The organism is Nocardioides sp. IC4_145 (assembly GCF_011250565.1).
Lineage (GTDB): Bacteria > Actinomycetota > Actinomycetes > Propionibacteriales > Nocardioidaceae > Nocardioides.
The window spans coordinates 1-57,671 of sequence record NZ_JAANMS010000012.1; the positions used below are offsets into that span (position 1 = coordinate 1).

General features: G+C 73.3%; 42 protein-coding genes and 1 tRNA gene (1 of these 43 running past the window's edge). 11 read left to right on the forward strand and 32 right to left on the reverse strand.

All coding sequences use genetic code 11. The annotated features are described in order from the left end of the window. The 3 genes from G6553_RS07420 to G6553_RS07430 form a co-directional block, all read left to right on the forward strand. A partial coding sequence (locus G6553_RS07420) for a hypothetical protein (protein WP_207619476.1) occupies nt 1-2,882 on the forward strand: 2,882 nt, incomplete at its 5' end. Nucleotides 2,883-2,994: 112 nt separating this feature from the next. Continuing rightward, nucleotides 2,995-3,744, forward strand: a complete 750-nt coding sequence (locus tag G6553_RS07425; RefSeq protein WP_166190623.1) for an ABC transporter — start codon at nt 2,995-2,997, stop codon at nt 3,742-3,744. Continuing rightward, nucleotides 3,741-4,616, forward strand: a complete 876-nt coding sequence (locus G6553_RS07430; protein ID WP_347565569.1) for a class I SAM-dependent methyltransferase — start codon at nt 3,741-3,743, stop codon at nt 4,614-4,616. Before G6553_RS07425 ends, G6553_RS07430 begins: the two co-directional genes overlap by 4 nt. Nucleotides 4,617-4,670: 54 nt before the next feature. Here G6553_RS07430 and G6553_RS07435 read toward each other — a convergent pair whose 3' ends face one another. Continuing rightward, nucleotides 4,671-5,567 carry a DUF3068 domain-containing protein gene (locus G6553_RS07435; RefSeq protein ID WP_166190625.1) on the reverse strand — a complete coding sequence of 299 codons (897 nt, stop codon included), beginning with the start codon at nt 5,565-5,567 and terminating at the stop codon, nt 4,671-4,673. A gap of 124 nt (nt 5,568-5,691) precedes the next feature. Here G6553_RS07435 and G6553_RS07440 point away from each other — a divergent pair, with 124 nt between their 5' ends. Then, the gene (locus G6553_RS07440; protein WP_166190627.1) at nt 5,692-7,539 is read left to right on the forward strand and encodes a hypothetical protein; all 1,848 of its coding nucleotides are present in this window, start codon (nt 5,692-5,694) and stop codon (nt 7,537-7,539) included. Further along, nucleotides 7,536-8,756: an acyltransferase gene (locus G6553_RS07445; RefSeq protein ID WP_166190629.1), complete on the forward strand. Its 1,221-nt coding sequence runs from the start codon at nt 7,536-7,538 to the stop codon at nt 8,754-8,756. The genes G6553_RS07440 and G6553_RS07445 overlap by 4 nt, the downstream gene beginning before the upstream one ends. On the opposite strand, the gene G6553_RS07450 is transcribed toward G6553_RS07445, so the two are convergent. After that, on the reverse strand, nt 8,648-12,781 hold the full coding sequence (locus G6553_RS07450) for an alpha-(1->3)-arabinofuranosyltransferase family protein (RefSeq protein WP_166190631.1): 4,134 nt from the start codon (nt 12,779-12,781) through the stop codon (nt 8,648-8,650). The two genes, G6553_RS07445 and G6553_RS07450, sit on opposite strands and share 109 nt — an antisense overlap. Continuing rightward, entirely contained in the window at nt 12,778-13,551 is a 774-nt protein-coding gene (locus G6553_RS07455; RefSeq protein ID WP_166190633.1) for a class I SAM-dependent methyltransferase, read from the reverse strand. Before G6553_RS07455 ends, G6553_RS07450 begins: the two co-directional genes overlap by 4 nt. A gap of 33 nt (nt 13,552-13,584) precedes the next feature. Here G6553_RS07455 and G6553_RS07460 point away from each other — a divergent pair, with 33 nt between their 5' ends. Continuing rightward, a complete protein-coding gene (locus tag G6553_RS07460; RefSeq protein WP_347565570.1) occupies nt 13,585-14,847 on the forward strand; it encodes a glycosyltransferase family 4 protein in 1,263 nt (420 codons plus the stop codon). Nucleotides 14,848-14,878: 31 nt separating this feature from the next. On the opposite strand, the gene G6553_RS07465 is transcribed toward G6553_RS07460, so the two are convergent. Both G6553_RS07465 and G6553_RS22085 read right to left on the reverse strand, forming a co-directional pair. Further along, nucleotides 14,879-15,034 (reverse strand): hypothetical protein, encoded by a 156-nt coding sequence (locus tag G6553_RS07465; protein WP_166190635.1) that lies wholly within the window; start codon nt 15,032-15,034, stop codon nt 14,879-14,881. Between the two features lie 75 nt (nt 15,035-15,109). Further along, nucleotides 15,110-16,807, reverse strand: coding sequence for a hypothetical protein (locus tag G6553_RS22085; RefSeq protein WP_166190637.1), 1,698 nt, complete (start codon nt 16,805-16,807; stop codon nt 15,110-15,112). A gap of 57 nt (nt 16,808-16,864) precedes the next feature. Here G6553_RS22085 and G6553_RS22090 point away from each other — a divergent pair, with 57 nt between their 5' ends. After that, a complete protein-coding gene (locus G6553_RS22090) occupies nt 16,865-18,127 on the forward strand; it encodes an oligosaccharide flippase family protein (RefSeq protein WP_166190639.1) in 1,263 nt (420 codons plus the stop codon). A gap of 134 nt (nt 18,128-18,261) precedes the next feature. Here the strand turns inward: G6553_RS22090 and G6553_RS07480 are convergent, their stop codons facing one another. Both G6553_RS07480 and polA read right to left on the reverse strand, forming a co-directional pair. Beyond that, nucleotides 18,262-20,355: a GAF domain-containing SpoIIE family protein phosphatase gene (locus tag G6553_RS07480; RefSeq protein ID WP_166190641.1), complete on the reverse strand. Its 2,094-nt coding sequence runs from the start codon at nt 20,353-20,355 to the stop codon at nt 18,262-18,264. Between the two features lie 178 nt (nt 20,356-20,533). Next, nucleotides 20,534-23,236 carry a DNA polymerase I gene (gene polA, locus G6553_RS07485; RefSeq protein ID WP_166190643.1) on the reverse strand — a complete coding sequence of 901 codons (2,703 nt, stop codon included), beginning with the start codon at nt 23,234-23,236 and terminating at the stop codon, nt 20,534-20,536. A 54-nt stretch (nt 23,237-23,290) separates the two neighbouring features. On the opposite strand from polA, the gene G6553_RS07490 reads away from it, so the two are divergent. After that, a complete protein-coding gene (locus G6553_RS07490) occupies nt 23,291-23,710 on the forward strand; it encodes a hotdog fold thioesterase (RefSeq protein ID WP_166190645.1) in 420 nt (139 codons plus the stop codon). Between the two features lie 21 nt (nt 23,711-23,731). Here the strand turns inward: G6553_RS07490 and G6553_RS07495 are convergent, their stop codons facing one another. After that, complete coding sequence (locus tag G6553_RS07495) at nt 23,732-24,298, reverse strand: GNAT family N-acetyltransferase (RefSeq protein WP_207619477.1); 567 nt, start codon at nt 24,296-24,298, stop codon at nt 23,732-23,734. Between the two features lie 134 nt (nt 24,299-24,432). On the opposite strand from G6553_RS07495, the gene G6553_RS07500 reads away from it, so the two are divergent. After that, nucleotides 24,433-25,179 carry a DUF554 domain-containing protein gene (locus tag G6553_RS07500; protein ID WP_166190647.1) on the forward strand — a complete coding sequence of 249 codons (747 nt, stop codon included), beginning with the start codon at nt 24,433-24,435 and terminating at the stop codon, nt 25,177-25,179. A gap of 155 nt (nt 25,180-25,334) precedes the next feature. Beyond that, nucleotides 25,335-26,693, forward strand: a complete 1,359-nt coding sequence (locus G6553_RS07505) for an ABC transporter substrate-binding protein (RefSeq protein ID WP_207619478.1) — start codon at nt 25,335-25,337, stop codon at nt 26,691-26,693. 327 nt (nt 26,694-27,020) lie between these two features. Here G6553_RS07505 and G6553_RS07510 read toward each other — a convergent pair whose 3' ends face one another. The 5 genes from G6553_RS07510 to G6553_RS07530 form a co-directional block, all read right to left on the reverse strand. Continuing rightward, on the reverse strand, nt 27,021-27,812 hold the full coding sequence (locus G6553_RS07510) for an ABC transporter ATP-binding protein (protein ID WP_166190649.1): 792 nt from the start codon (nt 27,810-27,812) through the stop codon (nt 27,021-27,023). After that, on the reverse strand, nt 27,809-28,822 hold the full coding sequence (locus G6553_RS07515; RefSeq protein ID WP_166190651.1) for an ABC transporter ATP-binding protein: 1,014 nt from the start codon (nt 28,820-28,822) through the stop codon (nt 27,809-27,811). Before G6553_RS07515 ends, G6553_RS07510 begins: the two co-directional genes overlap by 4 nt. Continuing rightward, the gene (locus G6553_RS07520; protein ID WP_166190653.1) at nt 28,815-30,026 is read right to left on the reverse strand and encodes a branched-chain amino acid ABC transporter permease; all 1,212 of its coding nucleotides are present in this window, start codon (nt 30,024-30,026) and stop codon (nt 28,815-28,817) included. The genes G6553_RS07515 and G6553_RS07520 overlap by 8 nt, the downstream gene beginning before the upstream one ends. 20 nt (nt 30,027-30,046) lie before the next feature. Next, nucleotides 30,047-31,369, reverse strand: coding sequence for an SdrD B-like domain-containing protein (locus tag G6553_RS07525; protein WP_207619479.1), 1,323 nt, complete (start codon nt 31,367-31,369; stop codon nt 30,047-30,049). Nucleotides 31,370-31,571: 202 nt separating this feature from the next. Beyond that, nucleotides 31,572-32,183 carry a response regulator gene (locus G6553_RS07530; RefSeq protein WP_166190655.1) on the reverse strand — a complete coding sequence of 204 codons (612 nt, stop codon included), beginning with the start codon at nt 32,181-32,183 and terminating at the stop codon, nt 31,572-31,574. Between the two features lie 70 nt (nt 32,184-32,253). On the opposite strand from G6553_RS07530, the gene G6553_RS07535 reads away from it, so the two are divergent. Continuing rightward, nucleotides 32,254-32,336 (forward strand) — tRNA-Leu (locus G6553_RS07535). 138 nt (nt 32,337-32,474) lie between these two features. On the opposite strand, the gene pyk is transcribed toward G6553_RS07535, so the two are convergent. The 19 genes from pyk to hisF all read right to left on the reverse strand — a co-directional run. Beyond that, complete coding sequence (gene pyk, locus G6553_RS07540) at nt 32,475-33,938, reverse strand: pyruvate kinase (protein ID WP_166190657.1); 1,464 nt, start codon at nt 33,936-33,938, stop codon at nt 32,475-32,477. Between the two features lie 9 nt (nt 33,939-33,947). Next, the gene (locus G6553_RS07545) at nt 33,948-35,171 is read right to left on the reverse strand and encodes a glycerate kinase (RefSeq protein WP_347565571.1); all 1,224 of its coding nucleotides are present in this window, start codon (nt 35,169-35,171) and stop codon (nt 33,948-33,950) included. After that, the gene (locus tag G6553_RS07550) at nt 35,168-36,535 is read right to left on the reverse strand and encodes a GntP family permease (RefSeq protein WP_166190659.1); all 1,368 of its coding nucleotides are present in this window, start codon (nt 36,533-36,535) and stop codon (nt 35,168-35,170) included. Before G6553_RS07550 ends, G6553_RS07545 begins: the two co-directional genes overlap by 4 nt. Nucleotides 36,536-36,749: 214 nt before the next feature. After that, nucleotides 36,750-38,219: a glutamate synthase subunit beta gene (locus G6553_RS07555; protein WP_166190661.1), complete on the reverse strand. Its 1,470-nt coding sequence runs from the start codon at nt 38,217-38,219 to the stop codon at nt 36,750-36,752. Between the two features lie 68 nt (nt 38,220-38,287). Further along, a complete protein-coding gene (gene gltB, locus G6553_RS07560) occupies nt 38,288-42,832 on the reverse strand; it encodes a glutamate synthase large subunit (protein WP_347565572.1) in 4,545 nt (1,514 codons plus the stop codon). 192 nt (nt 42,833-43,024) lie between these two features. Beyond that, on the reverse strand, nt 43,025-43,918 hold the full coding sequence (lgt, locus tag G6553_RS07565; RefSeq protein WP_347565573.1) for a prolipoprotein diacylglyceryl transferase: 894 nt from the start codon (nt 43,916-43,918) through the stop codon (nt 43,025-43,027). Then, a complete protein-coding gene (locus tag G6553_RS07570) occupies nt 43,915-44,514 on the reverse strand; it encodes an SCO family protein (RefSeq protein WP_347565574.1) in 600 nt (199 codons plus the stop codon). The genes lgt and G6553_RS07570 overlap by 4 nt, the downstream gene beginning before the upstream one ends. A gap of 34 nt (nt 44,515-44,548) precedes the next feature. Beyond that, complete coding sequence (trpA, locus tag G6553_RS07575; RefSeq protein WP_166190667.1) at nt 44,549-45,370, reverse strand: tryptophan synthase subunit alpha; 822 nt, start codon at nt 45,368-45,370, stop codon at nt 44,549-44,551. Next, the gene (gene trpB / locus G6553_RS07580; protein ID WP_347565577.1) at nt 45,367-46,638 is read right to left on the reverse strand and encodes a tryptophan synthase subunit beta; all 1,272 of its coding nucleotides are present in this window, start codon (nt 46,636-46,638) and stop codon (nt 45,367-45,369) included. The genes trpA and trpB overlap by 4 nt, the downstream gene beginning before the upstream one ends. Before the next feature lie 8 nt (nt 46,639-46,646). Continuing rightward, nucleotides 46,647-47,429, reverse strand: coding sequence for an indole-3-glycerol phosphate synthase TrpC (gene trpC / locus G6553_RS07585; protein ID WP_166190671.1), 783 nt, complete (start codon nt 47,427-47,429; stop codon nt 46,647-46,649). Between the two features lie 91 nt (nt 47,430-47,520). Further along, nucleotides 47,521-47,715 carry an HGxxPAAW family protein gene (locus G6553_RS07590; RefSeq protein WP_166190673.1) on the reverse strand — a complete coding sequence of 65 codons (195 nt, stop codon included), beginning with the start codon at nt 47,713-47,715 and terminating at the stop codon, nt 47,521-47,523. 62 nt (nt 47,716-47,777) lie between these two features. Continuing rightward, nucleotides 47,778-48,380, reverse strand: coding sequence for a Trp biosynthesis-associated membrane protein (locus G6553_RS07595; RefSeq protein ID WP_166190675.1), 603 nt, complete (start codon nt 48,378-48,380; stop codon nt 47,778-47,780). After that, entirely contained in the window at nt 48,373-48,720 is a 348-nt protein-coding gene (hisI, locus tag G6553_RS07600; RefSeq protein ID WP_166190677.1) for a phosphoribosyl-AMP cyclohydrolase, read from the reverse strand. Before hisI ends, G6553_RS07595 begins: the two co-directional genes overlap by 8 nt. Before the next feature lie 71 nt (nt 48,721-48,791). Next, the gene (locus tag G6553_RS07605) at nt 48,792-51,830 is read right to left on the reverse strand and encodes a carboxypeptidase regulatory-like domain-containing protein (protein WP_166190679.1); all 3,039 of its coding nucleotides are present in this window, start codon (nt 51,828-51,830) and stop codon (nt 48,792-48,794) included. Nucleotides 51,831-51,984: 154 nt separating this feature from the next. Next, complete coding sequence (locus G6553_RS07610) at nt 51,985-53,781, reverse strand: ABC transporter ATP-binding protein (protein ID WP_166190681.1); 1,797 nt, start codon at nt 53,779-53,781, stop codon at nt 51,985-51,987. Further along, nucleotides 53,778-55,613, reverse strand: coding sequence for an ABC transporter ATP-binding protein (locus G6553_RS07615; protein WP_166190683.1), 1,836 nt, complete (start codon nt 55,611-55,613; stop codon nt 53,778-53,780). Before G6553_RS07615 ends, G6553_RS07610 begins: the two co-directional genes overlap by 4 nt. A 143-nt stretch (nt 55,614-55,756) precedes the next feature. Continuing rightward, nucleotides 55,757-56,392: a TasA family protein gene (locus G6553_RS07620; protein WP_166190685.1), complete on the reverse strand. Its 636-nt coding sequence runs from the start codon at nt 56,390-56,392 to the stop codon at nt 55,757-55,759. A gap of 258 nt (nt 56,393-56,650) precedes the next feature. Beyond that, the gene (locus tag G6553_RS07625; RefSeq protein WP_166190687.1) at nt 56,651-57,088 is read right to left on the reverse strand and encodes an MOSC domain-containing protein; all 438 of its coding nucleotides are present in this window, start codon (nt 57,086-57,088) and stop codon (nt 56,651-56,653) included. A 232-nt stretch (nt 57,089-57,320) separates the two neighbouring features. Next, nucleotides 57,321-57,671: the 3' end of an imidazole glycerol phosphate synthase subunit HisF gene (gene hisF, locus G6553_RS07630; RefSeq protein ID WP_166190689.1), read on the reverse strand. The gene runs 411 nt beyond the window's last position; only the last 351 of its 762 coding nucleotides appear in the window; the start codon falls outside the window, past its right edge; it ends in the stop codon at nt 57,321-57,323.

Here is a 57,671-nt window from a genome sequence, read left to right on the forward strand (position 1 = left end):
GCGTGACCTCGTCGGTCGCCGCCGAGATCCTCCACGCCGACGTGCTCGGCGTCGCCGGCTTCCGGGCCGTCGACCTGGGCCTCGGCCCGGTGCGCGGCACCGTCGGCGACGGGTCGCCCCGCGTGACTGCGCGGGCGGCGAACCTCGACGCCGCCCTGCTCGGCCAGCAGCTCCCGGGCCTGCTGGCGGAGGCCGAGCAGGCCGCGCCGCCGGACAACGCCACCCCCGACACCGCGAGCATCGTGCCGACCAGCTCGTTGCCCGGCGTGCTGACCCTCGGTGTCTCCAACGCGTCGGCACGCGCGCGCCTCGGGACCGGCGGGCAGTGCCTGCCGGGCGTCCCCGATGTCTCCCGCTCCTCGATCCGCACCGCCGACGCCGCCGTGCTCGACATCCCCGCCGTCGGGTCCCTCGTCGAGGTCCCCGGCACCGTGAGCCTCGAGCAGTCCACCCGTTTCGAGGCGAGCAGCCAGGGCAGCAGCCGGCGCACCGTGGTCGCCGAGGCCGTCGGCTCGGCCGTCGACCTGCGCCTGCTCGGCGCCAACCTCACCGTCGGCGTGGCGAGCGCGCCTCGGCTGACCGCACGGGCGACGGGCAGCGCCGCCACGTCGACGGTCACCTACGACCGTCCCGTCGTCACCGTCGGCGCGGCGGGCCAGCAGGCCCAGCCGCTCGCCCCCGGCGTGCCGTTCCGCCTGCCCGTGCCGGGCAACCCGCTGCTGCGGCTCGAGCTGTCGCTGGGCGAACAGACCCAGACGATCTCCCCCGGCGGCACGTCCGTCCAGGCCCGGGCCAGCCTGCTCGACCTCGAGCTCGAGCTGCTCCCCGGCCTGCTGGGCGGCAGCGGCCTCACCGTGGCCGACGTCGACCTCTTCCCCATGCAGGTCTCCGCCACCAACGTCGCCGGCGGCTTCGACTGCGGCACGGAGGCCGGCGCCCAGGACACGGACAAGGACGGCCTGACCGACGCCGAGGAGAACAGCGGCAGCAAGAACCCCTTCCCCGCGCCCGGCAACCCGGACGGCAAGACCGACCCCACGAAGCCCGACACCGACGGGGACGGCCTGACCGACGGTCGGGAGGTGCAGATCGGCACCGACCCCAACGACGTCGACACCGACGACGACGGCCTGACCGACGGCCAGGAGGTCAACACCCACCGCACCGACCCGCTGCGAGGTGACACCGACGGCGACGGGCTGGGCGACGGCCGCGAGGTCAACACCACGAGGACCGACCCGAGGGATCTCGACACCGACGACGGCGGCGTCGACGACGGGACCGAGGTGACCCGCGGGACCGACCCGAACAACCGCGCCGACGACAACCCGACGACCGACACCGACGGCGACGGCCTGACCGACGCCCAGGAGACCTCGGGCTCCGCGAACCGGCTCTACGGCAACCGGCCGACCAACCCGGCTGTCGCCGACACCGACGGGGACGGACTGAGCGACGGTCGCGAGGTGCAGCTCGGCACCAACCCGAACGACGCCGACACCGACGACGACGGGCTCACCGACGGCCAGGAGGTCGACACCCACCGCACCGACCCGCGCGACGTCGACACCGACAACGGCGGGGTCAGCGACGGCCAGGAGGTCGTCAACGGCACCAACCCCCGCGACGTCCCTGCCGACGACCTGACCGTCACCCCGCCCGCCGGCCAGAACGACCGCGACGGCGACGGCCTCACCGACGCGCAGGAGACCAACGGCTCGGCGAACGGCGCCTTCGGCAACCGGCCCACCGACCCGAACGACGCCGACACCGACAACGACGGCCTCGGCGACGGCCAGGAGACCAGCGGCTCGGCGAACGTGCGGTTCAACGGCCAGCCGACCGACCCGAACGACGCCGACACCGACAACGGCGGGGTCATCGACGGCGTGGAGGTCCGCAACGGCACCAACCCGCGCGACCCGAGCGACGACGTCGCTCGGGTGGACAGCGACGGGGACGGTCTCAGCGACGGCGAGGAGACCTCGGGCTCCGAGAACGACGCCTTCGGCAACGAGCCGACCGACCCCCGCGACCCGGACTCCGACGACGACGGCGTGAGCGACGGCGCCGAGACCGACGCCGGCACCGACCCGAACAGCGCCGACACCGACGACGACGGGCTCACCGACGGCCAAGAGGCGGACGCGGGCACCGACCCCAAGGACGCCGACACCGACAACGGCGGCGTCGAGGACGGCGCCGAGGTCGACGCCGGCACCGACCCGCTCGACCCGGCCGACGACGACCCGGTCACCGGTGCCGACCCGGACGGTGACGGGCTGGACAACGGCGAGGAGGCCGCTGCCGGCACCGACCCGCTCGACCCGGACAGCGACGGCGACGGGCTGCGCGACGGCGCCGAGGTGAAGACCCACGGCACCGACCCGCTCGACCCCGACACCGACGACGACGGCCTGCGCGACGGTCGCGAGGCGAACGGCACCCGGACCGACCCGTTGGACAAGGACACCGACGACGACGGTCTCAACGACGGGCGCGAGGTCAAGCAGACCAGGACCAAGCCCCGCCAGAAGGACACCGACAAGGACGGCCTGAGCGACGGCCGCGAGGTCAAGCAGCTCAAGACCGACCCGCGGAAGAAGGACACCGACAAGGACGGCCTGACCGACAAGCAGGAGGTCACCGGCTCGGCCAACAAGCGCTACGGCCGGTGCTCCACCAACCCGAAGCGGGCCGACACCGACCGCGACGGCCTCAAGGACGGGGCGGAGGTGCGCAAGCACAAGACCAACCCGTGCGACCGCGACACCGACAACGGTGGCCAGAACGACGGCAAGGAGGTCCGCGCGGGCAGCGACCCGCTCGACCCGGGCTCCTGGCCGAAGAACCCCCGCCAGCCTGCTCGCAGGAGCGGCTGACCGGGACCCGACCGCACCTTGGCGGGGCGGGGGCGGGCGCGGACCTCACGGTCCGCGCCCGCTTCGCCTTTCTGGCGACGTCCCGTCGGCGGCCCGCCGATAGATTCCTCGCATGCCCCTCCTGCCCACCCTCCTCGACGCCGCGACGCTGCCGGTCCGCCTGGCGACCGCGGCCACGCAGACGACCCTCCAGCTCGGCCGCCTCGCCTCGCCCGACGGGCCCGTGCGTCGGCCCGGTGGCTACGCCGACCTGCTCCTGCGGGTCGTCGGCGAGCAGGGGTACGCCGAGCAGCTCACCCGCCTGCTCATGGACGAGGACGGCCCGTTCCGGCTCGCCGGCGCGCTCGCCGACCTCGTCGCCCCCGACCGCCCGTTGGGGCGGCTGCTGCAGCGCGACGGCGTGCTCGACCGGCTGCTCGCCGAGGACGGGCCGCTGGTGCGGCTGCTCGCCGACGGCGGCGCCCTCGAGCGGCTCCTGGCCGACGGCGGGCCGCTCGACCAGCTCGCCGCCCGCGAGGGCGTGCTCGACCGCCTCGTCGCGGCCGGCGGGGCGCTGGACCGGCTGACCGCGGAGGGCGGCGTGCTCGACCGCGTGCTCGCGCCGGGCGGGCTCGCCGACCGCGTGCTGACCGAGGACGGCTTCGTGGAGAAGCTGGTCGCCGAGGGCGGCACGCTCGACCAGCTCGTCGCCCTGGGCGAGACGCTCGAGGCGATCCAGCCGCGGCTCCAGGAGCTGGCGGCGCTCATCCCGTCGCTCGCGGACTCCGCCGACTCCCTGGGCCGGGCGGTCGGCCCGCTCGGCGAGCTGGCCGGCCGGCTGCCGCTCAACCGCCGGCGCGCGCTCGGCGCAGGACCGGCGTGAGCGGCACCGACGCCCGGCCTGACAACCGCGACGGCGACCCGGGCGCCCCGGACTCCCGCCACCACCCGCCGCTGCCGCCGGTGCGGGTCGAGCGACGGGCCGTGGACGAGGCGGAGTCCCGGCAGGCGAACGGACCGGACTGGGACCGCTACGCCGACGAGTACCAGGCGACGCACGGCGAGTTCCTCGGCGACGTCGGCTTCGTCTGGGGACCCGAGGGGTTCACCGAGGCGGAGGCGGGCGTGCTGGGCGCGGTCGCCGGGCGTGACGTGCTCGAGGTCGGCTCCGGCGCCGGGCAGTGCTCACGCTGGGTGCGCGCCCAGGGTGGCCGGGCCGTCGGGCTCGACCTCTCGATGCGCCAGCTCCAGCACTCGCGCCGCATCGACGACCAGACCGGCGTGGTCGTGCCGTCGGTCCGCGCGACCGCCACGGCACTGCCGTTCCGCGACGCGTCGTTCGACGTCGTCTTCTCCTCGTTCGGGGCGCTGCAGTTCATCAGCGACCTGGAGGTCGCGGTCGCCGAGACCGCGCGCGTGCTGCGGCCGGGCGGCCGCTACGCCTTCTCCATCACCCACCCGACGCGGTGGATGTTCGCCGACGACCCCGGCGAGGCGGGACTGGTGGCGAGCCAGTCCTACTGGGACCGCACGCCGTACGTCGAGGTGGACGACGCGTCCGGCGAGGTGTCGTACGTCGAGCACCACCGCACCCTGGGCGACTGGATCGCGGTGCTGGCCGGCGCCGGCTTCGTCGTGACCGACCTGCTCGAGCCGGAGTGGCCGGCCGGGCACGACCGCGTCTGGGGCGGCTGGTCGCAGGTCCGCGGGCGACTCACCCCCGGCACCGCGATCTTCGGCGCCACGCGCGCCTGAGCCGGCCGGGCCGAGGCCCGACCGGCTCAGGGGCTGGACGCGTGGTGGCTCAGGTCAGGCGGGCATCGCCGCGGCGCGCGGGCTCGCCGCGTGCCGGGGCCGGCCGACGAGCAGCAGGAGCGCGCCGAGGACCAGGGCGACCGCACCGCCGATGAAGCCGATCCGCGGGACGGTCTCGGTGATCAGCGTGAGGTTCGCGGCGTTGTCCTTGGCCTCGCTGATGCTGGTGGCCAGCTGGTCGTCGGTGAAGGCGACGTTGAGATCAAGGACCTGCGTGCCGTCCTCGAGGTAGCGCTGCTGCGACTGCTCCTGGTTGACGACCGCGCCGGTCAGGGGCTCGACGTAGATGTCGACGGCCTGGCTGTAGGTGCCGGGCGTGCCCTCGGCGACCTCGATCGCCTCGTCGGCGACGCTCGAGGCGAAGTGGTAGACGGTCAGCCCGTCCATCTCGGTCTCCTCGAGGAACTCCATGGGGACGGTCCGGCCCAGGGTGCCGTCCCAGTAGTGGTAGTCCTTCTTCTCGGTGTCGAAGGGGAACTTGTTGACGATGCCCTCGTACGGCGTGGAGCCGGCCGGCAGGTTCTCGTGGTCGCGCCCCAGGGCCGAGACGCGGTCGGTGGCGAAGGTGCCGACCGTCGCGGAGACCAGCCGCTCGTCCTCGCCGTCGACGCAGGCCGGGGCCGCGCCGTCGGAGTTGTCGACCACGCACGAGGTGTTGACCCAGATCGTCGTGTCGTCGGTCGAGGCCTCGCTGTCGGCCTTCGTGATGCTGGTGACGTTGACCGGGAAGGTCTCCCCCAGCTTCGTCGCCGTGCCGTCCAGGCGCGTGGTCTGGTCGACGTCGACCGGCGTCTTCTTCACCACCCCCGGTGCCCACGTGGTCGTGAGCAGCCCCGCCACCACCAGGAAACCGCCGATGGCGATCAGTACGCGTCCAGCAATCTTTCGCACCGCATTCCCTCCCCAGGAAAGTCGTCGAACGCGAACGTAACGCGCATCACACTCCGCGTGCACCGTTTCCTCGAAAACCCGCCGTACTTCGTCCGGTACGGGCGGGGACGGGCAGACTTCGCGCGTGCGCGCAGCGATGAGACGACTCGCCCGGGCGCCCCGCCGGGGCGCCCTGCCACCGCTCGACCCCCGGGCGGTCGTGCTGGGCTCGGCGGTGGCGATGGTGCTGGCGCACGTCGGCTTTCGCACCTGGGCGGTGTGGGGTGGGTTCTTCTACGGCGACGACTACCAGCTGGTCCGCGAGGGTCGGGAGGCCGGGCTGTCGGCCGCGGGCCTGGTCGAGCCGTACGCCGCGCAGTTCATGCCGTTCGGGCGGTTCCTGGGCTGGCTCGGGGCCGTGCCCGACCACCTCTCCTGGCCGCTGCTGGCCGCGACGAGCATCGTCATGCAGGCCGTCGCGGCAGTCGCGTGCCTGTGGATGCTGCTGACGCTCTTCGGGGTGCGCGGCCGGGTGCTGGTGCCGCTCGCGCTCTACCTGTCGACCGCGATGACGATGCCGGCGTTCATGTGGTGGGCCGCGGCGTTGAACCAGGTGCCGATGCAGGCGGTGTTCTTCGCAGCGGTCGCCGCCTGGGTGCACTACCTGCGCTCGCGCCGCCTGCGGTGGCTGGCGGTGACGCTGCTGGTCCTTGCCTTCGGGCTCTGCTGCTACGTCAAGACCCTCCTGGTCTTCCCGGTGCTCGCCTTCGTGGCCCTCTCCTTCTTCGCGACCGGGGGGCCCGTGCGCCGGGTGGTCACGGTCGTGCGCCACTACTGGCCGGCCGTCCTCGCCGGGATCGCCGGTGGCGTGGCGTTCCTCGTCTACTACGTCGTCGCCGTGCCGCAGATCTCCTCCGACGAGCGTCCGGTCGGCGCGGCGGAGCTGGCTGGCCGCCTGGTCGGCGACTCCTTCACGACCGCGCTCTTCGGCGGCCCCTGGCACTGGGACACCGACATCGCGCCGGTGTCCCGGGCGGTGCCGCCGACCTGGGCGGTCCACCTGTGCTGGACCGGCATCGCCCTGGTGGTCATCGGGATCGCGCTGCGCCGCGACCGCACGTTGCGCGCCTGGGTCCTGCTCGCGGCGTACGTGGCAGCCGACTACGTCCTGCTGCTCACCACCCGCGCCCCGGTGGTCGGGGCGGTCGTCGGCACGGAGTACCGCTACCTCACCGACGCCGCGTGCGCGGTCACCCTCTGCCTGGGCCTGGCCACGATGGAGCTGCGCGGGGCCGACCAGTCGAGCCGCACGCGGGCAGAACCGCTCCTGGCCCGCGCCCCGGGGCCGCGCTGGATCGCCGCGGCCACCGTGCTCGTCGCCGTCTCCGGGACGCTCAGCTCCTGGGCCTACGCCCGCGTCTGGCACGTCGAGAACCCCGGCAAGGACGTGCTCGCGGCGGCCCGGGACGAGCTCGACGGCTTCGGCGCCCTCGACCTGGCCGACCAGCCGCTGCCCTCGAACGTCAGCGGCGCCTTCGGCGCGCCGTACAACCTGACCTCGACGCTGCTCCCCATGCTCACCCCGGCCGCGCGCTTCCCCGACAGCACCGACCGGCTCCACCTGCTCACCGACGACGGGCGGGTCGTGCCGGCCGAGGTCGACGAGGCCACGGCGGCGCTGCCGGGGCCGGTGCCGGGCTGCGGCTGGCGCGTGCGCGGAGAGTCCCGGGTGCTGCCGCTGGAGACCCGCGCGGTCGGCGTGCCGTGGTGGCTGCGGATCGAGTACCTCACCTCCGGCGACACCGGCCTGCGGGTGACGGCCGGCGGCGACACGACCACGGCCGACCTGGCCGGGGGCCTCGGGACGGTGCTGGTGCGGATCGACGCGGAGCAGTCGTTCGGCGCGATCACCCTCGACGGCCTCGACCCGGGTGTCACTCTGTGCGTGGACGAGCTCGTGGTGGGCCAGCCCGAGACGGAGGAGGACCGATGACGACCGTGGCGGCGGCTCCCGTCGAGCTGGACACCGACGTCAGGCCCCGGTTCCCGGCGCTGGACGCGATGCGCGCGGTCGGCGCGCTCGCCGTGGTCACCACGCACGTGGCGTTCTGGTCCGGCGACTACGGGCGGCACGGCTTCTGGGGCGTGACGCTGGCCCGGCTCGACGTGGGCGTGGCGGTGTTCTTCGTGCTCTCCGGGTTCCTGCTCTCCCGGCCCTACCTCGCCCGAGCCGCGGCGGGGCTGCCTCGTCCGGCGACCCGGACCTACCTGTGGCACCGGTTCCTGCGGATCACCCCGGTGTACGTCGCCGCGGTCGTGCTCGCCCTGTCGTTCATCCACGACAACCGCGACCGCAGCCCCGGCGGGTGGGCCACGACCCTGCTCATGCTGGACACGTTCGTCGCACCCCGGCCTCCGGACGGCCTGACCCAGATGTGGAGCCTCGCGGTCGAGGTCTGCTTCTACCTGCTGCTGCCGCTGCTGATGCTGCTCGCTACCGGCCGCCGCGCCCTGCGGCCCCTGCGCGTCGCGCTCGTCCTGGCCGCGATGACCGTGGTGACCGTGTGGTGGCACCTCGACGGCGCCGACCGGGCCGACGGCCTCTCGGACGGCAGCCCCGAGCAGTGGCTCCCGGGCTACCTCACCTGGTTCGCCGCCGGCATCGGGCTGGCCCTCGTGCACGTGCTGGCCACCCGTGGCGCCCCCGCAGCGCGGCGGTTCCTCGCTGTGGGCCGGCAGCCCGGGGCGTGCTGGACCGTGGCCGGGGCGCTGCTGCTCGTCGCCTCGACCCCCCTGGCCGGCCCGGCGCTGCTCATCGCGCCGACGACGTCGGAGTCGCTGACCAAGAACCTGCTCTACACCGTGATCAGCCTGCTGCTGGTCCTCCCCGCCGTGGTCGCCGACGAGCGCAGCGGCTTCGGGCGGTTCATGGGCCACCGGGTGGTCCGCCGCCTGGGCCTGACGTCGTACAGCCTCTTCGCCCTGCACCTGCCCGTGCTGCACCTGGTGATGTGGCTGACCGGGTGGCAGATCTTCGGCGGCCACGGCCTGCAGCTGTGGCTGCTGACGATGGCCGGCAGCCTGGTCGCGGCCGAGCTGGGCTACCGGCTGCTCGAGGTCCCCGCGATGCGGCTCAAGCGCCTGGTCCGGCCGCCACGCGAGGAGCCGACGGCGGCCACGACGGCGACGAACGGCACCAGCGCGAGGTAACCGACCCACGCGTCGTTCCCGGCCCAGCCGGAGCTGCTCCCCCACGGCGTGACGGCGTACGCCGCGGCCGCGAGCAGCACGGGCAGCGCCAGCGCCCAGGGACGCACCTCGGGCGCGCGCCGCCCGAGCAGCACGAGCGCGCCGGTGGTGACCGCCCCGACCACAAGGCCGATGGTCCCGCCGACCAGCCCGGCGCCGGCGAGGGCGAGGACGACGGCGACGGCCGGCGGCACGCGCCGGTCCGTCAGCGGCGCGGGCGTCGGGCCGGTCCACCGGCGGCGGGTCAGCACGACGACGGCGAGCAGCGCGAGCAGGGCGACCGCGCCGCCGACCAGGCCCGCCCGGTAGGTCCGGTCGGGGGCGAAGTGGACCTCCACCGGCTCGTCGCCGGAGACCCGGAAGCCCTGCTGCCAACCGTCGAGGACGACGGGCTCGAGCTCCTCCCCGGCCTGGGTGGCGACCCAGCCCGGGTTGGCGTTCTCGCGCAGCGCGACCACCGTGTCGCCCGCCGCCGGCTGCAGCACGCGACGGACCGGGCCGGCCAGGTCCTCGGCCGCGGCGGTCGCGGCGGCGGCCGGTCCCGGGTCGTCGATCGAGGTGAGCACGACCGAGGCCGTCTCGAAGGCGCCGCTGCGGGCGGCCGTCACGTCGACCGTCCCGGCCGGCAGCAGGACCGGCGCGTCGCCGGTGAGGACGCCGCACGGCTCGGCCGGGACCTCGACCCCGCGCAGCAGCTGGAGCGGCGACGCGGTCACCGCGGTGCGCAGCCGGCGGGCGCCGACCTGCACGTCCGGGCCGGACCCGCACGGCTGCCGGACCTCCTCGGCGGAGGGACGCAGCGGGAAGTAGGGCACGCCGGTCAGGGTCACCTCGCCGACCCCGATCGGGACCTCGCTCGTGGAGCCGTCGAAGGTGAGGTCGCTGGCGCGCTCGGCCGACAGCACCCGGATGCGCACGCCGTCCGCGCGCACGCCCGCGAACGCCGACCGGCCGTCGCGGCCGAGCTCGACGTCGCGCTCGGCGACGATGCGCCCCCGCCGGGTGAAGGTCAGCACGACGTGGTCGGGCAGCCGGGCTGCGGTGTCGAGGTCGACGTCGAGGTCGATGCCGGTCACGAGTCGAGGGTCGAGCCAGGAGAGGACGAGCTCGACCTGCTCGTCGTCGGGGCCGGCGAGCCAGGCGCTGCTGGGGTCGCCGTCGATCGCGGCGACCGCCCCGGCCCGCGGGTCCGGCAGCGCCAGCGAGGACGCCGCGGCCGCGCCGGCCCGGTCCCGGAGGACCAAGGCATCCAGGGCGCCGCCGGCGCGGGGGCGCGCGGTCAGGGACACGTCGTACGCGCCGGCCTCGGGGAGCTCGAAGGAGCGGCGCACGACGGGGCCGTCCTCGGCGGACCGGTCGCGCCCGACGGCGCACCGGTCCTCGAAGCCGATGACCACGCAGCCGGTACGGGCGTCGAGGTCGGCGTTCATCACCACGACGTCGGGGCGGCCCCACGCCTCGGGCAGGGTCGGCAGCTCTAGGACCCGGCGCACCGAGAGCCCGGGCACGTCGACCTCCGCGAGCGCGAGGCGGTCCGCCGAGGGGCCCTCGACGGCCTCCACCCGCAGCCAGGTGACCCCCGTACTGCCGTCCTCGGCGAGCGGGAGCAGCACGCGGCGGGTGCCGCCCGGGCTGATCGTCACAGGCTCTGAGGCGCCGTGCTCGGTGACGGCGCGCAGGCGCTGCCGCCCCTCACGCGTGGACGCGGTGACGGTGAGCGACTCCACCTCGAGCGGCTCCTCGAGGTCGACCCGCCACCAGGGCGTGCCGTCGGCGCTGAAGCCGGAGTCCCACGCCGTGTCCACCGCGCCGTCGAGCGCGGCGACGGGCAGCGCGCCGCGGTGGCTGCCTCCGGCGGCGTCGGCGTCGGAGAGCGAGGTGGACGCGGAGACCGAGCGCGCGCCCTCGAGGCGGCCGGTGGTCGTCCAGCGGTCCATGTCCGTAAGCGGGTAGTCGCGGACCGGACGGTCGGCCTGCGGGCCGTCGCCCGGTGTCGAGACCGACGAGGTCCCGTCGTGGATGCGGGCGAACGAGCGTTCCCGGTCGCGCAGGCCGTCGGTGAGCACGACCCGGCCGGGCGCCGCCCCGTCGGGCGCGGCCGGGACGTCGGGCGCGAGCACGACCGGCGCGTCGCCGAGCACGTCGAGGTCGAGCAGGTCGGGCAGGTCCTCCGGTCCGGCGGCGACCACGGTCGGGTCGTCGGCGGAGACCGCTGCCAGCGGCGTCGGGGACACGGCGTACACCTCGACCGCGGCGTGCTCGGTCTGCCGTCCGCCGTTGACGAGCACCCGCTCCTGGCCGTCGCGCAGGTGCGCCTCGCCGCCGATCGGCGGTCCGAACTCGGCCACCCGCTCGATGCCGGGCGACGCGTCGAGGGCCTGGTGCACCAGCACCGGGTCCGGCACGTCGCTGGAGCGCTCGAGGTCGTTGCGGACGACGAGGTGCTGGACGCCGGCGCGGCGCAGGGCCGCGGTCAGCCCGGGCGAGCCGTCGCCCTCGGCCAGGCGCCGCTCGATGCCGTCGAGCATGCGGATCGTGGCGGGCGGGGTCAACGGGATGACGTTGCGGACCGCCCAGCGCGAGTCCGCCAGCCACTGCATCGGCTCGTCAGCGGTGTCGCCCCACAGGTACTCGCCGAACGGCGACCCCGGCACCAGCAGGGCCGTGCCGCCGCTGGACTCCGCGGCCACGTAGTCGGCGGCCTCGTGCCAGTACTCAGGCACGCCGAGGGTCGCCCCGGTCGGCTGGACCCGGCCCTGCACGGCAGGGGCCGCGCACCCGACCACGGCGACGACCGCGGCGGCCACCAGAACCCGTCGGTTGATGCGGTCCGCGCGCGGTGCGTCGGGCTGCTCGTGCAGTGCGGTCACCATGCGCTCGACGACGAAGGCGAGACCGAGCACGAGCGGCAGCCGGATGATCGGGTCGAACTTGTGCACGTTGCGCAGCGGCGCCAGCACCCCGTCGAGCAGGTCGGCCACCGGCGCGGCGAGCCAACCCTCGACGGCGCCGCGGTGCCCGGCGGTGACCATGACGACGCCGACCAGCAGCGACAGGCCGAGAAAGGCGCGGTGCGGGGTCCGGCGGTCCAGCAGCCCGGCGACGCCGAGGAGCAGCAGCACGCCGCTGAGCACGATGACCCAGGAGGTGCGGAGCAGGTCGTTGCCGGCGCGCGAGCCGGCGTCGGCGTACGGCACCCAGTTGGAGGTCCCGCGCAGGGCGTCGAAGACCGTCGTGGGGAACGTCGTCACCGTCGTGGTCTCGATGAAGTCGAGGAACGGCGGGCTGTAGGCGCCCATGACGAACAGCGGGACCAGCCACCACAGCGTGCCGAGCGCGGTGAACAGCGGCCACCACAGCATCAGCGCGCGACGCCGGGGCCCGGGGGTGCGGGTCAGCAGCCACACGATCCCCAGCGGCAGCACCGCGAAGGTGGCCGCGGCGTTCACGCCGCCGACCATCGCGACCGCCAGGGCGGAGAGCGCGGCGGCCCGGCGCGGCGATCCCTGCGTCGCGCCGCGCACCAGCGGGAGCAGCACCCACGGCGCGAGCGCGCTCGGCCACGCCTCGATCGAGATCGGGCCGAGCGTGGTCAGCAGCCGCGGCGAGAGCGCGAAGGCGAAGCCGGCGAGCAGGCAGGCCAGGTCGGAGCGGACGCCGAGCGCGCGGGCGACCTTCGCCGTGCCCGCGAACGCGACCGCCATGACCAGCCCCTGCCAGAGCCGCTGGACGACCCAGCCGGGCAGGTCGACGAGCCAGCCGAGCAGGAAGAACGGCCCCATCGGCCAGAGGTAGCCGTACGCCTGGTTCTGCAGCTGGCCGAAGGCGCCCTCGGCGTCCCACAGGTGGAGCGCGCGGGAGAGCCAGTCGGCAGGCGCCAGCGCGAGGTCGAGCTTGGTGTCCGCGGCGAGCAGGCCCGGGTCCTGCACGAACGCCAGGCCGACGAGGACCGCGCAGGAGGCCAGCAGCCGGAACCGGAAGGTCACCGCTTGCGCAGGACGATCACGAGGTTCCACGTCACCACCTCACGCAGGAGAGGCACCCGCAGCAGGAACCGCGACCAGCGCGGGTTGTAGCGCGGGGCGAGGTCGACGACCTCGGCCACGCCGAGCTCCTGCTGGGCCCGCGCCCAGCGCAGGCCGGCCCCGGCGGTGACGGCGAAGAGCGACTCGCCGTACCTGTTCTTCGGCTCGTGGCCGTGCTTCGCGGCGTACCTCCGCCGCGCCCGCCGCCCGCCGAGGTAGTGCCACGGCGCGGTCTCGTGACCGCCCCACGGGCCGAACCAGAGCGTGTAGGAGATGAAGACCGTGCCGCCGGGGCGCGTCACGCGCACCATCTCCTCGGCCATCCGCCACGGGTCGGGCACGTGCTCGAGGACGTTGGAGGAGTAGCAGACGTCGACCGAGCCGGTGCGGAACGGCAGCTCCATCCCGCTGCCGACGACCGTCCCCGAGGCGATGCCGCCGAGGCCGGCGAGCTCGCCGACGTCGGCGTCGAGGGCCCAGTACGTCGCACCCTCTGCGCGGAAGGCGTCGCGGAAGTAGCCCGGTCCCCCGCCGACGTCCAGGAGCACCGCGCCGTCCAGCGGGACGTAGGTCGACAGCTGGTCGGCGGAGTCCTCGGCCAGCGCGGTGTAGAAGCGCGCCGGGTCGTCCTGCTCGTGGCCGAACTCCCGGAAGAGGCGGACCGAGCGGCGCAGGGTGGCCTTCCAGGGCCGCCGCTGACGGGTCGTCGGGGACGGGGTCTGGCTCGGCACGCCGGAACCTTACCCACTGGTACCTTCGCGCGGGTGGGAGATCTGGGAGACGGGGCGACCGGCGGAGCGGTGGACTCCCTCGAGCCGTTGCGCGGCAAGCACGTCGCCTTCCTGAGCTGGCGCGACACGCGCAACCCGGAGGGCGGAGGCGCGGAGCGCTACCTGGAGAAGATGGCCGCCGGGCTCGTCGCCCGCGGCTGCCGGGTCACCATCTTCTGCGCCGCGCACGCCGCCGCGCCGCCCGAGGAGGTCGTCGACGGGATCCGATTCGTGCGCCGCGGCTCGAAGCTCTCGGTCTACCCCGCGGGCATGCGGGCGCTGGCCTCGGGCGAGCTGGCCGGCGCGGGCCAGGGCGAGGTGGACCTGGTCGTCGACGTGCAGAACGGGCTGCCGTTCTTCAGCCGGCTGGTCACCCGCAAGCCGATCGTCGTGCTCGTCCACCACGTCCACCGCGAGCAGTGGCCGGTCGTCTACAGCGGTCTCACCGGACGGGTCGGGTGGTGGATCGAGCGACGGCTCGCGCCCTGGCTCTACCGCCGCAACCAGTACGTCGCCGTCTCCCGCGCCACGCGGTCGGAGCTGCGCGACCTCGGCGTCCGCGGCCCGCGGGTCGCCGTCGTCCACAACGGCACCGACCCCGTCGTGCCCGTCGACCCGGGCAAGGCGCCCACGCCGACGATCGCCGTCGTCGGCCGGCTGGTGCCGCACAAGCAGGTCGAGCACGCCATCGACGCGGCGCTCGCGCTGCGCGCCGAGCACCCGGACCTGCGCCTGCACGTGGTCGGTGGCGGCTGGTGGGAGGCGGAGCTCCAGGAGTACGCCCGCGCCCGCGGGGCCGGCGACACGGTGGTCTTCGAGGGTCACGTCGACGAGGAGCGCAAGCACGAGGTCTACGAGCGTGCCTGGCTGCTGGCCCTGCCGTCGCTGAAGGAGGGTTGGGGGCTCGTCATCGGCGAGGCCGGCATGCACGCCACGCCCACCGTGGCCTACCGCTCCGCCGGCGGCACCCAGGAGTCGGTCGCCGACCACCGGTCGGGACTGCTCGTGGACACGCCCGAGGAGCTCACCGCGGCGATCGGACTGCTGCTGCGCGACCGCGAGGAGCGCGAGCGGCTCGGGAAAGGTGCGCGCGAGATGAGCCACGCCTACACGTGGCAGCACGCCCAGCACTCGTTCGCGCTGGTGGTCCTGGCCGCGCTCGAGGGAACGCCCGTCGACAGCCAGGACCCAGAAGATCCCGACGAGGTGCTCGCTCCGCGCCGACGTCGCCGGGGACCGGGACGCAGGCGCGGCTGAGGAGCCCGCGCCGGGATCGAGGGGGCTGTGGTCAGCCCTCGGTGCCGTACTGGATGACCGGCTGGTTGACGTTCGCCGGCGACTCGCCACTCGAGCTGGTCTGCGACGACACGACACCGACGATCGTGGCCGACGCGACGATGCCGCCGATGGCCAGGCTGCCGAAGGTGCTCAGGATGCTTCCCACGTGAAAACCCCTCCCTAGGTTCGGCCAGAACGGTAACAGCGGGAGACCATGCGCGCCGCATTTCGGAGAGATCCGTCACGTCGGCGGTGGAGGCAGCCTGTCCGGGGTCCCGCGACTGCTTCTCCGGCGCGCCGCCGCGAGCCCGATCGCCGCGAGGTACGACGCCGTCCACAGGGACCACGCGAGGGCCGCCGCGACCTCCCAGGACGTCGGGACCGGGCGCTCGCGCGCCCCGTCGAGCTCGACCACGAGCAGCTCCGCGCTGTCGAGCAGCACCCGTCCCTCGACGGACAGCGACGGGCCGGGCGCGAGCCGGTCGACCGCGATGACGCCGATGCCGAGGTCGGCCAGCCGCTCGGCGCGGTCGGCCGGCGTGCCCGCGGCGAGCGCGACGGCCGCCTCGCGCACGCGGGGGTCCTCCCCCGCGACCGTCACGTCGGAGACCACCAGCTCGTCGCTGGCCACCACGTCCCGCGGCAGGTGGCGCGGGAGCGGGTCGAGCACCTTGCGGTCGTCGTTCCACGACGGCTGGCGGTAGCTGGACAGCGGCAGCGCGAGCACGTCACCCGGCCCGGCACCGTCCACGGCGTCGCGCGCCGCGGCGTACGACGCCGGGTAGGTGGTGGGCTCGAGGCGACCGGAGAGGCCGAGCGCCGCGTCGGGCAGCAGCGTGACCGGCGAGACCGCGAGCGCGCCGGCGAGCACCAGGCGAGGGCCCGGGTCACGGACGTGGCGGAGCAGGGCGGCCGCGCCGCAGCCGGCGAGCACCGCGACGAGCGGCGCGCACAGCACGAGCAGGCGGGACCCGTCGCGGACGACACCGGCGCCGGGGACGCTCTCGGCGAGCCAGCCGACCGCGCCCGGCGCCGCCCAGGTCAGCAGGGCGAGGAGGAGACCGACGACCCAGCACCCGAGGAGCGCGACGACGTCGCGGCGGGCCGTGCCTCGCAGCCAGGTCCGTGTCCCGACCGCGGCGAGCACGACGAGGAGCAGGAGCCCGAGCCAGGCGAGCACGCCGTCGCGGGAGGGCAGGACGACCTCGTCGTTCCAGACCCCACCGAGCACGAGCGCGGCCAGCGGCGGCGGCAGGGCGCCGTCGGGCCCGAGGGCGAACAGCTCCGCCCCGGCGGCGTCGGTCCGCGCATCCGCGGCGTGCAGCGCGCCGGTGACCAGCCACGGGAGGTTCGCCACGAGCACGATCCCGAGCGCGGGGAGGGTGCGTCGGCCGCCGGCCGCGACCGCGAGCACCGCGACCGCCGTCGCGAGCCCGGCGCTCACGCTCAGGCACCCGAGCGGCGCGAGCACCAGCAGGGACGCGGGCAGCGTGCCGGTCTCCCGCCAGCGGCGACCGGCGAGCAGCACCCAGGGGAGGACGGCGTACCCCACCAGCACGGGCCAGTGCCCCAGCAGCAGCCGCTCGGTGACATAGGGGTTCCACTGGTAGACCGACACCGCCACCAGCTGGGCGGCGAGCGACTCCCCCGGCACCAGGCGCCGCGCGCCGAGGCCGGCGGCGACCAGGGAGGCGAGCAGCACGACCTTCTGCAGCAGCGCGCCGGGCACGACCTCGTCGAGGACCGCCACGACGGCGTCGGAAGGCACCGCGCGGGGCAGCCCGGAGCCGACGCCCCACACGTCCGGCCGCACGGCGAGGTCCGGCACCCAGACCATGTCGTAGGTCAGCAGGAACCCCGGGCCGAGCGCGGGACCGAGCAGCAGCAGCGCCAGGGCGAGCGACCACGCACGCGGCACCCACGCTCGCCAGTCGGACACGCGGCGATCCAACCATCCCGCGTCGGGCGTGGCGGGCCGCCCCTTAGGCTTCCCCGCGTGTCCGAGACCCCCGGCGGCTTCCGCGCGCTGCTGAGGAGCGGTGCGGCGATCGCGATCGCCATGGCCGTCATGAACGTCGCGACCTACGGCTACACCGTGCTGGTCGCCCACCTCGTCGGCCCCAGCGACTTCGGCGCGTTCTCGGCGATCATGGGCGTGCTGCTCGTCGTCAACGTGCTCTCCCTCGGACTGCAGGCCACCGGCGCCCGCCGGATCTCGGCCTCGCCGGAGTCCGTCGTCGCAGTCGAGCGCGTCGTGCTCGGCGTGTCCTACCGCAGCGCCCTCGTCCTCGCGCTCGTCCTGCTCGCGCTCGCGCCGGTGATGAACGCCGTGCTGCGGCTCGAGAGCCTGCCGACCGCCGCGCTGGTCGCCCTCACCGCCGCTCCGCTCACGATCATGGGCGGCCAGGCCGGCGTGCTCCAGGGCGAGCGACGCTGGGCGCCGCTCGCCCTGGTCTACCTCGCCCAGGGTGTCGGCCGGGTCGCGGCCGGCGTCGGCTTCCTGCTCGTCTGGCGCACCGAGTTCGCCGCCGTCCTCGGCGTCGCGATCGGCGCCTGGCTACCGGTCGTGATCGGGTACGTCGCCCTGCGCCGCCCCCGGAGCACCACCACCGCCACCCAGGTCTCCGCGGGCGAGCTGATCCGGGAGGTGGCCGGCAGCAGCCAGGCCCTGCTCGCGTTCTTCGCGCTCTCCAACGCCGACATCCTGCTCGCCCGCGCGGTCCTCGACGACCACACCGCCGGCCTCTACGCGGGCGGGCTGATCCTGGTCAAGGCGATCCTCTTCCTGCCGCAGTTCGTCGCCGTCATCGCCTTCCCCTCGATGGCCACCCGCGGCGCCGACAGCAGCACGCTGGTCAAGGCGCTCGTCGTCGCGCTCGCCCTCGGGCTGTGCGGCATGGGCGGCACGCTGCTCCTCCCGGACCTCGCGCTGGTCTTCGTCGGCGGCGAGGACTTCGAGGAGGTCAAGGACCTCCTCTGGCTCTTCTCCCTCGTCGGCACCCTGCTCTCGATGGTCCAGCTGCTCCTCTACTCCGCCCTCGCCCGTCAGCAGTGGCGCGCCATCCTGGCGATCTGGGCCACGCTGGTCGCGCTGCTCTGCAGCGCCCCGTTCGTCCACTCGGTCGAGGCCCTCGTCAGCCTGGTCCTCGCCCTCGACGCCGCCCTCTTCACCGTGCTCATCGCCGTCGCGGTCCTCGGCCGCCCCGCCTCCCCACCGGTCGAGCAGCGAGCCCAGGAGAGCGTCGACGGGACCCGCTGACCCACGGTGGGTCACGGTGGGTCACGGTGGGTCGAGGAAGGCGCGCAGCGCCTGTCTCGGGACCCAGCCCTGTCGCCCGGTGACCGGGGTCGCCACCCCTGCGAGGCGGCCTTCCTGCTCGACGGCGGTTGCGGTCAGGGCAGGAGGTGGATGGCGACGACCACGACGTCGTCGGTGCCGCCGTCGCCCGCGGACGCCTCGACGAGCGTGTCGACGAGGTGGTCGGCGTCCACCGCGTCGTCGGCCGCGACGGCCCGGCGGAGGCGCTCGAAGCCGACGTCGAGCGGTTCCCCGCGACGCTCGACCAACCCGTCGGTGTACGCGACCAGCGTCGTGCCGGGGTCGAGGACGCGGCTCGTCTCCCCGCGGTCGGCCGTGCCGAGGCCGAGGATCGTGCCGCGGGCCTCCCCCGGGTCGACGACCTCGACGCTGCCGTCGGGGTGGCGCAGCAGCAGCGGTGGGTGACCGGCGCTCGAGAACGTCAGCCGCCAGCGTCCCTCGGGCAGCGGCTCGACATGGGCGAAGAGCATGGTCGCCATCGGTGAGACCACGTTGAGCGCCGGGAGCAGCTGGTCGACCTGCTCCAGGACCGCAGCCGGCCTCAGCCGCTGCGACGTGGCGGTCGCCCGGAGGATGCCCTTGAGCTGGCCCATCGCCGCGGCGGCGTACACGTCGTGCCCGGTGACGTCGCCGACGGCCAACCCGAACGGTCGCCGGCCGCCGGCAGCAGCGCCCGCAGCGCCCGCCGGCAGCTCCAGCACCTCGTAGAAGTCGCCGCCGACCTCGGCCCCGTCCGCGGCGGCCAGGTACCGCGCCTCGACCCGGACCCCGTCGAGGTCGGGCAGCTGCGGCAGGAGGCTGCGCTGCAGCGTCTGGGCGATGAGCGTCTGGGCGGCGTAGAGCCGCAGGTTGTCGAGGATGAGCCCCGCCCGCCGACCCAGGTCCACGGCCACGTCCACGTCGGCGGCGGTGAACGAGCCGCCGCGGACGCGGCTCAGCACGACCACGTCGCGCACGCCGAGCCGGCCCGGGAGCGCCACCACCAGCGTGGAGCCGATGGCGAGGAGGTCGGTGGCGTCCCGGTCGAGCACCGCGTCGCCGACGTACGCCGCGTGGCGGCCGTCGAGCAGCCGGTGCGGCCGCCCGTCGAGGACCGTGTGCACGAGCCCGCCGGGCGGAAGCTCTCCGGTCAGCCGCTCGGCGAGTGCCTCGAGCACCGGCACCGCAGCCGGGTCGCGGTGGGCGACGTGGTGCTCGGTGACCGTGCCGTGCTCGTCGGTGTGGAGGAAGACGGCCATGTCCGCCAGCGCCGGCACGAGCAGCTGGAGCAACCGGGCGCGCGCCTCGTCGATGTCCAGCTCGCCGCTCAGCTGCTGGCTGGCCTCGGCCAGCAGCCGGAGCCGGCCCTCCGCGGCGTCGCGCTGGCGGTCGGCCTCGACGCGGCCGCTGACGTCGCTCTGCACGCCGACGTAGTGGGACAGCTCGCCGGCCTCGTCGAGGATCGGCGACATCGTCACCTGGTTCCAGAAGGCAAGGCCGTCCTTGCGGTAGTTCAGCAGCGTCGCCGTGACCGGCTCGCCCGCCCGCAGGGCGTCCCGCACGCGCGCGACCTCGGCGCGGTCGGTCCCGGGCCCCTGGAGGAAGCGGCAGTTGTGCCCGACGGCCTCCTCGAAGGAATAGCCGGAGGTGGCGCTGAAGGCCGGGTTGACCCAGATGAGCGGCATGTCGGGCTGCCGGGCGTCGGCCACGGTGAACGACAGGCCGGTCGCCAGCACGGCCCGGTCCCGCACCTTGGCCTCTTGGTCGGCGAACGCCTCCACCGCGGCGGCGGCGTGGCGCTCGCGGACGGCCAGGAGGACGACGAGCGCGTGGTCGTCGAGCATCGGCGCCCCGGACATCGGCAGGCCGATCATCCACAGCGGCTCGCGGGACTCCCCCATCTCGCTGGTGCGCTGCGCGGACACCCGCTGGCCCGGCACCGGTTCGGCGCGCAGCAGCCTGCTCAACGGGTGTGCCGAGCCCGACAGCGCCTCACCGGCGGCGTCCCGCAGCTGGGCGGCGTCCGACCACCGCTCCAGCGGCACCGGGAGCGCGACGCCCGGCGCGAGCTGCTGGGCGACCTCGTCGGCGTGGACCACGTGTCCGGTGGCGAGGTCGACGACGAGCACCGCGGCCGGGGCGTCGCCGATGACCGCGTGCAGGTCCGACGCCGTCTCGGCGCTGCTCATCCGTGGACCACCCTCCCGGGGTCGGCGTGCTGGTTCGACCTGCCGGACCGACCTGTCGGCCGACGTGCAGGCGGCGTCCGCGCGCGACTCCCCGCGAGTCGCGTCGCGGACACCGCAGGTGGTTCGGAGCGGGTCGCCCACCCGGATGGGTGGTTCTTCCCAACAGGTCAGTGACCGCTCAGTGCGCTGCCTCGTGCCAGCTGCGGCCGGTGCCCACCGACACGTCGAGCGGCACGGCCAGCTGCGCGGCGCCGGCCATCTCGCGGCGTACCAGCTCCTCGAGCGCCTCCCGCTCCCCCGCGGCGACCTCGAGGACGAGCTCGTCGTGGACCTGGAGCAGCATCCGCGAGCGCAACCCCGCCTCGCGCACCGCGCGGTCGACGTTGAGCATGGCGATCTTGATCAGGTCCGCGGCCGAGCCCTGGATCGGCGCGTTGAGCGCCATCCGCTCGGCCATCTCGCGGCGCTGGCGGTTGTCGCTGGTGAGGTCGGGCAGGTAGCGGCGGCGGCCGTAGATCGTCTCGGTGTAGCCGGTGCGTCGGGCCTCGTCGACCACCCCGCCGAGGTAGTCGCGGATGCCGCCGAAGGTCTCGAAGTACTCGTCCATCAGCACGCGCGCCTCGGACGGCTCGATGGCCAGCTGCTGGCCCAGGCCGTAGGCCGAGAGCCCGTAGGCCAGGCCGTAGTTCATCGCCTTGATCTTCGCCCGCTGCTCCGGGCCGACCTCCTCGGCCGGCACGTCGAAGACCCGCGCGGCGGTGACGGAGTGGAAGTCGTGGCCCGAGCGGAACGCCTCGATGAGCAGCTCGTCCTCGGAGAGGTGGGCCATGATCCGCATCTCGATCTGGCTGTAGTCGGCCGTCATGAGCGACTCGTGACCGGGTCCGACCACGAACGCCTCGCGGATCCGCCGGCCCTCCTCGGTGCGGATCGGGATGTTCTGCAGGTTCGGGTCGGTGCTGGAGAGCCGGCCGGTGGCCGCGATGGTCTGGTTGAACGTCGTGTGGATCCGCCCGTCGGGTGCCACGGTCTTCAGCAGCCCCTCGATCGTCTGCCGCAGCCGCGCGACGTCGCGGTGCCGCAGCAGGTGCAGCAGGAAGGGGTGCTCGGTCTTGACGTAGAGCGCCTGCAGCGCGTCGGCGTCGGTCGTGTAGCCGGTCTTGGTGCGCTTGGTCTTCGGCATGTCCAGCTCGTCGAAGAGCACCACCTGCAGCTGCTTCGGCGAACCGAGGTTGATCTCCTTGCCGATCACCGCGAAGGCGTCCTCGGCCGCGAGCTTCACCTCGCCGGCGAAGTGCCGCTCGAGCTCCTCGAGGTGCTCGGTGTCGACCGCGATGCCCGTGCGCTCCATCGTCGCCAGCAGGTCCACCAGCGGCAGCTCGATGTCCTCGAGCAGGCGGGTGCCGCCACGGTCGGCGAGCTCCTCGTCCAGCGCGGCGGCCAGGTCCAGCACGGCGCGCGCGTGGAGCATCTCGACCTGCCCGGCGGCCTCGTCGGTGAGGCCGTCGAGGCTGAGCTGGCCGTCGTCGGCGGCGCCGGTGCGCAGCTCGCGCTTGAGGTAGCGCACGGTCAGGTCGGCCAGGTCGTAGGAGCGCTGGTCGGGACGGGCGAGGTACGCCGACAGCGCGGTGTCGCGGGCGAGGCCGGCCAGCGGCATCCCCCAGGCGTCGAGCGCGAGCATCGGCCCCTTGGCATCGTGGAGCACCTTGAGCCGCACCGGGTCGGCGAGCCAGACGCGCAGCGCCTCCTCGTCAGCGGGGTCCATCGTCTCGGCGGTGACGTACGCCGCCGCGCCCTCGACCGTGGCCAGGGCGAGCGCGTCGACGTCGCCGCTGCCGGCACCCCACCGGCCCGCGACGTGCACGCCGACCCGCTCGGAGCCGGCCGCGTGCTCGGCGAGCCAAGCGGTCAGCTCGCCGGCGCCGAGGACGCTCATCTCGACGTCGAAGCCGGAGTCGTCGATCTCCTCCTCGGAGCTGAGCGTCTCGAAGAGCCGGTCGCGCAGCACCCGGAACTCCAGGCCGTCGAAGAGCGTGTGCACCTCCTGCCGGTCCCAGGGCCGGATGGCCATGTCGGCCGGGGCGAGGTCGAGGTCCAGGTCGCGCACCAGCGCGTTGAGCCGGCGGTTGCGGATCACGTCGCCGAGGTGCGCCCGCAGCGCCTCGCCCTTCTTGCCGGTGATCTTGTCGGCGTGGGTGATGACGTTGTCGAGGCCGTCGTAGGTGTTGATCCACTTGGCGGCGAACCCGACGCCGACGCCCGGCACCCCCGGCAGGTTGTCGGAGGTCTCGCCGACGATCGCCGCGATCTCGGGGTAGCGGTGCGGCGGCACGCCGTACTTCGCCTCGACCGCCTCGGGGGTCATCCGCGCGAGGTCGGAGACGCCGCGCATCGGGTAGAGCACGGTCGACCGGTCGGTGACCAGCTGCAGGGAGTCGCGGTCGCCGGTGAGGATCAGCACCTCCATGCCGTCCGCGAGGGCCTGGGTGGTGAGCGTGGCGATGATGTCGTCGGCCTCGTAGCCGTCCTTCTTCAGGAACGGGATCCGCAGCGCGTCGAGCACCTCCTCGATCAGCGGCAGCTGGCTGCTGAACTCCCCCGGCGTCTTGGCCCGCTTGGCCTTGTACTCGGCGTACTCCTCCATCCGGAAGGTCTGCCGGGAGACGTCGAAGGCGACCGCGAGGTGCGTCGGCTGCTCGTCGCGGAGCACGTTGATGAGCATGGAGGTGAAGCCGTAGACCGCGTTGGTGTGCTGGCCGGTGGTCGTGGAGAAGTTCTCCACCGGCAGGGCGAAGAAGGCGCGGTAGGCCAACGAGTGGCCGTCCAGCAGGAGCAGGCGCGGCGTCGCGGACGTCGGGGCCGAGGTGGGAGCGTCGGGCACCCGTCGACTCTATCCGCCGTCACCGACGGTCGAGGGGTCGGCGAGAATGCCCGCATGGACGTCGAGGAGTACCTGGCGCAGATGCCGCAGGGCATGGGCACGCTGAACGAGAAGATGGGCATCGAGCTGGTCGAGCTCTCGGCCGAGCGGGTCGTCGCGACGATGCCGGTCGAGGGCAACGGGCAGCCCTACGGGCTGCTCCACGGCGGCGCCTCGGTCGTGCTCGCCGAGAGCCTGGGATCGATCGGCTCGGGCATCCACGCCCACCCCGACCGGGTCCCCGTCGGCGTCGACATCAACGCCACCCACCACCGCTCCGCGACCTCCGGCCTCGTCACCGGCGTCGCGACGGCGATCCACCTCGGGCGCACGTCGGCGTCCTACGAGGTCGTCATCACCGACGAGCGCGGCAAGCGGGTGTGCACCTCGCGGATCACCTGCGCGCTGATCCCCAAGGAGCGGGTCGGCCTCTGAGCCCCTCGGGGCGGGCCGGCGCTAGCTCGTCGCCTGCGAGCGGCGCTGGGAGCGCCGGGCCGCCAGCACCTGGGTGAGCTGGCGCCCGCCCCGCTCGTGCGCCGGCCGCAGCGCCGTCAGCCGGGCCCGGAGCGCGTGCGTGCTGGCGACGCGCAGCACCGCCTGCGGGCCGAGCCCGAGGCGGGCCATGAACCGGTTCGCGTCGCGCGAGCCGGACGTCGCCGCGGTCGCGACGTGCCCGACCCCCTGCTCCTCGGCGAAGGTCACGGCCGCCTCCATGAGCGCGCGGCCCACGCCGTGGCGGCGGTACTTCGGCAGCACGTGCGGCGAGAGCGCCTGCACGGTCTGGTCGAGGTTGAGCGGGCTCAGCGTCGTGACCCGCAGGAAGACCGCGGCGGCCGGGTTGCCGTCGTACTCCGCGACGACGATGCGCTGCTCGGGCGACTGCGCGGCGGCCTTGATGATCAGCTCGAGGTCCGCCACCTGGTCGTGGCGGTCCGCCCGACGCAGGTCGTCGGCCCACAGGTCGGCCAGCAGCGCCGCGTCCGTGAGCTCGGCGCACCTCAACGTCACCACTGAGCGGTGCATGCGCCCTGCCTTCCCCCAGCCCTGCCGGGCCACTACGGATCCAACCGGTCGGCGTCCGGTCCCCGAGGACCCGACCTGCTCGGGCGAGACTACGCTCCCTGCGCCGGTCTTGTCAGACCCGAGTGAGGAGAAGCGTGGTCCCCGGAGTCGGAACCCTCGTCAACATCCTCGCCGTCCTCGCCGGCGGCCTGGTCGGCCTGCTGCTCGGCAACCGGCTTCCCGTGCGCACCCGGGAGGTCGTCACGGACGGGCTGGGGCTGGTCACGCTGCTCATCGCGGGTACGTCGGCGATGGCCGTGCTCGACGACGGACTCGCCGAGACGGTCGGCGACAGCGCTCCGGTGCTGGTCGTGCTCGGCGCCCTGCTGGTCGGCGGCATCACCGGGTCGCTGCTCCGCCTCGAGCAGCGGGTCGAGTCGCTCGGCGGGTGGCTGCAGCAGCGGCTGGCCGGCGGCCACGGGTCGGTCGACCGCCAGCGGTTCGTCGAGGGCTTCGTGGTCTCCTCGCTGATCTTCTGCACCGGACCGCTGACCATCCTCGGCTCGCTCAACGACGGGCTCGGCAACGGCGCGGAGCAGCTGCTGCTCAAGTCGGCGCTGGACGGCTTCGCCGCGATCGCCTTCGCCGCGTCGTTCGGCTGGGGCGTGCTCGCGGCGTGCCTGACGGTGGTCGTCGTCCAGGGCTCGCTGACGCTCGTCGGCGTGGCGCTCGGCGACGTCCTGCCCGATGCCCACCTCGCCGCCGTCACGGCCACCGGCGGGCTGCTGCTGGTCGGCGTGGCCCTGCGGCTGCTGCGCGTCCGCGACGTGCCCGTCGCCGACCTGCTGCCCGCGCTCGTGGTCGCGCCGCTGCTGGTCCAGCTGGTCGCCGCAGTCCGGTGACGCGCCTGGCGGTGTCGTTGACGTAACGGTTTGGTGACGAGAGGGTGCCGTTCGCCACACCGCTCCGCGACCGGTCCTACGGTGACCGAGCCATGACCGGCCTCCCGGGGGTCGGGAACCTGCGGTTGCACCAACCTGACAGAAAGGTTCACCACGTGAATCGAACCACCACCGCGTCCTGGGTGAAGCTGATGGCCGGCACCGCCGCGCTGTCCCTCGCCCTGGCGGCCTGCGGGTCCGAGGACGACAGCGAGCCCGCGGCCGAGGACACCTCGTCCGCGTCGGCGTCCGAGTCGTCGAGCAGCGATCCCTCGGGCGAGTTCACGAACGACAAGTGCGGCAACGGCACCACCAGCGCCGACACCTACAAGGTCGGCGGCATCCTGCCGCTGACCGGCAACCTGGCCTACCTCGGCCCGCCGGAGATCGCGGGCGTCGGCCTGGCCGTCTCCGACATCAACGCCGCGGGCGGCGTGAACGGCGCCGACGCCTGCCACCAGATCCTCGACTCCGGCGACACCACCGACCTCGCGGTCAGCACGTCGTCCGCCGGCAACCTGGTCAACGCCAAGCCGTCGATCGTCGTCGGTGCCGCCTCGTCCAGCGTCACGCTGAACGTCGTCGACACCTTCACCGACGCCAAGATCGTCCAGATCTCCCCGGCGAACACCGCGGTCGACCTGTCCGGCTACTCGCCGTACTACTTCCGCACCGCCCCGCCGGACGGCATCCAGGGCTCGGCGCTCGGCACGCTGATCTCCAGCGACGGCTACTCGCGCGTCGGCTTCCTGGTCTTCAGCGACACCTACGGCACCGGCCTGCGCAACGCCGTCCAGGAGACCGTCGAGGCCTCCGGCGGCGAGTGCACCTACGGCTGCAAGGGCGACGGCAACGAGTTCCCCGCCGGTCAGACGACCTTCTCGTCCGACGTCAGCGCGGTCCTCGCGACCAACCCCGACGCGATCGTGATCCTCGCGTTCGACGAGACCAAGGCGATCGTGCCCGAGCTCGTCTCGCAGGGCTGGGACATGTCGAAGACCTACCTGACCGACGGCAACACCGCGGACTACTCCGAGGACTTCCCGGAGGGCACGATGGAGGGCGCCCAGGGCACCATCCCGGGTGCTGACGCCTCCGAGGACTTCAAGGAGCTGCTCCAGGGCTGGAACCAGCAGGTCAACGGCGAGGAGCTGACCGACTACGCCTACGCGGCCGAGTCCTACGACGCCACCATCCTCGGCGCCCTCGCGGCGGTCAAGGGCGGCGCCACCGACCCGACCACCATCCAGGAGAACCTCGCGGACGTCTCCGGCGCCAGCGACGGCGAGGAGTGCTCCTCGTTCGCCGACTGCGTCGCGCTGCTTGACGAGGGTTCCGAGATCCGCTACACCGGCCCGTCGGGCATCGGTCCGATCGACGAGGAGAACGACCCGTCCTCCGCGTTCGTCGGCATCTACACCTACGACGGCAACAACAAGAACGTCTTCGCCTCCACCGTCGAGGGCACCAAGTGACCTCATGACCGCATCGGTCGACGGCTGAGCGATCGGCTGTTCTGCACGCACCACGGCGAGACCCCGGACCACTCGGTCCGGGGTCTCGTCGTTTCCGGGGGTCTCCCCCGGGGCTGGCGGCGGCACCTGCAACGGACCGTCCGGTGCTCTGCACGTGCGCTGCGGCGTGCCCACGGAGTGGGTAGCTGTGCGTCCCCATGCGGCGCGGCGGTCGGTCAGGGGCACCGGGGTACGACTCGAGCGGTACGACGAAACCGCCCGCCCCCACGAGGGGGACGGGCGGCTCGGTGTGTCGACGGCGTACGCCGGGTGGTCGGCGTACCGCGCTCAGGCCTGGCCGGACTCGCGCTGCTCGTCGACGTCCTTGGCGAGCGTGCCGAGGTACAGCTCGATCACCTTGGGGTCGTTCGCGAGCTCACGACCGGTGCCGGTGTAGGCGTCCCGGCCCTGGTCGAGGACGTAGCCGCGGTCGCAGATCTGCAGGCAGCGGCGGGCGTTCTGCTCGACCATGACCACGCAGACACCGGTCTTGTTGATCTGGCGGGTGCGGATGAACGTCTCGTCCTGGCGCACCGGCGACAGGCCGGCGGACGGCTCGTCGAGGAGCAGCACCTTCGGCTCCATCATCAGCGCCCGGGCCATGGCGAGCGACTGGCGCTCACCTCCGGAGAGGGCGCCGGCGCTGCGGTCGCGGCGCTCGTGCAGCGTCGGGAAGAGGTCCCACATCGCGCCGAGGCGCTCCTGCAGCTTCTTGGGGCGCAGGAAGAGACCCATCCGCAGGTTCTCCTCGATGGTGAGCGAGGGGAAGACGTTGTTGGTCTGCGGCACGAAGCCGACACCCATCTGCACCAGGCGGTTGGCCCGGTTGTTGGTGATGTCCTCGCCGTGCAGCGTGACGCTGCCGGAGTGGATCTTCACCAGGCCGAACATCGCCTTGAGCAGGGTGGACTTGCCGGCGCCGTTCGGCCCGATGATGCCGATCATCTCGCCGGGGTGGGCGACCAGGCTGCAGCCGTTGAGGATGTTGACCCCGGGCAGGTAGCCCGCCACGAGGTCCTTGGCCTCGATGACGGCCTGCTGGGACCCCGCCGCCGACGGGGTGGTCTGGGTCTGGGTCACGACTTGTCTCCCTGCTGGTCGTGCTTGGCGTGGTCGCCGTCGTGGGCGGCCGCCTTGTGGGCGGCCTCGTCGGCGCGGACCTCGGCCTCGATCTGCTCGAGCGCGCGGTCGGTGAGGACCTGGTCGTCGCCGAGGTCGGTGTCGTGGTGCGCACCGAGGTAGGCGTCGATGACCGCCTGGTTCGACATCACGGTGTCGGCCGGGCCCTCGGCGACGACGCGGCCCTCGGCCATGACGACGACCCAGTCGGAGATGTGGCGGACGACGTGCATGTCGTGCTCGACGAACAGCACGGTCATGCCCTCGTCGCGCAGCGACTGGATGTGCCCGAGCAGCGACTGGGTCAGCGCGGGGTTCACGCCGGCCATCGGCTCGTCGAGCATGATCATCTTCGGGTCGCTCATCAGCGCCCGCGCCATCTCGAGCAGCTTGCGCTGGCCGCCCGAGAGGCTGCCGGCGTAGTCGTCCTTCTTCTCCAGCAGCTTGAACCGGGCGAGGAGCTCCTTGGCCTTCTCCTCCACGGCCTTCTCCTGGCCGCTCCACAGCGGCTTGAAGACCGACTTGAGGAGGTTCTCCCCGGACTGGTCCTGCGCCCCCAGCATCATGTTGTCCAGCACCGTCATCCGGTTGAGGGACTTGGTGAGCTGGAAGGTGCGGACCATGCCGGCCTTGGCGACGCTCGAGGCGGAGGTCTTGTTCAGCGCCCGGCCGTCGAACTCCCAGTGCGCGCCGGACCCGGCCGAGCTGGGCTTGTCGAAGCCGGTGATGAGGTTGAAGAACGTCGTCTTGCCGGCGCCGTTGGGCCCGATCAGCGCGGTGATGATGCCGCGCTGGACCTCGAGGTGCTCGACGTCGACCGCGGTGATGCCGCCGAAGCGGCGCTCGATCTTGTCGACCTTGAGGATCGGGTCCTGCTTGGCCGCACCGGGCTCCGGCGTGACGCCGGCCATGAGGGCGCGGCGGGCGGCCGGGTCGGCGAGCGACGGCGTACCGATGGTGGTCTCAGACATTGAACCGGAGCTCCCTCTTGTTGCCCAGGATTCCCTGTGGACGGAAGATCACGAGCAGGACCAGCGCGACGCCGACGACGACGAACGAGAACTGTTCGGTCTGCTGGGTGCTCATGATGCTGTCGGGCACCCAGGCACGGGCCGACTCCCGGATGAGGATGCGCGCCGAGAAGAACAGCACGGTGCCGAGCACCGGGCCGAGGATCGTCGCGGCGCCACCCAGCAGCAGGGCGGTGTAGGAGAAGAACGTGATCTGGCGGCCGAGCGCGTCGGGCTGCACGGTCGAGGCGAGCACGTAGACCATGCCGCCCAGGGCGCCGAAGAGGCCACCGATGACCAGCGACTGCATCTTCACGGCGAACACGTTGCGGCCGAGGCTGCGCATGGCGTCCTCGTCCTCGCGGACACCGCGCAGCAGGCGGCCCCACGGGCTGCGGACCAGCAGGTAGACGACCAGCGTGCTGAGCGCGACGAGCGTCCAGGCCACGGCGCGGACCCACCAGCCGTTGACGCCGGAGCGCCCGTAGGTGACCGGCATCGCGAAGAACAGCGCGTAGAGGCCGACCAGCACGAGCACCGCGGCGAGGACCTTGCCGAGCGTGCCGTCCAGGCCCGTGCGGGGCGCGGTGCGCGTCGGGTCGGCCGCCCGCTTCAGGCGCCGCCCGACGATCACGGTCGCCACGACGCAGACGACGAACACGAGCCCGCCGAGGGCCCGCACCCACCCGGCGCCGCCGGCGACGTCGGTGTAGTTGAACGGCGCGAGCGTCCAGGCGCCGTCACCGAAGAACGAGAGGTCCACGAAGGCCGGCTGGTAGGTGCGGCCCTGGATGCCCTGCGCACCGCCGGTGAGGTCCTTGAGGGTCGAGAGCCGTCCGACGAAGCGGATGATCTCCGCCGCCGAGATGGTCACGATCGCCAGGTAGTCACCGCGCAGCTGGAGTGTCGGGATGCCGAGCACCAGGGCGAAGACGAAGGCGAGACCGAGCCCGATCAGCACCGCGAGCGGCAGCGGGATGTCGTGCACCAGCGAGATCGCGAAGCCGTAGGCGCCGAGCAGCATGAAGCCGGACTGGCCGAAGTTCAGCAGGCCGGTGTAGCCGAAGTGCAGGTTGAGGCCGATGACCGCGATGGCCACCGCGGCCGTGCCGGGGCTGATCGCCTCGCGGATGACCGCGCTGAGGATTTCGAGGATGGTGTCCATGATTTGAGTCCCTCTCCCCTTCAGCCGACCCGCTCGGCGCGGCCGAGGATGCCCTGGGGCCTCACCAGCAGCAGCACGATCAGGATGGCCAGGGCAACGGCGTACTTGAGGTCACCGGGCGCGCCCAGCGGTCCGGCCAGCTCCACGACGAGCCCGATAATGATCGAGCCGACGAAGGCGCCGAAGGCCGTCCCGAGGCCGCCCAGGGTGACCGCGGCGAACAGCAGCAGCAGGATCTGCATGCCGGTGTCCCAACGGATGCCGTTGCTGATGACCAGGGCGTAGAGCACGCCGGCGAGGCCGGCGAGGCCCGCGGCCGCGGTCCAGACGAGGCGGATGATCTTGTCCACGTCGATGCCCGAGGCCGCGGCGAGCGCCGGGTTGTCGGAGACCGCGCGGGTGGCCTGGCCGATGCGGGTCTTGACCAGCACGAAGCCGACGAGCGCGATCGCGACGATCGCGACGCCCATCGCCAGGAACGAGAGGTTGGTCAGCGTCACGGGGCCGAAGGAGGTGGTGCCGAAGTCGCGGACGACGACCTTCTGCAGCGAGGCGCCCACGAAGTACTGGTAGGCGTACTGCGCGGCCAACGCGAGGCCGATCGTCACGATCATCAGCTGGGTCAGGCCCAGACCTCGCCGACGCAGCGGTTGCCAGAGCAACCGGTCCTGGACGTAGCCGACCCCCGCGCACAGGATCGTCGTGGCGACGATGCCGAGCCAGAGGTTCATCCCGGCGAGGTTGACCAGTCCGTAGGCGACCATGCCGCCGAGGGTGACCAGCTCCGCGTGGGAGAAGTTCGACAGCCCGGTGGTGCCGTAGATCAGCGACAGGCCGAGCGAGGCCAGCGCGAGCAGGAGGCCCAGGCGCAGGCCGTTGACCACCGACTGCGCGATCTGGTCGCTGAACGACTCACCGCCCGCGTCGTAGTCCTGGTCGCGGACCTCGACGATCGGCGAGACCGCCGAGCCGAGCTTCGCGGTGACCTTGACCGAGCCGTCCGGGCCGGCGATCGCCGCGCGCGGCGGCTGCTGCTCGAGGCCGTCGGGGAGGGTCTCGTCGTCGAGGACGACGAAGTAGTCGCCGGCCTCGGTGACGGTGAAGCTGAACTTGCCGTCCTCCTCGGTGGTGACGGTCTCGACGTCGGCGCCCTGCGCGTCACGCAGGATGACGTCGACGCCGGCCACCGGGTCGGACCGGGAGCCGACGGTGCCGCTGATGCAGCCCGTCTCGTCCGGCTTGGGGAGGCAGAGGGTCGCTGCACTCGCGCTCGAGCCACCGACCAGCAGGAGCAGCGGGAGCAGCAGGCCCAGCAGCATCGTGCCGACCAAGCCCTTCCTCACCGCCCTCGCACCGGCCGTGCGGACGTGGTGACGAGACTTCAAACCGGTCCTCCTCACTCGGGCACCCGGCGGGCACCGCGCGGAGGAGTCTAGGCGGACGGAACGTGGTCTGCGGCACATCGGCCCCACCGCGCCCGGCCTTTACCGGACCGTGACGTTCCGGTGACCTCCCGGTGCGGCGTACGCCGGGTGGCGCGGGCGCTCAGCCGGCGAGGCCGGGGCCGTGCTCGACGACCCCGTCGGCGACCTGGCGCATCGACAGGCGCAGGTCCATCGCGGTCTTCTGGATCCAGCGGAACGCGTCGGGCTCGGAGAGCCCCAGCTGCTGCTGCAGCACGCCCTTCGCGCGGTCGACCGACTTGCGGGTCTCGAGCCGCTCGGTGAGGTCGGCGACCTCCGACTCGAGCAGGCTCAGCTCGGAGAAGCGGCTCACCGCCATCTCGATCGCCGGCACCAGGTCGGACTTCGAGAACGGCTTGACGAGGTACGCCATCGCGCCGGCGTCGCGCGCCCGCTCGACCAGCTCACGCTGGGAGAACGCGGTCAGGATGACCACCGGCGCGATCCGGTCGCGGGCGATCGCCTCCGCCGCCGCGATCCCGTCCAGCACCGGCATCTTCACGTCGAGGATCACCAGGTCCGGCCGCAGCTCCTGGGCCAGCTCGATCGCGCGGGCCCCGTCCCCGGCCTGGCCCACGACGTCGTACCCCTCCTCGCCGAGCATCTCGGCGAGGTCCATCCGGATCAGCACCTCGTCCTCGGCGATCACGACGGTGCGCGTGGTGCTGCTGCTCGGGACGGCGGGCTCGGTCACGGGCGAAAGAGTATCGACCGTGGGAGCGGCGACGGCATCCCGCGGCATCGGCTAGGGTTGCCGCCGCCCAGCCGGGTTGGCGGAACGGCATACGCGGTGGTCTCAAACACCACTGTCCGGAAGGACTTGTGGGTTCGAATCCCACACCCGGCACCGCGCGCGTCGGTTCATCAAGGTATGCAGCCGAACCGTCGCTCCCCTCGGTGAGTTCACCCCGGGAAGTGGGGGCTTTGCTGCATACCTTGATGAACCGACGGCCCGCCGGCGCGCTCCTCGACCGGCCGGGGCGGGTCAGGTGGCGCGGCGATAGGCGGGGGCGACGCCCTTGATGGCGTCGCCCATCCGGTGGATGCGCAGGGCGTTGGTGGAGCCGGGGATGCCGGGAGGGGCGCCGGCGATGATGACGACGAGGTCGCCCTCCTCGACGCGGCCGATCCTGAGCAGCTGCTCGTCGACCTGGCGGACCATCTCGTCGGTGTGCTCGACGGAGGCGGTCTTGAAGGTCTCCACGCCCCAGGAGAGCGACAGCTGGGAGCGGACGGCGGCCTCGGGGGTGAAGGCGAGGATCGGCACGGAGCCGCGGAGACGGGACATGCGGCGGGCGGAGTCGCCGGACTGGGTGAAGGCGACGACGTACTTCGCCTCGACCCGCTCGGCGACCTCGAGGGCGGCCTTGGCGATCACGCCGCCCTTGGTGTGCGGGTCCCAGTCGATGGCCGAGACGTGGTCGACGGCCTCGGCGGACAGCGCGTGCCGCTCGGTGGCCTCGACGATGCGGGCCATGGTCTCGACGGTGTGCACGGGGTACTCCCCCACGCTCGTCTCGCCCGACAGCATCACCGCGTCGGCGCCGTCGAGGACGGCGTTCGCGACGTCGGAGGCCTCGGCGCGGGTCGGCGCGGGATTAGCGATCATCGACTCCAGCATCTGGGTCGCGACGATGACGGGCTTGGCGTTGAGGCGGGCCTTCTCGATGATCCGCTTCTGCAGGAACGGCACGTCCTCGAGCGGGCACTCCACGCCGAGGTCGCCGCGGGCGACCATGAACCCGTCGAAGGCCGCGACGATCTCGTCGAGGTTCTCGATGGCCTGCGGCTTCTCGATCTTGGCGATGACCGGCACCGAGACGCCGACCTCGCGCATGATCCGGCGCACGTCCTCGGCGTCGGCCGCGCTGCGCACGAAGCTGAGCGCCACGAAGTCGACGCACAGGCGGAGCGCGAAGCGGAGGTCGCGCTCGTCCTTGTCCGACAGCGCGGGGACGGACACCGCGACGCCGGGCAGGTTGATCCCCTTGTTGTCGCTGACCCGGCCGCCGACGAGCACCTCGGTGCGCACGTCGGAGCCCTCGACACCGGTCACCCGCAGGCGGACCTTGCCGTCGTCGATGAGGATCGGGTCGCCGACGTTCACGTCGCCGGGCAGGCCCTTGTACGTCGTGCCCGCGACCTCGGCGTCACCAGGGACGTCGCGGGTGGTGATCGTCCACTCCTGGCCACGTCGGAGCTCGACCGGCCCACCGGCGAACTTCTCCAGGCGGATCTTCGGGCCCTGGAGGTCGGCGAAGATGCCGACCCCGTGGCCGCTGGCGTCGGCCGCCTCGCGCACCAGCCGGTAGGCCTCGGCGTGGTCCTCGTGCGACCCGTGGCTCATGTTCAGCCGGGCGACGTCCATGCCGGCGTACACCAGCTCCCGGATGCGCCGGGGCGACGAGGTCGCGGGGCCGAGGGTGCAGACGATCTTGGCTCTACGCACCCACCCAGCCTAGCGAGGTCTTGGATCGATCAAACAACCTGCGTGCTCTCGAGCCGACGAGCGACGGCCGCCCTCCCAGGTCGCGGCGACCTGGGAGGCGGTCCGCTCGAGGTTGCCGACGGCATCCGCGAGCACGGCAGGCAGGTCACCCGGCGCCGCCACGCAGCCGAACACCGCCACGGCACCAGCGTCGACCACGTCGTCGAAGCCGGGGCCGAGGGCGCCGCCAATGACGACGACGGGCACGCCCAGCGAGCCGCACAGGGCGACCACGCCTGCGGGCGCCTTGCCGCGAACGGTCTGGGCGTCGACGCGACCCTCCCCCGTCACCACCAGGTCGGCACCGGCCAGCAGGTCGCGGAGACCGACCGCCTCGGCGACGACCTCGAAGCCAGGGCGCAACGTCCCCCCGAGCACGGAGACCACAGCCAGTCCGACGCCGCCGGCCGCCCCGGCGCCCGGCTCGTCGCGCCGGTCCTCGCCGGATGCCCGGGCCAGCACGTCGGCCCAGCGCGCGAGCGCGTGGTCGAGCACCTGCACGTCCGACGCGAGCACCCCCTTCTGCGGACCGAAGACCGCCGTGGCGCCCTCCTGTCCGAGGAGGGGGTTGTCCACGTCGCAAGCCGCCTCCACCACGACCTCGGACAGCCCCGGATGCAGGCCGGCGAGGTCGAGGTGCGCCACGCCCGCCAACGCAGCCCCTCCGGGGGGCAGCGGGTTCCCGGTCGCGTCGAGGACATGGGCACCGAGCGCGGAGAGGAGGCCGGCGCCACCGTCGTTGGTGGCACTGCCGCCCAGACCGAGGACGACGTGCCGCGCCCCGTGGTCCAGCGCGTCGACGACCAGCTCACCGGTGCCGTACGTCGATGCGCGCGCCGGGTCGCGGCGCGCAGGTGGCACCAGGTGCAGGCCTGACGCCGCAGCGATCTCCACCACCGCGGTCCTGCCGTCACCTACCAGGCCGTAGGCCGCGTCGACCGGCTGCCCCAACGGGCCACGCACCCGCCGCGTCACCAGCTCCCCGCCCGTGGCCCGCACCAGCGCCTCGACCGTGCCCTCGCCACCGTCGGCCAGGGGCACCTCGACGAAGTCGGCCGCCGGCCAGACCCGCGCCATGCCTCGCCTCATCGCCGCGGCCACCGCAGGCGCGGTGAGGCTCTCCTTGAACGAGTCCGGACACAGCACGACCCGCAACCCGCTCCCTCCCGGAGCGTTCACACCGGGACCACTCACACCAGCACCAGGGACAGCACCCAGGTGACGGCGGCCGCGCTGATCCCCATCAGCAAGGTGGCCGTGGTCTGGGTCCGGTAGGCCTGGGCGACGCTCATCTTCGAGAACTGGGTGACGACCCAGAAGTAGCTGTCGTTGGCGTGCGAGACCGTCATGGCGCCCGCCCCGATGGCCATCACGACCAGCACCCGACCCAGGTCGGAGTCCATCCCGATGTCCCCCACCAGCGGCGCCACCAGGGCCGAGGTCGTGACCAGCGCGACCGTCGAGGAGCCCTGCGCGCTCTTGAGCGCCGCCGCCACCAGGAACGGCATCAGCACGCCGATGCCCAGCTCGGAGAGGTTGGAGCCGAGGTAGTCCCCGATGTCGGTGGCCTGGATGACCGCACCGAAGGCGCCGCCCGCGCCGGTGATCAGCAGGATCGGCGCACTGGCGGTGATGCCGTCCGTGACCGCGTCGCGGAAGCTCTCCCGTCGCGTGCCACCCTCGCCGGGGCGCACCAGCAACAGAGCGAGCGCCAGGCCCACGAGCAGGGCGACCACGGGCTCGCCGACGAAGCGCACCAGGTCGGCCGGCGTGCCGTCCCCGAGCGGCGCGGCCGGCAGCGCCGCCACCGAGCCGAGACAGATGAGCAAAATGGGCACGAGGATCGGCGCGAGCGCCGCGACCGGACCGGGCAGCGCGCCGTACCGCTCCTTGAAGGACTCGAACTCCTCCGCGGCAGCGGCCAGCTCGTCGGCACCCTCGCCCTCGGGCTCCGCCTCCGTGAAACGGTTGGCCCAGAACAGACCCACGCCTGCGGCGACCACGGCCACCACGAGGCCGACCAGGATGACCAGACCCAGCTGGTCGGTGAGGCCGAGGTTCCCGGCCGCCGCGATCGGACCCGGGGTCGGCGGCACGAGCGTGTGCGTGGCGAAGAGGCCGGTCGCCAGGGCGACCGACATCGCGACCATCGAGGTGCTGGTGCGGCGGGCGATCGACTCCTTCAGCGAGTTGAGGATGACGTAGCCCGAGTCGCAGAAGACCGGGATGGAGACGATGAAGCCGATCACCGAGATGGTCAGCGTCGGGAATCGCTGGCCGAGCACCTTGATCACGACCTCGGCCATCGTGACCGCCGCCCCGCTGCGCTCGAGGACGACCCCGATGACCGTCCCGAGGACGATCACGATGCCGATCCCCCCGAGGATGCCGCCGAACCCGCCGGTGATCGTGGCGACGATCTCGTCGAGGGGCATCCGGAAGCCGAAGGCGGCGAGGAAGGCGCCGAGCAGCAGCGCGAGGAACGGATGGGTCTTGAGGACGGTCGTGGCAACCACGATGAGGGCGACGACGGCCACGAGGACGAGGACGAGGTCCATGATGCGCTCCGGGGACGGGGACAGGTGAGGCCCGTCACGCTAAGCCGCGCGACCGTCGGGTTGCACCCCCGGGGCGCACACAGGTGCACGGCCCGCGGCGCCCAGGTCAGTGCGGAGGCACAGGAGGAGGAGACGACCCGGCCCGGGCGCGCTCGTCACGGTCGAGCACGGGGACCGGCCTGCCACCCGCCGGGGCGCAGGCCGGTCCCTCCGCTCAGACCATCAGGGGGCGGTCGGTCGGCTTGACCGGCGCCGGCAGGGCCGTCTTCCCGGTCAGGTAGGTGTCGACCGCCGCCGCCGCGGCGCGGCCCTCGGCGATCGCCCACACGATGAGCGACTGCCCGCGGCCCGCGTCGCCGGCGACGAAGACGCCGGGCACCGACGACTGGTAGCCGGAGTCGCGGGCGACGTTGCCGCGATCGTCGAGGTCCACGCCGAGCTGCTCGACCAGGCCGGGCCGCTCCGGACCGGTGAAGCCCATCGCGAAGAGCACCAGCTCGGCGGGGATCTCCCGCTCGGTGCCCTCGATCTCGACCAGCTTGCCACCCTCGAACGTCACGTCGACCAGCTTCAGCGCACGGACGTTGCCGTCCTCGTCGCCGAGGAACTCCTTGGTCGACACGGCGTAGACCCGCTCGCCGCCCTCCTCGTGGGCCGAGGAGACCCGGAAGGTCATGGGGTACGTCGGCCACGGCTGTCCCGCGGGCCGGGTCTCCGGCGGCTCGGGCATGATCTCGAGCTGGGTGACCGAGGCCGCGCCCTGGCGGGTGGAGGTGCCGAGGCAGTCCGCGCCGGTGTCGCCGCCGCCGATGATGACGACGTGCTTGCCGGTCGCGGTGATCTGGCCCTCGACGGTCTCCCCCAGCGCGGCCCGGTTGGCCTGCGGGAGGAATTCCATCGCCTGGTGGATCCCGCCGAGCTCGCGGCCGGTGGCCTGGAGGTCGCGCGGGACGGTCGAGCCGATGGCGATGACGACGGCGTCGTACCGCTCGCGGAGCATCTCGGCGGTCAGCTGCTCGCTGCCCACCTCGACGCCGGCCCGGAAGACCGTGCCCTCGCGGCGCATCTGCTCCAGGCGCCGGTCGAGGTACTTCTTCTCCATCTTGAACTCGGGGATGCCGTAGCGCATCAGCCCGCCGATCTTGTCGGCACGCTCGTAGACCGCCACGGTGTGGCCGGCGCGGGTGAGCTGCTGCGCGGCGGCGAGACCCGCCGGGCCCGAGCCGATCACCGCGACGGTGCGACCCGAGAGCCACTCCGGCGGCTGCGGGCGGACGTACCCGGAGTCGAACGCGCGGTCGGCGATCGTGACCTCGATGTTCTTGATCGTCACCGGGTCCTGGTTGATGCCCAGGACGCAGGCCGTCTCGCACGGGGCGGGGCAGAGCCGGCCGGTGAACTCCGGGAAGTTGTTGGTCGCGTGGAGCCGGTCGATCGCGTCGTCCCAGTCCTCGCGCCACACCAGGTCGTTCCACTCCGGGATCAGGTTGCCCAACGGGCAGCCCTGGTGGCAGAACGGGATGCCGCAGTCCATGCACCGGCTCGCCTGCGGCCCGATGATCGGCAGCAGCGCACGACCCGCCGAACCCGGGTAGACCTCGTTCCAGTCCTGCACGCGCTCCTCGACGGGGCGCCGGGCCGCGACCTCGCGACCCTCCTTCAGGAATCCCTTCGGGTCAGCCATGCTGTGCAGCCCCCTCCATGGTCGAGCGGCCGGAGCCGCTCACGTCGTGCCGGTCAGTCGGGCGCCGCTCAGCCATGGAGTGCTCCCATCATCGCGTTGGCGGTCTCGTTCTCGTCCAGCCCGTCGGCCTCGGCCTTCGCCTTGGCCTCCAGGACCTTGCGGTAGTCGCTCGGCATGACCTCGGTGAAGCGCTCGAGCGCGGCAGGCCAGTCGGCCAGCAGCGCGGCGGCGATCTCCGAGCCGGTCTCCTCCCGGTGCTCGCGCACCAGCTGCTCGAGCTCGGCCGCGGCCCCGCCGGTGACCGGCGAGAGCTCGACGAGCTCGGGGTTGACCCGCCTCGGGTCAAGGTCGAGGACCCACGCCACGCCGCCGGACATCCCGGCGGCGAAGTTGCGGCCGGTCGGGCCGAGGACGACGACGCGCCCGCCGGTCATGTACTCGCAGGCGTGGTCGCCCACGCCCTCGGTGACCGCCCAGGCGCCGGAGTTGCGGACGCAGAAGCGCTCGCCCACCCCGCCGCGCAGGAAGATCCGGCCCGACGTGGCGCCGTAGCCGATCGTGTTGCCGGCGATGACCTGCTCCTCGGAGCGGAACGGCGCCGACCGGTCGGGGCGGACGACGACGCGGCCGCCCGAGAGGCCCTTGCCGACGTAGTCGTTGGCGTCGCCCTCCAGCCGCAGCGTCATGCCCTTCGGCACGAACGCCCCGAAGGACTGGCCGGCCGAGCCGGTGAAGGTGAGGTCGATCGTGCCCTCGGGCAGCCCGGCGCCGCCGTACCGCTTGGTGACCTCGTGACCGAGGATCGTGCCGACGGTGCGGTTGACGTTGCGGATCTCGACCTGCGCGCGCACCGGCTCGCCGCGCTCGAGCGCGGCCTCCGCCAGCGGCACGAGCGTGGTGACGTCGAGCGCCTTCTCCAGGCCGTGGTCCTGGCCGGCGGTGTTGCGCAGCGAGGCGCCCTCGGGCAGCTCCGGCACGTGCAGGACCGGCGTGAGGTCCAGGCCGGCGGCCTTCCAGTGGTTGACCGCCGCGGCGACGTCGAGGGTGTCGACGCGGCCGACGGCCTCGTCGATGCTGCGGAAGCCGAGCTCGGCGAGGTACTCACGCACCTCCTGGGCGATGAACTCGAAGAAGTTCACGACGTACTCGGCCTTGCCGTTGAAGCGCTCGCGCAGCACCGGGTTCTGCGTCGCGACGCCGACCGGGCAGGTGTCGAGGTGGCAGACACGCATCATGATGCAGCCCGACACCACCAGCGGCGCCGTGGCGAAGCCGAACTCCTCGGCGCCGAGCAGGGCAGCCACGACGACGTCGCGGCCGGTCTTGAGCTGGCCGTCGGCCTGCACGACGATCCGGTCGCGCAGGTTGTTGAGCAGCAGCGTCTGCTGGGTCTCGGCCAGGCCGAGCTCCCAGGGACCGCCTGCGTGCTTGAGCGAGGTGAGCGGCGAGGCGCCGGTGCCGCCGTCGTTGCCGGAGATCAGCACGACGTCGGCGTGCGCCTTGGAGACACCGGTCGCGACCGTGCCGACGCCCATCTCCGAGACCAGCTTCACGTGGACGCGGGCCGACGGGTTGGCGTTCTTGAGGTCGTGGATCAGCTGCGCCAGGTCCTCGATCGAGTAGATGTCGTGGTGCGGCGGCGGGCTGATCAGGCCCACGCCCGGCGTGGAGTGCCGGGTCTTGGCCACCCACGGGTAGACCTTGTGGCCGGGCAGCTGGCCGCCCTCGCCGGGCTTCGCCCCCTGCGCCATCTTGATCTGGATGTCGTCGGAGTTCGTGAGGTACTCCGCGGTCACGCCGAAGCGGCCCGAGGCGACCTGCTTGATCGCGCTGCGCCGCTCGGGGTCGTAGAGCCGCTCGGGGTCCTCGCCGCCCTCGCCGGTGTTCGACTTGCCGCCGAGCCGGTTCATGGCGATCGCGAGGGTCTCGTGCGCCTCCTGGCTGATCGAGCCGTACGACATCGCGCCGGTGGAGAACCGCTTGACGATCGACTCGACCGGCTCGACCTCCTCGACCGGGATCGGGTCGCGGCCGGTGATCTCCGCACCCTTGAACCGGAAGAGCCCGCGCAGCGTCATCAGCCGTGCCGACTGCTCGTCGACGCGCTCGGTGTACTGCTTGAACACGTCGTAGCGGCCCGCGCGCGTGGAGTGCTGCAGGCGGAAGACGGTCTCGGGGTCGAACAGGTGCGGCTCGCCGTCGCGGCGCCACTGGTACTCGCCGCCCGTCTCCAGCTCGCGGTGCGTGGGCGAGATCCCGCCGCGGGGGTACGCCGTGGCGTGGCGCCGGGCGACCTCCTCGGCGATGGTCTCGAGCTCGATGCCGCCGAGCTTGGAGGTCGTGCCGGTGAAGTACCGGTCCACGACCGCCGAGGAGAGCCCGACCGCCTCGAAGATCTGCGCGCCGGTGTAGGAGGCGACGGTCGAGACGCCCATCTTGGACATCACCTTGAGCACGCCCTTGCCGAGCGCCTTGACCAGGTTCTTGACCGCGGCCTCGGGGTCGGCCTTGACGTAGTACCCGTCGCGGGCGAGGTCCTCGACCGACTCCATGGCGAGGTAGGGGTTCACCGCGGCCGCGCCGTACCCGACGAGCAGGGCGACGTGGTGGACCTCGCGGACGTCACCGGCCTCGACGAGCAGGCCGACCTGGGTCCGGGTCTTCTCGCGGACCAGGTGGTGGTGGACGGCGCCGGTGAGCAGCAGCGACGGGATCGGTGCGAGCTCGGCGGTCGAGTGCCGGTCGGAGAGCACGATGATCCGGGCGCCCTCGGCGATCGCCGTGCTGACCTCGACGCAGATCTCGTCGATCCGGCGGGCGAGCGCCGCACCGCCGCCCTCGACCTCGTAGAGGCCGCGGGAGACGTGGGTGACGAAGCCCGGCATGTCGCCGTCGCGGTTGATGTGTCGGATCTTGGCCAGGTCGTCGTTGGAGATCACCGGGAACGGCAGCACGACCTGCCGGCACGAGGCCGGCTGCGGCTCGAGCAGGTTCGACTCCGGGCCGATGGTGCCGTTGAGCGAGGTGACGAGCTCCTCGCGGATCGCGTCCAGCGGCGGGTTCGTGACCTGCGCGAAGAGCTGGTTGAAGTAGTCGAACAGCAGCCGCGGCTTCTCGCTCAGCGCCGCGATCGGCGTGTCGGTGCCCATCGAGCCGATCGGCTCGGCACCGGTGTTCGCCATCGGCGAGAGGATGACCCGCAGCTCCTCCTGGGAGTAGCCGAAGACCTGCTGGCGACGGGTCACCGAGGCGTGCGTGTGCACGATGTGCTCGCGCTCGGGGATGTCGTCGAGGTGGACCAGCCCGGCGTGCAGCCACTCCTCGTAGGGGTGCTCCGCGGCCAGCTCGGCCTTGATCTCCTCGTCCTCGATGATGCGGTGCTCGTCGGTGTCGACGAGGAACATCCGGCCCGGCTGGAGCCGGCCCTTGCGGACCACCTTCGCGGGGTCGATGTCGAGCACGCCGACCTCGGAGGCCAGCACGACGAGGCCGTCGTCGGTGACCCAGTAGCGCGAGGGTCGCAGGCCGTTGCGGTCGAGCACGGCGCCGATCTGCGAGCCGTCGGTGAAGACGACGCAGGCGGGGCCGTCCCAGGGCTCCATCATCGCGGAGTGGAACTCATAGAACGCCCGGCGCTGGGAGTCCATCTCGCCGTGGTTCTCCCACGCCTCGGGGATCATCATCAGCACCGAGTGCGGCAGCGAGCGGCCGCCCATGTGCAGCAGCTCGAGCACCTCGTCGAAGGACGCGGAGTCCGAGGCGCCCGGGGTGCAGATCGGGTAGAGCCGCTCGAGGTCGCCGGGGATCAGGTCGGACTGCAGCAGCGCCTCGCGGGCGCGCATCCAGTTCCGGTTGCCCATCACGGTGTTGATCTCGCCGTTGTGCGCGATGTAGCGGAACGGGTGCGAGAGCGGCCAGCTCGGGAACGTGTTGGTGGAGAACCGCGAGTGGACCACGGCCATCGCCGAGGTCACGCGCTCGTCGCGCAGGTCCGGGAAGACCTCGTCGAGCTGGGCCGGGGTGAGCATGCCCTTGTAGACCAGGGTCCGCGAGGACAGCGACGGGAAGTAGACGTCGGTCTCCCGCTCCGCGCGCTTGCGCAGGCAGAAGGCCATCCGCTCCAGACCCAGGCCGGTCAGGCGCGAGCCCTTGCCGGCGACGAAGAGCTGCGCGAAGGACGGCATGACGCCGAGCGCGGTCTGACCCAGCGGCGAGGGGTCGACCGGCACCTCGCGCCAGCCGAGGACCTCCAGGCCCTCCTCGTCGGCGAGCTCCTCGACGCGGCGGCGCGTCGCGGCCACGGCCTCCTCGTCGCCGGGCAGGAACGCCGTGCCAACGGCGTACGCACCCCGCCCGGGGAGCTCGAAGTCCACGACCTCGCGCAGGAACGCGTCGGGGACCTGGATGAGGATGCCGGCGCCATCGCCGGAGTTGGTCTCGGCGCCCGCGGCTCCGCGGTGGTCGAGGTTGAGGAGCGCGGTCACGCCCTGGCGGACGATCTCGTGGCTCGCGGCGCCTGAGAGGTTCGCGACGAAGGCCACACCGCACGCGTCGTGCTCGTGGCTGGGGTCGTAGAGCCCTTGGGGCGGCGGGAACGCGTGCGAGTAGGGCACTGGGTTCTCCCGTCGTCGAGCCGGTCCCCGCACCGAGGCTCGCGAACGAGGCTCCGGGACGAGGCGGCCGGCTGGTCGGCACATGCAGGGTTCAGCGGGTCGGACCGGATCGGCCCGAGAAGCTGAGGAAGGTGCAGGGACGACGTTGGCCCACGCGGAGCCGTCAGGTTACCACCGTGTTGCAGGCCCTATTCACGATCCGACGTCGTCGCGGACGTCGCGGACCTCACGTCCGTCGGTGTGGACGCTGGTCTCCCGGCCCGGGTGCCGGCGTGTGGCCCAGGCGAAGTACGCCGCCGCGAGCACGAACAGCACGATCGAGGTCCACACGTTGAAGCGCAGCCCGCCGACGTCGGAGAGCTCGACGTCGTCGATCCGGAGCATCTCGATCCAGCCGCGGCCGAGCGTGTAGGCCATCACGTAGAGCGCGGCGACCCGACCGTGGCCGAGCCGCAGCCGACGGTCGAGCCAGATGACGACGGCGAACGCCGCGAGGTTCCACAGGCACTCGTAGAGGAACGTCGGGTGGAAGGTCGCCTGGTCGAGGTAGCCCGAGGGCCGGTGCGCCGGGTCGATCTCCAACGCCCACGGCAGGTCGGTCGGCCCGCCGAACAGCTCCTGGTTGAACCAGTTGCCCCAGCGGCCGATCGCCTGCGCGACCAGCACGGTCGGTGCGATCGCGTCGAGGACCGGCAACAGCTTGATGCCCTTGAGCCGGGCGCCGATGTAGACGCCGACGGCGCCGAGCGCGATCGCGCCCCAGACCCCCAGGCCGCCGCGCCAGACGTACAGCGCGGTGACCGGGTTGTTCCCCTCGCCGAAGTAGCGGCCGCTGTCGGTGGCGACGTGGTAGAGCCGGCCGCCGACCAGGCCGAAGGGCACCCCCCAGATCGCGAGGTCCTGGATGTCGCCGGGCGTGCCGCCACGGGCGACCCAGCGACGCTCGGAGAGCCAGACCGCGACGACGATGCCGAGGATGATCGCGAGCGCGTAGCCGCGCAGCGGCACGGGACCGAGGTACCACGTGCCCTCGCTGGGGCTCGGGATGCTCAGCGCCACCAGGCCCGCGACCAGGTCGGCGCTCACGCGTCCCCCAGCAGTCCCGAGATGTCGGAGGCGAACTGCGCGGCGGAGGTGTCCTGCCGCCAGAACATCGGCGCCTCGTCGTTGCCGTCGACGGCGATCACGTAGGTGCCGTGGCTGCCGAGGTCATAGCCCCCGGACTCCAGCTCCTCGCCGTCGGCGACGAACACGCCGACCGACTCCGCGACGGTCGCGATCGTGTCGAGGTTGCTGCGCGCGCCGACGTACGCCGGGTCGAACCGGTCGAGGTAGTCGCGCAGCACCCCGGCGGAGTCGGTCGCGGGGTCGGTCGTGACGAAGACGACCTCGACCTGCTCGCGCTCCTCGTCGCTGAGGCGGTTGAGCCCGGAGGTCAGCGTCTGCATCACCATCGGGCAGATGTCGGGGCACTGGGTGTAGCCGAAGAAGACCAGCGTCAGCCGGGCGTCGGTGTCGTCGGCCAGGGAGAACGGCTCGCCCTCGGTGTCGGTCAGCGGCGTCGCCGCGACCTCGAACGGCGGGTCGACGACGCTCCCGGTGAACCCGTCGTCGTCCCCGCCGCCGCCGGTGCTCCCGCTGCCGCACCCGGCGAGCAGGACCGCGGCGAGCGCGGCGGCCACGGAGGCGCGGACGGTGGATGGCCGCCGGGCGGACCTAGCCACGCCGCACCCCGACCGCGAGGTCCTCGGTCAGCGCGCCGAGGGCGCGGAGGCCGGCGCGCCGGTCGTCGGCGTGGTCGAGCAGGCAGCGGACGAAGGCGGAGCCGACGATGACGCCGTCGGCGCCGATCCCGTCCCTGGCGGCGAGCTCGGCGGCCTGGTCGCCGTTGCTGACGCCGAGGCCGACCCCGACCGGGAGGTCGGTGGCCGCCTTCGTGCGGGCGACGAGCGGGCCGGCGAGGTCGCTGGTGGTCGTGCGGGCGCCCGTGACGCCCATGACCGCGGTGGCGTAGACGAAGCCGCGGCAGGCCGCGGTGGTCATCGCGATCCGCTCGTCGGTCGACGACGGCGCGACGAGGAAGACCTTGTCCAGGCCGTGCTCGTCGGCAGCGGCGATCCACTCCGGGGCGCTGTCGGGGGTGAGGTCGGGGGTGATCAGCCCCGCTCCCCCGGCACTCGCGAGGTCCGCGGCGAACTGCGGCACCCCGTAGCGCTCGACGGGGTTCCAGTAGGTCATCACCAGGGTCGGCGTGCCGGTCGCGGCGACCGCCTCGACGGTGCGGAGCACGTCGGTGGTCCGCACGCCGCGCTCCAGCGCGGCCTGGGCGGCGGCCTGGATGGTCGGGCCGTCCATGACCGGGTCGCTGTAGGGCAGGCCGATCTCGATGACGTCGCAGCCGGCGTCGACAAGCGTGCGCAGCGCGTCGATGCCGCCGGCCACGTCGGGGTAGCCGGCGGGCAGGTAGCCGACCAGCGCGGCCCGGCCGTCCGCGCGCGCCTGCGCGAACACGGTCGCCGTCGTCGTACCAGCGCTCATCCCACAGGCTCCTCGGTCACGTCGTCGGAGACCTCGGCCTCGGTGCGGCCCAAGCCGAACCACTCGATCGCGGTCCCCATGTCCTTGTCACCGCGGCCGGAGAGGTTGACCAGCACGGTCGCGTCCGGGCCCTTCTCCTCGGCCAGCTCGCGCGCGACGCGCAGGGCGCCCGCGATCGCGTGGGCCGACTCGATCGCCGGGATGATCCCCTCGGTGCGGCTGAGCAGGGCCATCGCCTCCATGGCCTCGGCGTCGGTGACCGGGGTGTACGTCGCCCGGCCGGTCGCCGCGAGGTGGGCGTGCTGCGGCCCGACACCCGGGTAGTCGAGGCCCGCCGAGATCGAGTGCGACTCGATGGTCTGGCCGTCGGCGTCCTGCAGGACGTAGGTGCGGGCACCGTGGAGCACGCCCTTGTCGCCGGCGTGGATCGTGGCCGCGTGGCGCGGCGTGTCGACGCCCTCGCCGCCGGGCTCGAAGCCGTGGATCGCCACGCCCTCGTCCTCGAGGAAGGCGGTGAACAGCCCGATCGCGTTGGACCCGCCGCCGACGCACGCAGCGATGGCGTCCGGCAGCACGCCGTACTTGTCCAGGCACTGGGCGCGCGCCTCGTCCCCGATGCCGCGCGTGAAGTCGCGGACCAGGCTCGGGAACGGGTGCGGGCCGGCGGCCGTCCCGAAGAGGTACGCCGTGTGGTCGACGCTGGCGACCCAGTCGCGCAGCGCCTCGTTGATGGCGTCCTTGAGGGTGGCGCTGCCGGACTCGACGGGCACCACCTTGGCGCCGAGCAGGTGCATCCGCGCGACGTTGAGCGCCTGCCGCCGGGTGTCGACCGCGCCCATGTAGACGGTGCAGTCCAGGCCGAAGTACGCCGCCGCGGTCGCGCTGGCGACGCCGTGCTGGCCGGCGCCGGTCTCGGCGATGACGCGGGTCTTGCCCATCCGCTTGGTCAGCAGCGCCTGGCCGAGCACGTTGCGGATCTTGTGGGCGCCGGTGTGGTTGAGGTCCTCGCGCTTGAGCAGGATCCGGGCGCCGACCTGCCGGCTGAGCCGCTCGGCGTGGTAGAGCGGGCTGGGCATGCCGGCGTAGTCGCGCAGGATCGCGTCGAACTCCGCGACGAAGGACGGGTCGGCCATCGCGTCGTGCCAGGCCTCGGTGAGCTCGTCCAGCGCAGCGACCAGGGCCTCGGGCATGAAGCGCCCGCCCCAGCCGTGCTCGGGACCGCCGAACCAGCCGCGCTCGTCGGCGTCGTAGCTGGTCGTGCGGTCCACCTCGGTCGTCATCCGCCCACTCCTGTCATCGCGCGCACCGCGGTCTGCGGGTCGCCGTCCTTGACCAGCGCCTCGCCGACGAGCACCGCGCGGGCGCCCTCGCCCACGAACCGCTCGACGTCGGCCGGCGAGAAGATCCCCGACTCGGCCACCTTCACCCGGTCGTCGGGCACCAGCGGCGCGAGCCGCCCGAAGGTGTCGGCGTGGATCTCCAGCGTCTTGAGGTTGCGCGCGTTGACGCCGATCAGCTCGGCGCCGAGCTCGACAGCGCGCTCGGTCTCGGCCTCGTCGTGCACCTCGACGAGCACGGTCAGCCCCAGCTCGCGGGCCTCGTCGTGGAGGCGGCGCAGCTCGTCGTCCGGCAGCGCGGCCACGATGAGCAGCGCCAGGTCGGCACCGGCGGCGCGGGCCTCGACGAGCTGGTAGGTCGAGACGATGAAGTCCTTGCGCAGCAGCGGCACGTCGACCGCCGCCCGCACCGCGCGCAGGTCGGCCAGGCTGCCGCCGAAGCGCCGCTGCTCGGTCAGCACGCTGATGGCGGCGGCCCCGCCCGCGGCGTACTCCCCCGCCAGCACGGCGGGGTCGGGGATGTCGGCGAGGTCGCCCTTGCTGGGGCTGCGCCGCTTGACCTCGGCGATGACGCTCGCGCCCGGCGCTCGGAAGTGCGGCATCGGGTCCCGCGGCGGGTCCACGTCGGCGAGGGCCGCCCGCACGTCGGCGAGGGGCAGGGCCGCCTCGCGCTCGGCGAGGTCGGCACGGACCCCGTCGACGATGTCGTCGAGCACGGACACGGCTGCTCCTCAGGAGGTGGTTCGGGTGGCGGCAGCGCCGCCGGGGGTGACCCCGGGCGCCGGGCGGCGCCACGGTCGGGTCACCGCGAGGTCACTCGTGCAGGCCCATCTTGTCCATGGCGACGAAGATGACGAGCGCGCCGACGACCATCGCCACGCCGACCCAGAACACCACGAAGCTGACCGGGTCGAGCATCAGCCCGACGCCGCCGACCACGAAGCCGAGCAGGGCGACCACGACGGCGGTCCAGGCCGCGGGGGTGTTGCCGTGGTTGGCACTAGACATGCGGAGAGCTCCTCGATCGTGGGTCGTGGTGACGCCCCGATCCTAGCGACCGGGGCGCACGCTCAGGCCGTCGGGTCGCGCCCCTCGTCCATCGCCTTCCACAGGTCGATGTTGGTGGCGTCCTCCGGCGCGACCGGCCCCGGAGCGTCCGCGGACCCGTCTGCGGACCCGCCGGCCGGTGCGTCGTACCGGCTGCCCATCTCGGGCCAGGTCGGGACGAACCGCACGGCGGCGACCGAGGCGGCCAGCGTGACGAGCGAGCCGAGCGCGGTGGCCCAGGACCACGCGGTGCGGCTGACCTCGGGGGCGGGCTCCGCCGCGGCGTACGCCGCGCGCACGTCGTCGACGGTCGAGGACCAGCCGACCACGACCGCCACGACGAGCCCGACCGCGGCGACCGCCCCGAGCAGCGCGACCGCGCGGCGCACGCGGCGCCGCGTCACCAGCACCACGCCCCAGCAGGCCAGCACCACGAGCGCGAGGGCGGTCGCGGCCGGCATCTCGCCGATGTCGCCGGCCGCGTAGCCCGCGACCGAGGCGGCGACCCCGCCACCTGCCTCGGCCTCGGCCCACGCGCGGCTCCCACCGACGGCCGCCAGGGTCGCGCCGGCCAGCCCGGCGAGGACGACGGGGCCGAAGGTCCGGCGCGAGCGCTGGTCAGCCACGGGTCGGCAGCTCCACCGCGTCGAAGCAGGTCCGGTCGCCGGTGTGGCAGGCGGCGCCCTCCTGGTCGACCTTCACCAGCAGGGTGTCGCCGTCGCAGTCGAGGCGGACCTCCTTGACCCACTGCACGTGGCCGGAGGTCTCGCCCTTGATCCAGTACTCCTGGCGGGAGCGCGACCAGTACGTCGCACGGCCGGTGGTCAGCGTGCGGTGCAGCGCCTCGTCGTCCATCCAGCCCAGCATCAGCACCTCGCCGGTGTCGTGCTGCTGCACCACCGCCGGCACCAGTCCGTCGGCGGTGCGCTTGAGGCGGTCGGCGATGTCGGGGGCCAGGGAGCTCACCTGCTCAGTATCCCCGGACCGTCCCCGGTCCCCGTCATCGCGCGTGCCTCCGCCCCAGCCCAGCCTCGGCCTCAGCCGGGGATGCTGACCCGGACCCGCTTCTGGCCGGACGCCGTCAGCCGGTCACCGGCGTACCTCACCGTGAAGGCGTGCATCCCGTCGGTCAGCTTCGTCACGACCAGCCGGACCCGGCCGTCCTGGAGGAGCCCCGTGGCGACCACGCGGCCCCGCTCGAGCACCCGGACGTGACCGGTCGGGTCGGCCCCGGGGGCGGTGACGACGAGGCGCAGCACGGCCCTGCGGCCGTTCGCGTCCTTCGTCAGCCGCAGCCGCGGCGTCGCCTTGACCAGCGCAGCGAGGGAGGCGGTCCGCTGGGTCGTCGCTCGGGTCGGGTGGGTGTAGGTCACCCGGACACCGATCCGCCGACCCAGGTCGTCGGCGGTGACCCGGTAGGTGCCGCCGGTCGCGCCGGCGACGTCGCGGCCGTCGCGGAGCCACTGGTACGTCGCGGTCGCGTCGCCCGGGACCGAGGACCCGGCGTCGGCGACCAGCTGGGCCCCGACCCGTGCCCTGCCGGTGACCGACGGGCCACCGACGACGGTGACCGGGCTGTCCGCCACGGCGGCGGTGGGCAGCGAGGTCGCGGTGGCGTCCTCGTGGCCGGCGCGCCGGGCGGTCACGACGACGGTGAGCTGCCGACCGAGGACCGCGCTCGTCGGGGAGTACGACGCGCCCGTCGCGCCCGCGATCGGGGCGTCGCCGGCTCGCCACTGGTAGGTCACCGACGCCGGTGCCGGCGTCCAGGTGCCGCTGGTCGCGGTGAGCCTTCCTCCAACGACCGGCGTACCGGTGATCGTCGGCCGTGCCGTGTTGACGAGCTCCTCGAGATCGGCGACCACCGCGGGCGTCCGGGCGGACTCGGCGCTGGCCGCGCTCAGGCCGGTCCTGGTGGCGGTCACCCGCACCGAGACCTGCTTGCCGACCTGCGCGGCACCGAGCAGCAGCTCGTTGGTGGTCACGCCGGCGATCGGCGCGCCGTCGGCGAGCCACTGGTAGGCCAGCGTGGGGCCGTCGACCGACCACGTACCGCCGGTGGCGGTGAGCTTCTCGCCCTCGCGGGGGGTGCCCGTGACGGTCGGCAGCACGCGGTTCGTGATCGCGGCGCGGGTGACGGGCGCGGTGGCGGCCGAGGTGGCCGTCGCGGTGCTGCCACCCGTCGCCGTGACCTTGACCGCGATCCGGCGGCCGACCTGCGCCTCGGACGGGTCGAACGTCCTCGCGGTCGCGCCGGCGATGTTCGTCCCGTCGGCGGTCCACTGGTAGGTGAACGCGGTCGGCGTCGTGCTCCACTCGCCGTTGCTCGCGGTGAGCGTCGAGCCGGTCGCCGGGGTGCCCGTGATGCTCGGCGCGAGGCGGTTCTCGAACGGCGCGCCGGCGAAGAGGCCGGCGCTCGGACCGGTCTCCTGCGAGCTGACGGTCAGCGGCTCGAGCCCGGCCTGGGTGCCGGTGACCCGGATCGCGTAGCGCACGCCGGAGCTGTACCGCGACGGCGTGTAGGTGTCCCCCGTCGCGCCGCTGATCGGCGAGCCGTCGGCCAGCCACTGCACCGCGAGCGTCGTGCCCGGCGACCACGTGCCGGTGTTCGCGGTCATCGTCGTGCCGCCCTTGGCGCCGCCCGAGATCCAGGGGCGGGCGGTGTTCTGCACCTGCACGCGGCCGACGGTGAAGTCGACGTTCGGCATCGCGCCGTTCACGACCACGTCCGTGGCCCCGGCGCGGGTGCCGGACGACGGCCAGTAGACGCTGAACGGCTGGCTGCCCGAGGTGCCGGTGGCGCGGACGCGGTAGGCGCGGTGCGCGACGCGCATCGACCAGCCGCCGTCGGCTGCCGTGGTGTCCTGGGCGACCGGGCTGTCGACCTCGGTCGTGACCGCGACGCCGTCACGGATGTCGGTGACGAGGTTGTAGTAGGCCTCGACGGTGGCCGCCACGCCCGCGCCCTGGGGGTTGCGCACCGAGCCGGAGAGGACGCTGGTGGCGATGGTCCGCGCCGGGACGGCGGTGACCTTCTCGGCGGCGACGCTCACGTCGGCGGCCTTGTCCAGGCCCACCAGGCCGGGCAGGAAGCCCCGGCCCAGCCCGTCGGGCGCGGCCTCGACGCGGTACGTCCCGGCAGGGACCGCCAGCTCGTAGTAGCCGTCGCTCGTGACGACGGACCCGCCCCGGGGCGCCCAGGACGTCCGCACGGCGTTGGTCTCGGGCTCCCGGGTCCGCACCTCGCGGAAGAAGCGCAGCGTCGTGCGCCCCGTGAACGGCGTGCCGTCGGGGTTCACCAGGCGGCCCGTGACGCGGCCCAGCAGGGCGAGCGTCGCGTTGGTGCCCGGCTTGTCGCCCCTGTCCGCGATGACGACGTCGGTGCCCTCGTCCGCGCTGCTGCCGCCGCCCACGAAGGTCTCCCCGTAGCCGGGGTGGCTGAAGCCGATGCGGTAGGTGCCGGGGGCCAGCGTCAACGAGTAGGTCCCGTCGGCCGCGGTCTCTGCCGTGGTGCCCGGCACGGGCGCCCAGGTCTGCGAGCCGTCCTGCTCGATCACGAAGCGGTAGGGGGTGACCTCGGCGTCCGGGAAGGGCCGTCCCGCCACCGTGCGGACGGTGCCCGACACCGTCGCGCCGGCGGTGCGTGCGACGAGCGTCGCGGGGTCCAGCCGCTCGGACCCACCCGCGTCGACGACGACGTCGTCGGCGAGCTCACGCGTGGACCGGCCGTCGTACCACTCGGCGACGAACCCCGAGGCCACGAAGCCGACCTTGTAGGTCCCGGAGGGGACCGTCGCGGTGTAGGTGCCGTCCGCCGCGGTGGTGGCCCTCGTCGTCTGCGCCTCGGTCCACACCACGGCGCCGGACGCGTCGGTCGACCTGCGCTCGACGGTGATCGTGACGCCGCGGACGGGGACGCCCCCGTCCGTGGTCACCAGGCCCGAGATGGTCCCGGCCGCGGCTGGATCGGCGGCGGACGCGGGCGCGGCGCTCAGGGCGCCGAGCACGAGGGCCAGCGCGGTCAGCAGGACCGCGAGCGGTCCGCTCCGCAGGCGGGTGGACGGGCTGGAGGGCATGGGTCACCTCTCGTGACAGGGAGACACCCCAGGGGGTAGGGGCGGCGACCCTCCAACGACCCCGTCGGGGGCCTGTCACGGGCCCGGAGGCCGCGAAGGTGAAACCACCCGGCGGCACTAGCCCGACCGGGCCATGCCGCCCTGGGGTGCCCCGTCACCGATCCTGCTGGGCGACCCAGGACGCGTGCAGGCCGGCGTACACGCCGCCCTCCTCGGCGACGAGCGCGGCGTGCGGCCCGCGCTGGACGACCTGGCCGCGGTCGACGACGACGACCTCGTCGGCGTTCTCGGCGGTGGAGAGCCGGTGGGCGATGGTGACGGAGGTGCGGCCGTTCATCAGGCGCTCCAGCGCCCGGCCGATGCGCATCTCGAGGGCCGGGTCGACCGCGCTCGTCGCCTCGTCGAGCACCAACAGGTCCGGGTCGGCGAGGTGCGCGCGCAGCAGCGCCACGAGCTGGCGCTCCCCCGCCGAGAGCGACTCGCCGCGCTGGCCGACCTGCGTCTCGATGCCCCGGGGCAGGCCGGCGAGCCAGTCGCCCAGCCCGAGCTCCTCCGCGCTCGCGCGGATCTCGTCGTCGGTGGCGTCGAGGCGCCCGTAGCGGACGTTGGCGGCCAGGGTGTCGTCGAAGAGGAAGCCCTCCTGCGGCACCAGCACCACGCTGCGCCGCAGGGACGCCGAGCCGATGTCGCGCACGTCGATGCCGTCGAGCAGCACGCGCCCCTCGGAGGGGTCCATCAACCGGGTCAGCAGCTTGGCGACCGTCGACTTGCCGGAGCCGGTCTCACCCACGACCGCCACCCGGGTGCCGGAGCTGATCGCGAGGTCGACGTCGCGCAGCACCAGCGGCCCGCCGGGGTAGGCGAAGGACACGTGCTCGAACCGCACGTCGATCGGCCCGCGCGGCAGCACGGCGCCCGCCTCGCCGGGGTCGACCAGGTCGGCCGGGGTCTCGAGGATGCCGATGACGCGGCGCCAGCCGGCGATCGCGTTCTGCGCGTCGGTGAGGATCTGCGTGCCCATCTGCACCGGGCCGACGAACAGCGTCACGAGGAACGCGAACGCGAGCACCTGGCCCGCGGTGATGTCCCCGCCCCACAGCCGCCCCTGGCCGAGCCAGATGCCGACGATCAGCACGCCGGCGTTGGCCAGGCCGGCGGAGACGCCGCCCAGGGAGAACGAGAACGCCGTGAAGCCCTGCGCCCGCGTGCTGGCCGCCTTGTGCGCGTCGATCGCCTCGTCGATGCGCCGCTGGGTCCGGTGCTCGACGGCGTAGGACCGCACGACGGCCGCCCCGACGACCGGCTCGGACACGGCCGAGAGCATCAGGCCGACCTGGCGGCGTACGGTGCCGTAGGCGTCGGACAGCTTGCGCTGGAAGTAGCGCAGCGAGAGGAACAGCGGCGCGAAGCACAGCCACACGACCAGCGCGAGCTGCCAGCTGTAGACGACCATCACGACGGTCGCGACGAGCACCTGCCCCACGCTGACGACGAAGAGCAGGCCGCCGAAGACGAGGAACTGGCTGACCTGGTCGACGTCGCTGGTGACGCGGGAGACCAGCGCGCCGCGGCGCTCGGTGTTCTGGGTGAGCAGCGGCAGGTCGTGGACGTGGCGGAAGGCCTTGGTCCGCAGCGTGGCCAGGCCGCGCTCGGCGGAGGTGAAGAGCCGGGTGGTCATGCGGTAGGACGCGAAGCTGGTGACCACGATCGCGAGCGCGGCGATGACGCCGGCCCACACGGTGAACGACACGTCGGGCCCGTCGGGACCGTTGACGCCGCGGTCGAGGACCTGCTGCACCGCGATGGGCACGACGACCTGGCCGGCCGAGGCGAGCACCGCCAGCGCGAGCGTGCCCCCGATGCCCTCCTTGAGCTCGGGCGAGAAGTGCACGCCGCGGCGGATGGTCCGGATCGCGCCGATCTCCTCGCCGGAGTCCATCACCGTGCTCATGCCGTCACCCCCTGGTCGTCGTGTGTGTCGTCGTGCATGTCGTCGTGCTCGGTCTCGTAGGCGTTGACCAGGTGGGCGTAGGAGGGGCTGCGCCGCAGCAGCTCCGCGTGGGTGCCGCGGTCGACGATCCGGCCGCCCTGGAGGTGGACGACCTCGTCGGCCAGCGCGATCGTCGCCTTGCGGTAGGCCACGACGACCAGCGTCGGGCCCGCGCCGGTCTCGTCGCGCAGCGCGGCGAGGATCCGTGCCTCGACCTCCGGGTCCACCGCCGAGGTCGCGTCGTCGAGGACGAGCAGCCGCGGCCGGCGCACGAGCGCGCGCGCCAGCGAGATCCGCTGGCGCTGGCCGCCCGAGAGCGAGGTGCCGCGCTCACCCAGCCGGGTGTCGAGCCCGTGCGGGAGGGCGGCGACGAAGCCGTCGGCCTGCGCGGCCCGCAGCGCCGCCCAGACCTCGTCGTCGGTGACGTCGGCGCCGAGGGTGACGTTGCCGCGGACGGTGTCGTCGAAGAGGAACGGCGTCTGCGGGACGCTCGCGACCGCCTCGGCGAGCTCGCCGCGGGCCAGGTCGCGCAGGTCCGTGCCGTCGAGGAGGATTCGCCCGGCGTCGGGGTCGACGAGGCGGCTGAGCAGCATGGTCAGCGTGCTCTTGCCGGACGCGGTCGCGCCGACCACGGCCACGGTGCGGCCGGGGGCAACGGCCAGGTCGACCCCGTCGAGCAGCCGCCGGCCGGGCTCGTAGGAGTAGGCCAGCCCCTCGACCGCCAGGGACGCGCCGCGCGTGCCGGTCGGGGCGACCGCGGCCGCGGTGCGGTCGCCGTACGGCATCTCCCCGGTCGCGTCGAGCACGCCCCGCACCCGCCGGTAGCCCACGACGCTGCGGGGGAACTCGCCCAGCAGCCAGCCGATCGAGCGGATCGGGAAGGAGACGATGGTGAGCAGGTAGGCGACGGTCACGACGGCGCCGGCGTCGGTGGCGCCGCTGAGCACGCGCGAGACGCCGACGGCCAGGACGACGAGGACGCCGATGTTCGGCAGCGCCGCCAGGGTCGGGTCGAACGCCGCGCGGATCCGGCCGGCCCTGATGTTGACGTCGCGCAGCTCGCGGGCGCGGGAGCCGAAGCGGTCGGTCTCCTCCGGCTCACGACCGAGGGTCTTGACGACCATCGCCCCGTCGAAGGACTCGTGCGCGATCTCGCTGACCTCCGCGCGCAGCTGCTGGGCGCGGGTCATCCAGCCCTGGGCGAGCCGCTGGTAGGCGACGTTGACCGCGATGACGACCGGGAAGATCGTGAGGCCGACCAGGGCCAGGACGACGTCGGCGAGGAGCATCTGCACGATCGCGATGACCATCATCGCCACGGTGCCGACGGCCATCGGCAGCGGCGCGATCGGCCCCCAGGCGGCCTCGACGTCGGAGTTGGCGTTGGAGAGCAGCTGGCCGGTCGGGTGCCGCTGGTGCCACTCCATCGGCAGGGTGAGGTACTGCCGGGTGACGGCGCGGCGGGTGTGGGCTTGCATCCGGTACTGCATGATGCCGGCGCCGAGGCGCCGCGCGACGATGCCGACCGCGCGGAGGATCGCGACGCCGAGGAAGAGGCCGAGGACGGCCAGCAGCATGTCGGCGCCGACCTCACCGGTCTCGAAGGCCGGGAGGACGACGTGGTTGGTGGACCAGCCGAGGACCCAGGCGTCGGCGACGGTCAGCGCCCCGAAGAGGACGCTGCCGAGGGTGGAGAGGGTGAAGATCCAGGGCTCGCGCTTGATCGCCACCCACAGCACGCGGAACCCCGCGCTGGTCGACCCTCGGCCCTGCTGCCCGTGCTCGTCCGCCACCCGCTCCTGCTTCCCTCGATCACGGGCTCAGCGCCCGGACGCGCCACGATATTCCGGCCGCCGGAGGCGGCCGGAATCGGTGGCGTGCGGGTGGCGGCGGATGTCAGCCAGGATCAGCCGGGGTCAGCTCGGGTCAGCTCGGGTCAGCGGCTCTCGGCGGCGCGCTGGGTGGCGTCGAAGGTCAGCTTGATCGAGTTGGCCAGGCTCTTGAAGTTGTTGTCGGCGGCCTCGGGGAACGTGAGCGTCACGCGGAGGTTGGAGACCTTGGCGTCGTTCAGCGTCGCGGTCGCCTGGTCCAGCGGGAGGTTCGCGCCGACGACGGCGCGGGAGGCCAGGACCGGGGTGGTGGTGCCGGCGCACTGGAGCTTGCCGTTGTCGCGCTTCGTGTCGACCTTGGTCCACGCGGTCGAGCACTCGTCGATGCTGATCTGCAGGCCGTTGGTGGTGTCGGTGGAGAGCAGGTTGCTGGTCGCGGCGGTCGTCGTGAGGGACACGGTGCCGAACTTCTCGTCGTTGGCGCCGCGGGTCAGGACGATGTCGCGCTCGACGGTGTCACCGGGCACGAGGCCGGTGGCGGCGATCGAGGGGCCCTGGGTGGAGGTGCCCTGCTTGAGGTCGAGGGTGCCGGCGGCGACGGACTCGGAGGCCGACGTGGTCGAGGTGAACGCACCGAACGTGCCGAGGCCCGCGACGGAGGCGGCGCCGGCGACCAGGGCGACGGAGGCGACCAGCTTGGCGGCGGTCTTGCGGTTCTTGCGGGCGGCGGTGGTGTTCGTCATCGGGAGGAGCCTTTCGGGAGGGGGCCGCCGGTCTCTCCGACGGGGTGTTTCCTTGATGACCTGAACTCTGCCGAGCCCAGATCAAGGCACCCCCCGGCTCATCCCCGACGTTCCCTCAAGACGTCTGCAAGACCACCGAGCTGCCTCCCGAGACTCGCTTCTCGGCCTTTCTTGCCGCTCCTCGGCCATCGCGATGGCCGAGAAGCAGCGGCATCCCAGGTTCACTTGGGATGCCGCCGATCCCACCCGTCCCACCGGTCACACCAGCAACACGGGGTCGCCGAGGCGGATGGTGCCGGAGGAGAGCGCGCGGAAGATCGAGCCGCCGCGACGGCGCAGCGCCGCCGCTCCCCCGGGCCCCATCGAGGTCTCCATGATCCGGCAGGGCGCGGCGACGCGGACCACCTCGAGCAGCACACCGCCCTCACCGCCGACCAGCAGACGGGCGCCGGGCTCGGTGGGGACGTCGAGCCCCGCCACCGTGACCGTACGTCGCGTGGCGCTCGGCGGGACGGGCCGGCCGAGGTCGGCCGCGGCCTCGGCGAGCGCCTCGGCGGACTGCACCGAGACGTGCCGGTGCCTCGTGCCGAACCACCGGTCGCCCACGACGCCGCGGCCGGCGACGACCTCGATCGCGGCCCGCTCCTCCATCGGGGCGTGCCGCTCCGGCGCGACGTGCAGCGCGACGACCCTCATCGCTCGTCCGTCACCCGGTCAGCCGGGTCCGCCGGGCCGGACGGACCCACCGGCCACTCCACGAGTCGCGGGCCACGGGCGCGCCACAACCGCGCAATTGCGCGGAAGTGTCCGTGCGCAACCGCTTGCGCAACGACATTTCCGCGCAATTGAACGATCGCCGACGCCCGAGACCCCGGCGCGTACCCCAGGGCACAGACCCCGGCACAGACCGAGGACCGCGGACGGATCGTCACCGGACGGGGTGGCCGGCCTCGGTGAGCGCGTGCTTGACGTCGCCGACGCGCAGCATGCCGAAGTGGAAGACCGTGGCGGCGAGGACCGCGTCGGCGCCGGCGTCCACCGCGGGCGGGAAGTGCTCGACGCGGCCGGCGCCGCCCGAGGCGATGACAGGGATCGAGACCTCGCGGCGCACCGCCCGGATCAGCTCGAGGTCGAAGCCGTCCTGGGTGCCGTCGGCGTCCATGGCGTTGAGGAGGATCTCGCCGGCGCCGAGCTCGGCGGCGCGGACGGCCCACCCCACGGCGTCGAGGCCGGCGGACTGCCGGCCGCCGTGGGTGGTGACCTCGAAGCCCGAGTCCGT

Excerpts from the sequence above, each read along its gene's own strand:
- G6553_RS07425 (WP_166190623.1), top strand. The coding sequence starts at position 2,995 with ATGCCCCTCCTGCCCACCCTCCTCGACGCCGCGACGCTGCCGGTCCGC.
- G6553_RS07445 (WP_166190629.1), top strand. The coding sequence starts at position 7,536 with ATGACGACCGTGGCGGCGGCTCCCGTCGAGCTGGACACCGACGTCAGG.
- G6553_RS07480 (WP_166190641.1), bottom strand. The coding sequence starts at position 20,355 with ATGAGCAGCGCCGAGACGGCGTCGGACCTGCACGCGGTCATCGGCGAC.
- G6553_RS07490 (WP_166190645.1), top strand. The coding sequence starts at position 23,291 with ATGGACGTCGAGGAGTACCTGGCGCAGATGCCGCAGGGCATGGGCACG.
- G6553_RS07495 (WP_207619477.1), bottom strand. The coding sequence starts at position 24,298 with ATGCACCGCTCAGTGGTGACGTTGAGGTGCGCCGAGCTCACGGACGCG.
- G6553_RS07515 (WP_166190651.1), bottom strand. The coding sequence starts at position 28,822 with ATGTCTGAGACCACCATCGGTACGCCGTCGCTCGCCGACCCGGCCGCC.
- G6553_RS07520 (WP_166190653.1), bottom strand. The coding sequence starts at position 30,026 with ATGGACACCATCCTCGAAATCCTCAGCGCGGTCATCCGCGAGGCGATC.
- G6553_RS07550 (WP_166190659.1), bottom strand. The coding sequence starts at position 36,535 with ATGGACCTCGTCCTCGTCCTCGTGGCCGTCGTCGCCCTCATCGTGGTT.
- G6553_RS07555 (WP_166190661.1), bottom strand. The coding sequence starts at position 38,219 with ATGGCTGACCCGAAGGGATTCCTGAAGGAGGGTCGCGAGGTCGCGGCC.
- trpA (WP_166190667.1), bottom strand. The coding sequence starts at position 45,370 with ATGAGCGCTGGTACGACGACGGCGACCGTGTTCGCGCAGGCGCGCGCG.
- G6553_RS07590 (WP_166190673.1), bottom strand. The coding sequence starts at position 47,715 with ATGTCTAGTGCCAACCACGGCAACACCCCCGCGGCCTGGACCGCCGTC.
- G6553_RS07605 (WP_166190679.1), bottom strand. The coding sequence starts at position 51,830 with ATGCCCTCCAGCCCGTCCACCCGCCTGCGGAGCGGACCGCTCGCGGTC.
- G6553_RS07610 (WP_166190681.1), bottom strand. The coding sequence starts at position 53,781 with ATGAGCACGGTGATGGACTCCGGCGAGGAGATCGGCGCGATCCGGACC.
- G6553_RS07620 (WP_166190685.1), bottom strand. The coding sequence starts at position 56,392 with ATGACGAACACCACCGCCGCCCGCAAGAACCGCAAGACCGCCGCCAAG.
- G6553_RS07625 (WP_166190687.1), bottom strand. The coding sequence starts at position 57,088 with ATGAGGGTCGTCGCGCTGCACGTCGCGCCGGAGCGGCACGCCCCGATG.